This window comes from Bacillus sp. FJAT-45066 (assembly GCF_002335755.1).
Classification (GTDB): Bacteria; Bacillota; Bacilli; order Bacillales; family Bacillaceae_I; genus Bacillus_CD; species Bacillus_CD alkalisoli.
The window spans coordinates 2,652,301-2,709,971 of the sequence record NZ_NISQ01000001.1 but is presented as its reverse complement, the minus strand read 5'-3'; the positions used below and the strand labels follow the sequence as shown (position 1 = coordinate 2,709,971).

Annotated in this window: 59 protein-coding genes and 1 pseudogene (1 of these 60 running past the window's edge); 40 read left to right on the top strand and 20 right to left on the bottom strand. The window is 36.7% G+C overall.

Annotated elements, in window-relative coordinates; all coding sequences use genetic code 11:
• A protein-coding gene (locus tag CDZ92_RS13685; protein ID WP_096155755.1) for a TspO/MBR family protein crosses the window boundary here: on the bottom strand, positions 1-421 show its 5' portion. The gene continues 296 nt to the left of window position 1, outside the view; 421 of the gene's 717 nt are visible here — the first part of the coding sequence; it begins with the start codon at positions 419-421; its stop codon lies off the left edge, out of view.
• Between the two features lie 205 nt (positions 422-626).
• Here CDZ92_RS13685 and CDZ92_RS13680 point away from each other — a divergent pair, with 205 nt between their 5' ends.
• From CDZ92_RS13680 to CDZ92_RS13670, 3 genes are all read left to right on the top strand, one after another.
• Positions 627-1,961: an oligosaccharide flippase family protein gene (locus CDZ92_RS13680; protein WP_096155754.1), complete on the top strand. Its 1,335-nt coding sequence runs from the start codon at positions 627-629 to the stop codon at positions 1,959-1,961.
• Between the two features lie 74 nt (positions 1,962-2,035).
• Positions 2,036-2,770, top strand: coding sequence for a 5-formyltetrahydrofolate cyclo-ligase (locus CDZ92_RS13675; RefSeq protein WP_096155753.1), 735 nt, complete (start codon positions 2,036-2,038; stop codon positions 2,768-2,770).
• A 354-nt stretch (positions 2,771-3,124) separates the two neighbouring features.
• Positions 3,125-4,216 carry a nitric oxide synthase oxygenase gene (locus tag CDZ92_RS13670; protein ID WP_096155752.1) on the top strand — a complete coding sequence of 364 codons (1,092 nt, stop codon included), beginning with the start codon at positions 3,125-3,127 and terminating at the stop codon, positions 4,214-4,216.
• Positions 4,217-4,445: 229 nt separating this feature from the next.
• Here the strand turns inward: CDZ92_RS13670 and mreBH are convergent, their stop codons facing one another.
• Entirely contained in the window at positions 4,446-5,453 is a 1,008-nt protein-coding gene (gene mreBH, locus CDZ92_RS13665) for a rod-share determining protein MreBH (protein ID WP_096155751.1), read from the bottom strand.
• Positions 5,454-5,626: 173 nt separating this feature from the next.
• Here mreBH and CDZ92_RS13660 point away from each other — a divergent pair, with 173 nt between their 5' ends.
• Positions 5,627-5,887 (top strand): metal-sensitive transcriptional regulator, encoded by a 261-nt coding sequence (locus CDZ92_RS13660; RefSeq protein ID WP_096155750.1) that lies wholly within the window; start codon positions 5,627-5,629, stop codon positions 5,885-5,887.
• A 23-nt stretch (positions 5,888-5,910) separates the two neighbouring features.
• Here the strand turns inward: CDZ92_RS13660 and CDZ92_RS13655 are convergent, their stop codons facing one another.
• Positions 5,911-6,333: a DUF4397 domain-containing protein gene (locus CDZ92_RS13655; RefSeq protein WP_369679964.1), complete on the bottom strand. Its 423-nt coding sequence runs from the start codon at positions 6,331-6,333 to the stop codon at positions 5,911-5,913.
• A 451-nt stretch (positions 6,334-6,784) separates the two neighbouring features.
• Between CDZ92_RS13655 and CDZ92_RS13650 the strand changes: the two genes are divergently transcribed.
• Both CDZ92_RS13650 and CDZ92_RS13645 read left to right on the top strand, forming a co-directional pair.
• Positions 6,785-7,108: a hypothetical protein gene (locus CDZ92_RS13650; RefSeq protein ID WP_096155748.1), complete on the top strand. Its 324-nt coding sequence runs from the start codon at positions 6,785-6,787 to the stop codon at positions 7,106-7,108.
• 525 nt (positions 7,109-7,633) lie between these two features.
• A complete protein-coding gene (locus tag CDZ92_RS13645; RefSeq protein ID WP_096155747.1) occupies positions 7,634-8,080 on the top strand; it encodes an NUDIX domain-containing protein in 447 nt (148 codons plus the stop codon).
• Positions 8,081-8,279: 199 nt separating this feature from the next.
• On the opposite strand, the gene CDZ92_RS13640 is transcribed toward CDZ92_RS13645, so the two are convergent.
• Complete coding sequence (locus tag CDZ92_RS13640; RefSeq protein ID WP_096155746.1) at positions 8,280-9,575, bottom strand: NCS2 family permease; 1,296 nt, start codon at positions 9,573-9,575, stop codon at positions 8,280-8,282.
• A gap of 194 nt (positions 9,576-9,769) precedes the next feature.
• Here CDZ92_RS13640 and CDZ92_RS13635 point away from each other — a divergent pair, with 194 nt between their 5' ends.
• From CDZ92_RS13635 to CDZ92_RS20075, 6 genes are all read left to right on the top strand, one after another.
• Positions 9,770-10,141, top strand: a complete 372-nt coding sequence (locus CDZ92_RS13635) for a J-domain-containing protein (protein WP_096155745.1) — start codon at positions 9,770-9,772, stop codon at positions 10,139-10,141.
• A gap of 501 nt (positions 10,142-10,642) precedes the next feature.
• Complete coding sequence (locus CDZ92_RS13630) at positions 10,643-10,849, top strand: zinc ribbon domain-containing protein (protein ID WP_096155744.1); 207 nt, start codon at positions 10,643-10,645, stop codon at positions 10,847-10,849.
• Between the two features lie 559 nt (positions 10,850-11,408).
• A complete protein-coding gene (locus CDZ92_RS13625) occupies positions 11,409-12,095 on the top strand; it encodes a response regulator transcription factor (protein ID WP_096155743.1) in 687 nt (228 codons plus the stop codon).
• Positions 12,092-13,519, top strand: coding sequence for a HAMP domain-containing sensor histidine kinase (locus CDZ92_RS13620; RefSeq protein ID WP_096155742.1), 1,428 nt, complete (start codon positions 12,092-12,094; stop codon positions 13,517-13,519). Before CDZ92_RS13625 ends, CDZ92_RS13620 begins: the two co-directional genes overlap by 4 nt.
• An 85-nt stretch (positions 13,520-13,604) precedes the next feature.
• Positions 13,605-14,834 (top strand): S1C family serine protease, encoded by a 1,230-nt coding sequence (locus tag CDZ92_RS13615; protein ID WP_096155741.1) that lies wholly within the window; start codon positions 13,605-13,607, stop codon positions 14,832-14,834.
• A 24-nt stretch (positions 14,835-14,858) separates the two neighbouring features.
• A complete protein-coding gene (locus CDZ92_RS20075; RefSeq protein WP_157842793.1) occupies positions 14,859-15,023 on the top strand; it encodes a hypothetical protein in 165 nt (54 codons plus the stop codon).
• Positions 15,024-15,089: 66 nt separating this feature from the next.
• Here the strand turns inward: CDZ92_RS20075 and CDZ92_RS20070 are convergent, their stop codons facing one another.
• The 6 genes from CDZ92_RS20070 to CDZ92_RS13595 form a co-directional block, all read right to left on the bottom strand.
• On the bottom strand, positions 15,090-15,257 hold the full coding sequence (locus tag CDZ92_RS20070; RefSeq protein ID WP_157842792.1) for a hypothetical protein: 168 nt from the start codon (positions 15,255-15,257) through the stop codon (positions 15,090-15,092).
• Positions 15,258-15,748: 491 nt separating this feature from the next.
• Positions 15,749-16,285, bottom strand: coding sequence for a class F sortase (locus CDZ92_RS13610; protein WP_157842791.1), 537 nt, complete (start codon positions 16,283-16,285; stop codon positions 15,749-15,751).
• Entirely contained in the window at positions 16,278-17,078 is an 801-nt protein-coding gene (locus tag CDZ92_RS13605) for a DUF4397 domain-containing protein (protein ID WP_176483781.1), read from the bottom strand. The genes CDZ92_RS13610 and CDZ92_RS13605 overlap by 8 nt, the downstream gene beginning before the upstream one ends.
• Positions 17,079-17,228: 150 nt before the next feature.
• Positions 17,229-18,095, bottom strand: a complete 867-nt coding sequence (locus CDZ92_RS13600) for a metal-dependent hydrolase (RefSeq protein WP_096155738.1) — start codon at positions 18,093-18,095, stop codon at positions 17,229-17,231.
• Positions 18,096-18,338: 243 nt separating this feature from the next.
• Positions 18,339-18,494: a hypothetical protein gene (locus CDZ92_RS20065; RefSeq protein ID WP_176483780.1), complete on the bottom strand. Its 156-nt coding sequence runs from the start codon at positions 18,492-18,494 to the stop codon at positions 18,339-18,341.
• Between the two features lie 299 nt (positions 18,495-18,793).
• Positions 18,794-19,021: a DUF1128 domain-containing protein gene (locus CDZ92_RS13595; RefSeq protein ID WP_096155737.1), complete on the bottom strand. Its 228-nt coding sequence runs from the start codon at positions 19,019-19,021 to the stop codon at positions 18,794-18,796.
• Between the two features lie 166 nt (positions 19,022-19,187).
• Between CDZ92_RS13595 and CDZ92_RS13590 the strand changes: the two genes are divergently transcribed.
• Positions 19,188-19,532, top strand: coding sequence for a YtxH domain-containing protein (locus CDZ92_RS13590; protein WP_096155736.1), 345 nt, complete (start codon positions 19,188-19,190; stop codon positions 19,530-19,532).
• 34 nt (positions 19,533-19,566) lie between these two features.
• On the top strand, positions 19,567-20,388 hold the full coding sequence (locus tag CDZ92_RS13585; protein WP_096155735.1) for a YihY/virulence factor BrkB family protein: 822 nt from the start codon (positions 19,567-19,569) through the stop codon (positions 20,386-20,388).
• Between the two features lie 389 nt (positions 20,389-20,777).
• Here CDZ92_RS13585 and CDZ92_RS13580 read toward each other — a convergent pair whose 3' ends face one another.
• Entirely contained in the window at positions 20,778-22,688 is a 1,911-nt protein-coding gene (locus CDZ92_RS13580) for a heavy metal translocating P-type ATPase (protein WP_096155734.1), read from the bottom strand.
• Positions 22,689-23,188: 500 nt separating this feature from the next.
• Here CDZ92_RS13580 and CDZ92_RS13575 point away from each other — a divergent pair, with 500 nt between their 5' ends.
• A complete protein-coding gene (locus CDZ92_RS13575) occupies positions 23,189-24,133 on the top strand; it encodes a DMT family transporter (protein ID WP_096155733.1) in 945 nt (314 codons plus the stop codon).
• A 1,152-nt stretch (positions 24,134-25,285) separates the two neighbouring features.
• On the opposite strand, the gene CDZ92_RS13570 is transcribed toward CDZ92_RS13575, so the two are convergent.
• Positions 25,286-26,458 carry an MFS transporter gene (locus CDZ92_RS13570; protein ID WP_096155732.1) on the bottom strand — a complete coding sequence of 391 codons (1,173 nt, stop codon included), beginning with the start codon at positions 26,456-26,458 and terminating at the stop codon, positions 25,286-25,288.
• Between the two features lie 123 nt (positions 26,459-26,581).
• Between CDZ92_RS13570 and CDZ92_RS13565 the strand changes: the two genes are divergently transcribed.
• From CDZ92_RS13565 to CDZ92_RS13550, 4 genes are all read left to right on the top strand, one after another.
• Positions 26,582-26,968, top strand: a complete 387-nt coding sequence (locus tag CDZ92_RS13565) for an OsmC family protein (RefSeq protein ID WP_096155731.1) — start codon at positions 26,582-26,584, stop codon at positions 26,966-26,968.
• A 148-nt stretch (positions 26,969-27,116) separates the two neighbouring features.
• On the top strand, positions 27,117-28,223 hold the full coding sequence (locus CDZ92_RS13560; protein ID WP_176483779.1) for a BsuPI-related putative proteinase inhibitor: 1,107 nt from the start codon (positions 27,117-27,119) through the stop codon (positions 28,221-28,223).
• A 637-nt stretch (positions 28,224-28,860) separates the two neighbouring features.
• Positions 28,861-29,469: a YczE/YyaS/YitT family protein gene (locus tag CDZ92_RS13555; protein ID WP_096155729.1), complete on the top strand. Its 609-nt coding sequence runs from the start codon at positions 28,861-28,863 to the stop codon at positions 29,467-29,469.
• 178 nt (positions 29,470-29,647) lie between these two features.
• Complete coding sequence (locus CDZ92_RS13550) at positions 29,648-30,451, top strand: YfkD famly protein (protein ID WP_096155728.1); 804 nt, start codon at positions 29,648-29,650, stop codon at positions 30,449-30,451.
• 232 nt (positions 30,452-30,683) lie between these two features.
• Here CDZ92_RS13550 and yfkAB read toward each other — a convergent pair whose 3' ends face one another.
• Entirely contained in the window at positions 30,684-31,811 is a 1,128-nt protein-coding gene (yfkAB, locus tag CDZ92_RS13545) for a radical SAM/CxCxxxxC motif protein YfkAB (protein ID WP_096155727.1), read from the bottom strand.
• 145 nt (positions 31,812-31,956) lie between these two features.
• Between yfkAB and CDZ92_RS13540 the strand changes: the two genes are divergently transcribed.
• The 3 genes from CDZ92_RS13540 (at position 31,957) to pdaA (ending at position 35,059) form a co-directional block, all read left to right on the top strand.
• Complete coding sequence (locus CDZ92_RS13540; RefSeq protein WP_096155726.1) at positions 31,957-32,142, top strand: SE1561 family protein; 186 nt, start codon at positions 31,957-31,959, stop codon at positions 32,140-32,142.
• A gap of 391 nt (positions 32,143-32,533) precedes the next feature.
• Positions 32,534-34,075 carry a fumarate hydratase gene (locus CDZ92_RS13535; RefSeq protein WP_096155725.1) on the top strand — a complete coding sequence of 514 codons (1,542 nt, stop codon included), beginning with the start codon at positions 32,534-32,536 and terminating at the stop codon, positions 34,073-34,075.
• Between the two features lie 159 nt (positions 34,076-34,234).
• Positions 34,235-35,059, top strand: coding sequence for a delta-lactam-biosynthetic de-N-acetylase (gene pdaA, locus CDZ92_RS13530; protein ID WP_255249859.1), 825 nt, complete (start codon positions 34,235-34,237; stop codon positions 35,057-35,059).
• Positions 35,060-35,351: 292 nt separating this feature from the next.
• Here pdaA and CDZ92_RS13525 read toward each other — a convergent pair whose 3' ends face one another.
• Complete coding sequence (locus CDZ92_RS13525) at positions 35,352-36,218, bottom strand: DUF4097 family beta strand repeat-containing protein (RefSeq protein WP_176483778.1); 867 nt, start codon at positions 36,216-36,218, stop codon at positions 35,352-35,354.
• A gap of 169 nt (positions 36,219-36,387) precedes the next feature.
• Here CDZ92_RS13525 and CDZ92_RS13520 point away from each other — a divergent pair, with 169 nt between their 5' ends.
• Together CDZ92_RS13520 and rlmD are read left to right on the top strand one after the other, a co-directional pair.
• Complete coding sequence (locus CDZ92_RS13520) at positions 36,388-37,251, top strand: DNA-3-methyladenine glycosylase family protein (protein WP_096155722.1); 864 nt, start codon at positions 36,388-36,390, stop codon at positions 37,249-37,251.
• Positions 37,252-37,265: 14 nt separating this feature from the next.
• A complete protein-coding gene (gene rlmD, locus CDZ92_RS13515; protein WP_096155721.1) occupies positions 37,266-38,681 on the top strand; it encodes a 23S rRNA (uracil(1939)-C(5))-methyltransferase RlmD in 1,416 nt (471 codons plus the stop codon).
• A 609-nt stretch (positions 38,682-39,290) separates the two neighbouring features.
• Here the strand turns inward: rlmD and CDZ92_RS13505 are convergent.
• On the bottom strand, positions 39,291-39,728 hold the full coding sequence (locus tag CDZ92_RS13505) for a hypothetical protein (protein ID WP_096155719.1): 438 nt from the start codon (positions 39,726-39,728) through the stop codon (positions 39,291-39,293).
• Between the two features lie 137 nt (positions 39,729-39,865).
• Between CDZ92_RS13505 and CDZ92_RS13500 the strand changes: the two genes are divergently transcribed.
• Complete coding sequence (locus CDZ92_RS13500) at positions 39,866-40,054, top strand: Ada metal-binding domain-containing protein (RefSeq protein WP_198508258.1); 189 nt, start codon at positions 39,866-39,868, stop codon at positions 40,052-40,054.
• A 268-nt stretch (positions 40,055-40,322) separates the two neighbouring features.
• Here CDZ92_RS13500 and CDZ92_RS13495 read toward each other — a convergent pair whose 3' ends face one another.
• Complete coding sequence (locus tag CDZ92_RS13495; RefSeq protein ID WP_176483777.1) at positions 40,323-41,402, bottom strand: metallophosphoesterase; 1,080 nt, start codon at positions 41,400-41,402, stop codon at positions 40,323-40,325.
• 669 nt (positions 41,403-42,071) lie between these two features.
• On the bottom strand, positions 42,072-42,821 hold the full coding sequence (locus CDZ92_RS13490; protein ID WP_255249826.1) for a potassium channel family protein: 750 nt from the start codon (positions 42,819-42,821) through the stop codon (positions 42,072-42,074).
• 361 nt (positions 42,822-43,182) lie between these two features.
• Between CDZ92_RS13490 and CDZ92_RS13485 the strand changes: the two genes are divergently transcribed.
• Together CDZ92_RS13485 and CDZ92_RS13480 are read left to right on the top strand one after the other, a co-directional pair.
• Positions 43,183-43,455, top strand: coding sequence for a hypothetical protein (locus tag CDZ92_RS13485; RefSeq protein WP_096155717.1), 273 nt, complete (start codon positions 43,183-43,185; stop codon positions 43,453-43,455).
• 186 nt (positions 43,456-43,641) lie between these two features.
• Positions 43,642-44,145, top strand: coding sequence for a GNAT family N-acetyltransferase (locus tag CDZ92_RS13480; protein WP_096155716.1), 504 nt, complete (start codon positions 43,642-43,644; stop codon positions 44,143-44,145).
• Between the two features lie 568 nt (positions 44,146-44,713).
• Here the strand turns inward: CDZ92_RS13480 and CDZ92_RS13475 are convergent.
• On the bottom strand, positions 44,714-45,574 hold the full coding sequence (locus CDZ92_RS13475) for a cation diffusion facilitator family transporter (protein ID WP_096155715.1): 861 nt from the start codon (positions 45,572-45,574) through the stop codon (positions 44,714-44,716).
• Positions 45,575-45,830: 256 nt separating this feature from the next.
• On the opposite strand from CDZ92_RS13475, the gene CDZ92_RS13470 reads away from it, so the two are divergent.
• The 5 genes from CDZ92_RS13470 to CDZ92_RS20530 all read left to right on the top strand — a co-directional run bounded on the left by CDZ92_RS13470 (position 45,831) and on the right by CDZ92_RS20530 (position 49,637).
• A complete protein-coding gene (locus CDZ92_RS13470) occupies positions 45,831-47,780 on the top strand; it encodes a DUF2075 domain-containing protein (protein WP_096155714.1) in 1,950 nt (649 codons plus the stop codon).
• Positions 47,781-47,928: 148 nt separating this feature from the next.
• Positions 47,929-48,201, top strand: a complete 273-nt coding sequence (locus tag CDZ92_RS13465; protein ID WP_096155713.1) for a hypothetical protein — start codon at positions 47,929-47,931, stop codon at positions 48,199-48,201.
• 132 nt (positions 48,202-48,333) lie between these two features.
• Entirely contained in the window at positions 48,334-48,597 is a 264-nt protein-coding gene (locus tag CDZ92_RS13460) for a DNA/RNA helicase domain-containing protein (protein WP_255249825.1), read from the top strand.
• Between the two features lie 355 nt (positions 48,598-48,952).
• Complete coding sequence (locus CDZ92_RS13455; protein ID WP_096155712.1) at positions 48,953-49,474, top strand: hypothetical protein; 522 nt, start codon at positions 48,953-48,955, stop codon at positions 49,472-49,474.
• Positions 49,425-49,637 carry an SIR2 family protein gene (locus CDZ92_RS20530; RefSeq protein WP_096155711.1) on the top strand — a complete coding sequence of 71 codons (213 nt, stop codon included), beginning with the start codon at positions 49,425-49,427 and terminating at the stop codon, positions 49,635-49,637. Before CDZ92_RS13455 ends, CDZ92_RS20530 begins: the two co-directional genes overlap by 50 nt.
• On the opposite strand, the gene CDZ92_RS13445 is transcribed toward CDZ92_RS20530, so the two are convergent.
• On the bottom strand, positions 49,587-49,898 hold the full coding sequence (locus CDZ92_RS13445; protein ID WP_096155710.1) for a hypothetical protein: 312 nt from the start codon (positions 49,896-49,898) through the stop codon (positions 49,587-49,589). The two genes, CDZ92_RS20530 and CDZ92_RS13445, sit on opposite strands and share 51 nt — an antisense overlap.
• A gap of 578 nt (positions 49,899-50,476) precedes the next feature.
• Here CDZ92_RS13445 and CDZ92_RS20060 point away from each other — a divergent pair.
• The 3 genes from CDZ92_RS20060 (at position 50,477) to CDZ92_RS13435 (ending at position 53,661) form a co-directional block, all read left to right on the top strand.
• A complete protein-coding gene (locus CDZ92_RS20060; RefSeq protein ID WP_176483776.1) occupies positions 50,477-50,629 on the top strand; it encodes a hypothetical protein in 153 nt (50 codons plus the stop codon).
• Between the two features lie 254 nt (positions 50,630-50,883).
• Positions 50,884-52,269, top strand: a complete 1,386-nt coding sequence (locus CDZ92_RS13440) for a hypothetical protein (RefSeq protein ID WP_255249824.1) — start codon at positions 50,884-50,886, stop codon at positions 52,267-52,269.
• A gap of 183 nt (positions 52,270-52,452) precedes the next feature.
• Complete coding sequence (locus CDZ92_RS13435) at positions 52,453-53,661, top strand: serine/threonine-protein kinase (RefSeq protein WP_096155709.1); 1,209 nt, start codon at positions 52,453-52,455, stop codon at positions 53,659-53,661.
• A gap of 121 nt (positions 53,662-53,782) precedes the next feature.
• Here CDZ92_RS13435 and CDZ92_RS13430 read toward each other — a convergent pair.
• A pseudogene (locus CDZ92_RS13430) lies at positions 53,783-54,054 on the bottom strand (MazG-like family protein).
• A gap of 653 nt (positions 54,055-54,707) precedes the next feature.
• Here CDZ92_RS13430 and CDZ92_RS13425 point away from each other — a divergent pair.
• The 5 genes from CDZ92_RS13425 (at position 54,708) to CDZ92_RS13405 (ending at position 57,671) form a co-directional block, all read left to right on the top strand.
• A complete protein-coding gene (locus tag CDZ92_RS13425) occupies positions 54,708-55,424 on the top strand; it encodes a hypothetical protein (protein ID WP_096155708.1) in 717 nt (238 codons plus the stop codon).
• A 3-nt stretch (positions 55,425-55,427) separates the two neighbouring features.
• Positions 55,428-55,814, top strand: coding sequence for a hypothetical protein (locus CDZ92_RS13420; RefSeq protein ID WP_096155707.1), 387 nt, complete (start codon positions 55,428-55,430; stop codon positions 55,812-55,814).
• Between the two features lie 40 nt (positions 55,815-55,854).
• Positions 55,855-56,094: a hypothetical protein gene (locus CDZ92_RS13415; protein ID WP_176483775.1), complete on the top strand. Its 240-nt coding sequence runs from the start codon at positions 55,855-55,857 to the stop codon at positions 56,092-56,094.
• Between the two features lie 439 nt (positions 56,095-56,533).
• A complete protein-coding gene (locus CDZ92_RS13410; protein WP_096155705.1) occupies positions 56,534-57,025 on the top strand; it encodes a helix-turn-helix domain-containing protein in 492 nt (163 codons plus the stop codon).
• Positions 57,026-57,035: 10 nt separating this feature from the next.
• Positions 57,036-57,671 carry a type ISP restriction/modification enzyme gene (locus tag CDZ92_RS13405; protein WP_096155704.1) on the top strand — a complete coding sequence of 212 codons (636 nt, stop codon included), beginning with the start codon at positions 57,036-57,038 and terminating at the stop codon, positions 57,669-57,671.

The following is a 57,671-nucleotide window of genomic DNA, read 5'->3' as shown; positions in this document are numbered from 1 at the left end:
CCAAATAGATAGAAAAAGGAACTTTATCCCAAAACCCTGCGTTTCTTTCCATCAACTTTTTATATAAAACAATCAACGTAACAAGCAAGCCAACCATAATAACAACTGTTGTCATAAACAGTTCATAATGCCAGCATATAACCCATGCGCTATTTAAAATACAGCTAATGATAAAATATAAACTCGTCTCATTATATAGTGGAAGATTGCGACGACGTTTTGGAGCTTGCCTTAACACCCAAACACCAAGCAAGAAATAAATGAGCCCCCAAATACTAAACGCAAAACTTGCTGGTGTGATTAAAACTTCTAACCTATTTGATATTTCACCAGTCGTTTGCCCGTTCAAAGGTAAAGCGTTCGCCAAAAAATTCACAATAATAACAAGCAAAAAAGCAGTAAGGTTTAACCAAAAAGTCATGTATTTTTCTCCTTTCAAAAGAGAACAAAAGTCCTTTGAGCATATTTTATACCATTATATGCTCGACCAATTCAAAATAGAGCAGTCCAAAAATCTTGTCTTCTTCCTACCCTTCTACCCTTTTTCTGAAAAGTACAGTATATATTTTTATAACTTGTCTCATATGATGATAAAAGGTTAGTGCTGCTAGGGAGGAGTTTCAAAAATGAGAAGATTTTATAAAGGAGTTATTTTACTCGCCATCGCTGCTTTTCTTGGCGAAAGTTTAGAGTTCGTTGTTAACATGTTGCTAGCAAACTATTTAGGGGAAGTTGGACTAGGTCTTTACATGTCTATTCTGCCAGTTATTTTTCTCGTTGTCGTTATTTCTAGTATGGAATTGCCGATATCTGTATCGAAATTCGTCGCGGCCAAAGAAGAAAAATTTCATGCGAGTATGCTTTATCATGCAATAAAATTAACGATTGTTGCGACAATCGGAATGATACTCATCGCCCTCATTGTCTTACCAAACATTCCTGTATTTAATCAGTACCATCCATTTATTAAGTGGGCAGTCATTTTGCTTATCCCAATCGTTTCGTTTGCCTCCATCGTAAGAGGTTATTTTATGGGATTACATAAAATGGGGACCATTGCCATATCGAACTTTTTACGAAAAGCAATCCAACTAATCTTACTCACTATTGTCTATAAATTGTTCCACTTTCCATTAGATACGTCTATATTTATTGCCGTATGCACGTTAATCGTAACAGAGCTATTAGTCGCCATCTACTTATTATCAATGTTCGCCCTTCAAGTTCGAAGGTTACGAGAAAAAACTGCAAAATCTTTAATCGGACGAGATGTAAGAAAGAGTTTATTAGAAATTTCCATACCAACGACAAGCATGAGAATATTCCATTCTGTTTCACATGCTGTCCAGCCATTTATTATAAAAATAGCTTTACTAAAGGCTGGTTTACCAGAGGCTTTGGCATTAGAACAGTTCGGATTACTAGCTGGTGTTGCCCTTACAATTGGATTCTTCCCAGGGTTTATTGCGCATTCCTTACTAATCGTTCTTATCCCAACCGTTTCAGAAGCGCATGCAAAAAAAGACTTCGAGAAATTACGTACCATTTTACAACAAGTAATGATTCTTACTTTTGTATACGGAATTCCTTCCGTCATTTTGTTCTACTACTTTGCTGTACCACTTACAAACATATTTTTTGAGTTTTCACTTGCGGCCAACTACTTACAATTATTATGGCCATATTTCTTGTTTCACTTTTTTGTCATCCCGATGCAGGCATTCTTAATTGGTTTAGGGATGATTAAGGATGCATTCCTACATGCAATCTGGTCGACAATTATTGGCTTTTCGATGATATTGTTACTAGGCTCCATGCAGAGTTTACAAATGAATGGCGTCATTATTGGAATGAATGCGGGAATCGTTTTGCTCACACTCATGCATTATTTGACAATCTGCAACAAAATTGGTGTAACATTATGGTTAAGAGTGCCAAACTTCAAAGGTATCCCTAGATAGAAAAGGGAAGTAATTCCCTTTTCTATTCTAAAAGAGAACAGTTAGTTAATACTAACGACATAGAGGTGGAAACAATGACTTCAGAGAATAGAAGCAGGAAAGATGAGATTCGAAATAAAGTGTGGGACAAGCTTACCGAAGAAAAGTTAGGAAGGTTTCCGTTTCCCTTACACGGTAGAATTCCAAATTTCAAAGGTGCGGAAAAAGCTGCGCATTTAGTGACAACGATGCCTGCTTATAAAGAAGCGAAAGTTGTAAAAGTAAATCCAGATTCCCCACAATTGCCATTAAGAGCCCAAGTACTCAAAGATGGAAAAACATTGCTCGTACCAACTCCAAGGTTAAAAGACGGATTTATTCAAGTGCAACCGTCATGGGTACCACCTGGGGAAGAAAGAAAAGCAGCCAGTCTAAAAAATATTATGTCATACGGAAAAGTTACACCACTCGACCAACTCCCAACGATTGACATGCTCGTAGTTGGATCTGTTGCACTACACAAAGACGGACGAAGGTTAGGAAAAGGAGAAGGGTATGCAGATAGAGAATATGCCATCATTCGCGAACTAGGAAATCCTGAAATCCCGGTCGTAGCAACCATTCAGAGTGCTCAACTTGTAGAAGAGGATATTCCAAAAGATGAATATGACTTATCTGTTGACTGGATCGTCACGGAGAAAGAAATTTTAAAAACGAATAGCCCTTATGAAAAACCAACAGGCATCGTATGGGAACTCGTAACAGAAAAAGAAAAAGAAGAAATGCCAGTTTTAAACGAAATTTGGCAACTGAAGCATATTCATAAATAAATGAAAGGCTTTCGTGAAAATTGTTGCTTTGCGTTGTTAATAAATTATAGTGGATTGGAGCGGAAGGCACTGGACTCCAGCGGGAAATAGAGCGAAGCGTGAGACCCCACAGGCGGAACGCCGAGGAGTAGGTTTTTTCACGATAGTGAAAATAACCTTCCCCTGCGCTCCCCGCGGAAAGCCAGTGCCTGCAGCGCAAAGTCACGGATTGTATTAAATTGCAAATGTTTAGTAGTAAACTTAGTGTACGAAAAAAGCATAAATAAAAGTTCATAGGTTGTACATATGCATTTCATACCTAGCGTTATACAATAATACGTATAAAACATAAATGAGCTAATTGAGGTGAGCATTTTGCTTCAACAAAAAGAACAACTATGGCAACTGGCAGAACAATTTTTAACGCTTTGCTATAAAGAACAGAACTTATCAGATGAGCAATTACAAAATAGACTAAAAGAAGTAAAATGCGAAATCGAAGAAACAGGAACATACAAACATTTCTATGAAGAGGTATCGCACGGCGCAAAAATGGCTTGGCGTAACAGTAACCGTTGTATTGGCAGACTTTTTTGGAACTCTTTACACGTCATAGATGAACGTTCATTAAATACAGAAAAAGAGATTGCAAAAGCATTAATCCATCATATTGAATACGGAACGAATGATGGGAAAATCCGTCCGACCCTCACCATATTCCGTCCAGAAGCAATAGGTGGAAAACAAATTAGAATCTGGAACCACCAACTTATTCGCTATGCAGGGTATGAAACAGAAAATGGTGTGATTGGAGATAGTCATTCGATCTCTTTTACAAAAAAATGCATGGAGCTCGGTTGGGAAGGGGAAGGAACTAACTTTGACATTCTACCGTTAGTCATACAAATAGATGGACAAGATCCAAAGTGGTTTGCCATTCCAGAAGATAAAGTGTTGAGAGTTCCATTAACACATCCGACGATGCCCGCTTTCGAAGACTTAGCCTTACAATGGTATGCTGTACCGATTATTTCTGAAATGAAATTAGAAGTAGGTGGAATTGAATATACAGCAGCCCCATTTAACGGCTGGTATATGGAAACAGAGATAGGTGCAAGAAATTTAGCAGATACGTTCCGATATAATATGTTGCCTAAAGTAGCAGAACTTTTTCAGTTTGATACAAGTTCTAATGCAACCTTATGGAGAGACAAAGCATTGATAGAGCTTAATATTGCTGTTCTACATTCTTTTAAAAAGTACGGCGTAAGCATAGTCGACCACCATACAGCTGCAACACAGTTTAAGCATTTTGAAGAACAAGAAGGAGCCGCGTGTCGTAATGTAACAGGCGATTGGACATGGCTCATTCCGCCTGTATCTCCAGCAACAACGCATATTTTTCATAAACCGTACGAAGATAAAATAGTATCACCTAATTATTTTTACCAAAAATATCCATATTGAAAATGCCATGCTTCTATAACTGGGGGCATGGTTTCCTTTATGGCTTAGGAATTTGATAAAGTCGATGAAGTTCAACCAGCTCCCCAAAAAGACGCAGATGAACTTCATCAATATATAAAAAAAGAGGATCGGACAAAACAATGGATTTAAATGGAAAAGGTGCCCGCAAGAACAAAAAAGTTGTTCTTGCGGGCACCTTTGCGCTACCAGCCACTTCCTTAAAAACTAATCAAGTAGCTGCCTTCTGCAATTTATGGATAACCGACAACGAGCGACCTGTTCCGATCGCAACTGATTCTAACGGATTTGGCGCTAAGTAAACTGGCACAACAATTTCGTTGCTTAACCATTCTTGCATTCCATTTAGTAATGCACCGCCACCAGTAATGATTACACCACGGTCAACGATATCACCACTTAATTCAGGTGGACAATTTTCTAATGTTGCACGTATTGCTTCTAAAATAGATAGTAAAGATTCTTGAATAGCCTTTTGAATTTCCGTTGATTGAAGTTCAATCGTTTTTGGTAAACCTGTCACTAAGTCACGTCCGCGAACTTCCATCGTAATCTCGGCATGCTCTACAAGTGCATAACCAATTTCCATTTTAATTTGCTCAGCAGTTCTTTCTCCAATTAAGATGTTGTATCTTTTACGAACATGATGAATAATATCATCATCTAACTGATCGCCACCTACACGAATCGAGTTACAAGATACAACGCCGCCATAAGAAATAATCGCAACTTCTGTTGTACCGCCACCAATATCAACTACAACGTTTGCCACCGGCTCATCTACAGGTAAATCAGCACCAATTGCAGCCGCAACTGGCTCCTCAATTAAATGCACATGTTTTGCTCCACAGTTTCTAACCGCATCTTGAATCGCTCTTCTTTCTACAGATGTAGAGCCAGAAGGAGTACAAACGACAACGCTTGGCTTACGAATAGAGAAACCAAGTGTTTTGGATGCTTGTTTCATAATTTGTTTTAACATACTTGTTGTAACATCAAAATCGGCAATAACTCCGTCTTTTAGTGGACGAACTGCCACAATTTTGCCTGGCGTTTTACCAATCATGTTTTTTGCTTCCGTACCAACTGCTAGAACTCTTTTCGTTTCTAAATCAATTGCCACAACGGAAGGCTCATTAAATATAATACCTTTATTTTTACTATAAACTAGTGTGTTTGCTGTTCCTAAATCAATTCCAATTTCAGTAGTTGAAAACATAAAATTCACCTATTCTTCCCTATAATAGATTCTTTAACAACGTTCTACAAAAGTTGTCGATTTGTGGGGGTAAATGAGTTAGAATAAATTGGTATATAGCTTGTGATTACCAACAAAGAAGAATATGATAATACTAAACAATACAAGTATAGGTATATAAGGAGGACATTCTCATGGAATATACAGATGATATGAAGGTTCGTTTACGCCGGTTAGAAGGTCAAGTACGTGGCGTATTACGATTGATGGATGAAGGGAAAAACTGCAAAGAAGTAGTAAGCCAAATGTCAGCTGTACGTAATGCGGCTGATAAAGCAATTGCTCACATTGTTGCTACAAACTTACAACAGTGCATCATTGAAGAACAACAAAATGGTGGAGACACAAACAAAATAGTAGAAGAAGCAATTCAGTTATTAGTCAAAAGTAGGTAACGGTATAACAAAAAGGGTGATCCTCAATGGTCACCCTTTAATTCTGTATAAACGACTAACCGCTCTGTATGGTTTTGTGTACTGCGGTTATATGTTCCTGAACACGTTATTAAATTCAGTTGCCTGTTTGTCGAAGGGCCAAATATACTACGTAACGGTGCAGCGTCGTAAGGGGATGACTCTACCTTTTTTACGATGAAGGTAAGTGCTGTGTCGTTTTCCCCTTGTACTATGGCTGCAACAGTGTATGATACACCTGCTTCCACTGTTAACTCAGCTGTAATAACTGGATTTTCTTGTGTGCCTGCTACAAAAATTTCAACCGTGTGTGTACCAGCTGGAACTTGTAGGTAATCTGTTGCTGCTTTAAATGGTGCGTTTTCTACTACTAAGTCACCGTTTACGTAAACATCTACTGCTGGAGCGTCAGGTGATGCGTGAACGATACGAACAGAGGCATCAGAGTTTACACCTGCAAAACTTCCTAAAACTGAAAATGCGATAACACTTGACTACTGCGATCAACAAACGTAATTTCTTCATTTTTTTCCTCTACTTATGCAATGTATATTTTTTGTACAGATTATGTATAACAACCTGTATATGTATTGTATAAATTTTGTAACTTTTGAAAACTTTTAATGTGCTCATGTTGTGAATAGTTACTAGGTATAGTTAGGAGGCGGTGTAAAAAACTAAGGGTGGTAGGTTGTTTAAACTGCATGTAATGCGGGTATTTATGAATATAGGAGGCGATGTTGAATGGGAAGATTAGTTAGAAGAGTTTTCATTGCAGTTTTGCCGATACTTATAAAAGAAGGATACAAATATTATCAAAATAAAAAACAAGGCACACCTAGTACAAAACAATAATTTTGCTTGTAAGGGAGAGGTTGCATGGACGAGAGAAGAATCTATTATGTAACAATGGAAACAGGGGAAGTGCACCGCGAGCCGTTTGATCGGAAAGTGAAATATTATGAAATATTAGCTACGGTGGAAGATGTTTTGAAGTTTGAAGAGTTGTACAAGCAGTTAGACAAAACAGAGTATGATCCGGTTCCGATCTTAATTAAGCCACTTGGGGAAAAAGATGCCAGAGAAACGCGCTCGGAGCAACAGTGTATAATGGATGAAGTCTATACAATGATTTACGAACTTGGTACACAAAAAACGAAAATGCAGATAAAAGATATGAACGGTGTAACCAGCTCGAGGTGATGTGGGGCTGGTTTTTTTGTGGGGAAGATTGTGCGAGGGTATATTAGAGCTAAGCGCACGAAAAACTGGCTTAGGTGCACGGAATTTGGGGCCAGGCGCACAGATTTTGACTGTAGGCTAACGAGGTTTAAGGGCTTGGCGCACAAAATATAGGGCCAGAAGCACAAAAATAGTATTATGACTGCAATTGTGCATATACCTGTATGTGTATTTCGATAGGATGCGGACAAGAAAACGTAAGATGCGGTCGAAAATGAGGTATTTCCGGACAAAAAGGAGCAAGATGCGGACAAATTGAGCCGACTTCCGGACAAAATCGTCCGAAATCCGGGCGAACACCACTGCAAACCCAAGAAAAGTAAACTAGGGGTATAAAAGAATGAGGCTACTCTTAGTTCATATTCACCTGACGGCACTAATAAACCATTCAAAAGAACTGTTTTCATTCCCAAGTCCACTAAAACCTTTGAAACTCAAAGCTGTCCAATGTAGACTTATACAAAAATTGATGCGAGGTTTAATGATATGCAGGAAAAGAAAGACGTAACAATGTACCCAGCAACTGCCGTAATCATTTTTGATGAGCAAAAAAGGATTCTTTTTCGAAAAAGGAAAGAGTTTGGATTATGGGGATTGCCAACTGGCTATCCTTTACCTGGTGAAACAATTGAAGAAGCTGCCATAAAAGGTGTTAAAAACGAAACAGGTCTAAAAGTGGAGCTGAAAAAAATAATCGGTGTCTATTCGGATCCATATTCTCAAACATTCGAATATCCGAACGGTGAATTTGTTCAATTTGTCACCACTTATTTTTTAGGAGAAGTTGTGGATGGACATGCACGCCCTTCCCAAAAAGAAGTAACTCATGTACAGTTTTTCGGGCCGCATGAGCTACCAACAGATTTAATGCCATTACCCCCACGCTGGTTAGTTGACGCATTCGCAAACGAGGATGCCGCGTTCATAAGATGATGAGTAAAAGACAAAAGGCGTTTAGCTACTAATCAAAGCAGCTAAACGCCTATCTATACTATATTTTAATCTTAGGGGGATTGAATATAGTAATAAGAATTCTTCACAAAACCTTGAGTGTTGAGAAAGCCTATTTTAGGAACGTCAGAGTGTTTCCGCACTCAACAGTTCAAGCTTAATCAAGGTTCCATCAAAAATCTTAATGTACATTTGTTAAAAAAGTTAAGAAGAAGAGACCCGCAATCACATAAAGTGGCGCCGATACTTCTTTCGCTTTTCCTAAAGCAAGCTTCACTAATGGATACGCAATAAATCCGAATGCAATTCCATCTGCTATGCTATAAGAAAAAGGTATCATCACGATAATTAAAAACGCTGGAAACCCTTCGGAAAGATCTTGAAAATCTATTTGTTTCACACTTTGTAGCATTAATACACCAATAATAATAAGAATAGGTGCAATGGCGCTTCCTGGAATAATTTTTATAAAAGGAATCGCGAAAATAGAAAGTACAAATAAACTTCCTGTGACAATTGCTGTTATACCCGTTCTTCCTCCGGCTGCAATACCCGCAGCACTTTCCACTGTCGAAACAGTTGGACTACTTCCCGTAATTCCACTCGTTAAAATAGAAATACCGTTAGCTTGGAAAGAACGTTTAAACTTTTCTGGACGTTTCGTCATATTTAAGTGACCGTTTATTAATCCGATGTTCTCGAATAACAACACCATCGTTAAAGAAAAGACTGCTACTAGAAATGCTAGCTCTCCAATCTTTGCAAATGAAACGGCACCAAATAAGGAAACATAGCTTTCAAGTGGTAGAGCGCCGCCGCCCATTTCTTGAAAACTTACGACACCTAACAAGCTTGCGATCACCGTACTAGCCACTATACTAATTAAAAAATTAGCTGGCACATTTCGCATAAACAAAAACACAGCAATGATAATTGATAGGATTGTCGTTATCACCATCGGGCTAGTAACATCGCCTAACATGAGAAGGGAATTGTCGCCTTTCATGATTAAGCCGCCTTTTTCAAGACCGATTAATGTTAAAAATAACCCTAATCCAACCGTAATTCCGTGTTTTAACGAGGTAGGTATTGCTTCGAGTAGTATCTGAGATAGTCGTGTGAAGGAAACAATCGTTATAATAACCCCTGATACTACCACCACGCCCAATGCTTCTTGCCAAGACAGACCCATGGAATGAACAAGCGTATACGTGAACATCGCATTAATCCCCATACCTGGTACGAGAATAATAGGTGCATTTGCCCAAAAGCCCATGAGCAAACAACCAATCACACAAGTGACGATCGTTCCGATAATCGCTGCTTCCATTGGAATACCTGCTTCTGCAAGAATCGTTGCATTAACAGCAATAATGTACACAATGGTAAAGAAAGAAATTAGACCAGCTGTCATTTCTCTTTTCAGAGTTGTTTCATGACCTGGTAAATCAAAATAACCTTTCAACCATTGAAGCATGTAAAACATCCTTATTCAGTTTCCCTCTCCCACCCGGCCGCACAGGACCCACAAGACTCTATTATAATAGGTAAGATGTCTGACGACAATAGTAAAATTTGTACAATAGGAGAAAAAGTTTTAGAAATATTCACAATTGTTACAGTGTGAATAGGATATACTGGGAATATAGATTGTTTGGAAGGGGTGTAAGTATGGACTTTTCGAGAATAACCGATGATAAAATTCGTAAAGCATATGAAGATGGCGAATTCGAACAATTACCTGGTTATGGTAAAAAGTTAGAGCTAGAAGACTTATCCAATGTTCCACCCGAACTTAGAATGGCATATAAAATAATTAAAAATGCTGGCATGGCAGAAGAAGAGCAAGTACGAAGTGAAATTCAATATATAGAAGATTTAATTGATAAAGCACATGACTCACTAGAAGAAGATCGATTAAGAGTGAGGTTAAACGAAAAATTGATTCGTTTTAACCAGTTGATGGAGAAAAAGAAGCAAGAAACAAATTCGGCCGTTTTTAAAAATTATCAAAATAAAATACATGATAAGTTTTTGAAGTAATTGGAAGAAGGGTTACAGAGTTAGTTTCTGTAATCCTTCTTTTCATTTTTCTTCTTCTTGTTTTAAATATTGTAGGGCTGCGAGTCGGTTTAATACATATCCGAGTGAGTTTCATAATGTACAATTACTAAGCGAAAAACGAATATTAAACCTATAATATAATTTTCGTTTTATATCGAACGTTTAATTATAATAAACGGAATATTCGTTTTTCACTAAACGAACAGTAATTATGAAATTGGTTTATCCAATTAAAATTACGCTGAGATAGGTATGATGAAATTCACCCAATGCCAAAAAATCATAGCTATACACGCCCTTTTCTGCTTAATACTATATTTTATTGTCAACTTTTTGAATTATTACCAGGTTACTACCAGGTGCCAGGCACTTACCGGTTTTTGTCGAAACATATTTTTTCTATGTTGTGGGAAGTGAAGAAACTTTAAAATATAAATCTCGTATTAATTTATGAAGGATTTTTAAGTGGGGGTATGGGGGATGGCTAAAAGAGGCTGTATTAAATGTGGGCATACAGAGGCTAAAACGAAAGAGATTGCTACAACTGGGACTGGGCTATCAAAGATGTTCGATATTCAACATAACAAATTTTTAGTAGTGTATTGCACAAAATGCGGATATAGCGAGTTGTATAATAAACAAACTTCCTCTGCATCCAATGTAATTGATTTCTTTTTTGGAGGATAATAGTTTAGTTTTGAACAGTGGTCATTACCTTTTTGTGGTGATGGCTTTTTTAGTTTTTATATTATATTAAAGCCACATAGGTTTGAGGTTTTTCCAGAAATAGGGATTGAAACAAAAACGAGTTGAATTGAAACAGAAGATTAGAAGATTGAAACAAAAACGAAGAAATTGAAACACAAGTTACTCCTTAAACAGGGATTGAAACACAAACAAAATGAATTGAAACAGAAGATTAGAAGATTGAAACACAAAGGAATGAAATTGAAACACAAGCTTCGCCTTAGATTGGGATTGAAACAAAAACGAGTTGAATTGAAACAGAAGATTAGAAGATTGAAACACAAGAGGAAGAAATTGAAACACAAATTGTAGAAGCAATATCTATTACCAACTAAAATTTAATTAACCCCAATTTCTCATCCAATTTTCATGCAAATCCCCCCCATTTTCTTGTAATATTAAAATATCCACCATTTTGTTAAGAACCAACAACGGTGTCAACACTACTAATACAAACAAAACACACAATTACGTTCTAACCTGGAGGTGACCACACCATATGGGAAAAGTATTAATCATAGAAGACGAAAAAAACTTAGCTCGGTTCATTGAACTCGAGCTTCAATATGAAGGATTTGAAGTAACCCCATGCTATGACGGGCGAGAGGGATTAGACAAAGCCCTCAACGAAGATTGGGACGTTATCCTCCTAGACTTAATGCTTCCAGGATTAAGCGGCATGGAAGTATGCCGACGTGTAAGAGCTGCTAAAGCAACGCCGATTATCATGTTAACGGCTAGAGATAGTGTCATGGACAAAGTTTCGGGATTAGATAGCGGGGCGGATGATTACTTATCCAAGCCTTTTGCAATAGAAGAATTGCTGGCAAGAATCCGTGCGCTCATCCGACGCTCGTTACCAAAAGAAACAAGCCAAAAAGAAGAACATAGTATCACCACTTACAAAGATATTGTTCTAGACGAAGAAGCGCGCACCGTTCACAGGGCAGGCGAGCTTATCGAATTAACGAAGAGAGAATTCGACTTGCTATATATGTTCATGACAAATGTAAACCGTGTACTAACGAGGGAATTACTGCTAGATAAAATATGGGGGCTTGGCACATACGCAGAAACAAATGTTGTAGATGTGTACGTTCGTTATCTTCGTAACAAAATAGACAAGCCCAAACAAGATAGCTACATTCAGACGGTTCGTGGAACTGGTTACGTGATGAGACAATGATGAAAATTGCCAAGCTATACGGTCACCTTCCGATTCGTTGGAAGTTAGCCATTTGGTCATCCATTGTTTTGTTTGTTCTTTTTGTCACATACAACTCTCTTCAATACTACGTGTTGCGTACTTGGATGTTAGATCAAGAAGAGCGAAATATTCAAGAAAAAATGAAAGAAATTCACGCCTACTTTTCAGACAAGCCATACCGCATAGACAGGACAGAAATTATTAATAGCAGCCGGTTTCTAGAACGTGCTAGCGAAATGAATGAATTAATTCGAATCTTTGATAAAGATGGCAATCTAGTTGTTGCGGTTGCAGCACCGGGAGTGGCCAGGGAATTAATTGTTACACCTATTTATAATAAAGACCTGGAACACTTTCAAATGAATGGAAAGCATTACTTAGTTCACCGGACACCTTTTATTACGCCATCTTTTATCGGTTACATCGAAATCGTTCGGGATTTGAAAAATTACGAACGTTTAAGAGGACTTATTTTTCTCGTCAATGTGTCAGCGGGAGCGGGGGCAATTCTCCTAAGCGGTATTGGTGGAATGTTAATTGCCAAGCAACTGTTAAGGCCAATCGCAGCTTTAACGGAAACAATTAGAAGAATAAAGAGTAGAGGTTTGAAAGAACGTGTGGCGCATAATATTAACAATCGGGATGAAATTTCAGAACTAACGAGCATGTTCAACGGAATGATGGATGATGTGGAAAGTTCATTCCAGAAACAAAAACAATTTGTAGAAGATGCTTCGCACGAACTGCGGACGCCAATTTCCATCTTAGAAGGGCACCTAAAACTATTAAACAGGTGGGGAAAAAATGATCCAGCCGTCCTTGAAGAATCACTAGAAGCTTCTCAACAAGAAGTGGAGCGGCTAAAAAAGCTAGTGCTCGAACTGTTAGAGTTAACAAGACTAGAGTCAGACAGATTTGAAATTGCAGAAGAACAAATTCACCCGACTCCTGTCATTGAAAATATTATTCAAAAAATGCGCGTCGTTCATCCAGACTTTGAGTTTACTTTCGCCAATGAAGCAAACATAGAAAATGTCCAAGTGAAAATGGCAGAGAGACATATGGAGCAACTCTTAATCATTCTTTTAGATAATGCAATAAAATATTCTGGAGAAAGTAAAAAAATGGACGTAGCCATCCAGCACTTAAAAGATAGTGGTGAAGTTGCTATTGAGGTAAAAGATTATGGAATTGGTATACCAAAGGAAGAAATCCAGCATATTTTTGATCGTTTTTACCGTGTAGATAAAGCGCGAAGTCGCGACAAAGGTGGACATGGCCTAGGGCTCTCCATTGCCAAAAGAATGGTAAATAATTATAGTGGCAAAATTTTTGCGTCAAGTGAAGAGGGAAGCTGGACTACGTTTACCATCATTCTAAAAGAAGCGAAAGATAATTTCTAATGAAAATCTCATTTATCTTTAAGATTACTTTTAACTAGTTTTGGTTAAATAATAGTAGATAAGATTTTTGTAAGAGGTGAAAAGTATGGGGTATTACGATGATCATATGATGAATCGAGCGGAGCATAAGAAAAAAGGCTCGATGAAAAAGGTATTCTTTGCATCTGTGTTAGGTGGAATGGTTGGTGCATTGGCTGTTGTTGCGATGTTGCCTATCTTGCTAGATTGGGGGGCTTATATTAAGCCAAATCAAGAAACGACTCAACAAAGCATAGAGACATCAACTGTTATCCCGACTGACCAAGTCGACTATAAAAAAATTCAAACAAACATCACAGACGCTGTTGAACTGACGTCAGAAGCAGTAGTTGGGGTTGTGAACATACAGCAAGGGGGAGCGAGTATTTTTGATGCTCGTCCTCAAGGTCAAACAGAAGCTGGAACTGGTTCTGGAGTTGTTTACAAAAAAGAAGCAGGAAAAGCATACATTGTGACGAATCAACATGTTATAGAAAATGCTTCGCGTGTGGAAGTGAGCTTGTCAGATGGAACAAGGCTAGAGGCGGAAGTTTTAGGGCATGACCGCCTAACAGATTTAGCTGTCTTAGTAGTAGATGGCGAGAAAGTTAGAACAGTCGCAAAGCTTGGTAATTCGGATGCTATCACACTCGGTGAGCCAGTTATCGCCATTGGCAATCCATTAGGGTTAGAGTTTTTTGGTTCTGTAACACAAGGTATTATTAGTGGTACGGAGCGAATGATACCTGTTGCTTATGACAGAAATGGAAATCCGCAATGGGAAGCAGATGTAATACAAACAGATGCGGCAATTAACCCGGGTAATAGTGGCGGAGCCTTAATCAACTTACGCGGAGAGGTTATTGGTATTAACTCGATGAAAATTTCCCAGTCACGAGTAGAGGGAATTGGATTTGCGATTCCAGTCAATGCAGCGAAACCGATTATTGAAGATTTGGAAATGCATTCTGAAGTAAGAAGACCATATATGGGAATAGAATTAGCTTCCTTATCAGAAGTGTCGTTACAACATCAGCGAGGCACGTTAAAGCTTTCAGAAGATGTTACGGGAGGAATTGTTGTTATTGCTACTGAACCTTCGTCACCGGCAGATAATGCAGGTTTAACGCGATATGATGTTATCGTAAAGCTGGATGGAAAAGAAGTTAAGAATACTTTAGAACTACGAAAATACTTATATAATGAGAAGAAAATTGGCGATACGATGAAAGTTACGTTTTACCGCAATGGAGAAATTCGTGAGACAGAAATTACATTAGTAAAACAAATGCTGTAATTATACGAATCGAGGCGAATGCTCATGAAAAAGAGTACGGATATAGTAGAGATTAGTAAAAAAACACTTGATGTAAAAAGTATCGTGGAGAAGTACCGTAAAAAAGGATGGAATGTGGAAGTTTGTAAACCGCGATTTGATTTAGCCAAAGCATTACCGATAACGTTAGAACATTCTTATAAAATATAAAGTAAAAGACCGCCGAATGAGATGTTCAGCGGTCTTTCACTTTATATATAAAAATGAGTGCAGTTCCTAGCTAAACATAAGTTGTTCTACTTGGATCTTTTGATAAATTAAAACGATCTGTTCATCATCTAACGATACTAAATCTCTTTCAAGCTGGAATCCGTTTTCTACTAATGTCTGTTCCACTTGTTCACGCTCTCCTGCAGATAAAAAATAACGACTCGTTTTTAACATATCCTACACCTCGTAATCTATTAGTTTATTATTATCTTTCCAATTTTATAGATTAATATACATATTTGATAGAAAATAATTCATAACGACTATCAATTGGGAGTTTGTGTAATTAGTGCGATAGGTTTAATTACCTATTAGAGTTGAGTTTGTGGGTATGTAGTTCACCTTGGTGCTGAAAAGGAACTTCATAAAGTCTATGAAGTTCAACTAGGCTAGAAAAAAAGAGCCAGATGAACTTTATAAGACTTATGAAGTTCAATCAGGCCAGAAAAAAGGAGCTAGTTGAACTTCATAAGGCCTATGAAGTTCAACTAGGCCAGAAAAAAAGAGCCAGATGAACTCCATAAGGCTTATAAAGTTCAACTAGACCAGAAAAAAGAACCAGATGGACTTCATAAGGTCTATGAAGTTCAACTAGGCCAGAAAAAAAGAGTAGGATAAATTTCAATTCAATTTAAAAAAACTGAACTTCAAAAACCATTTGAAGTTCAGTTCCCCTCAGATACTTTCATTTCACTATAAACAACAAGTCGTTCCGCATGAACATTCGTCTTCCGGTCATACTTACCCGTACATGTAATTAAATTCAGCTTTCTCCTAGTTGATGGGCCAAAGATTAGCTGGATGGGAGCTTGGTCATATGGATATTTTTCTACCTTCTCGACAATAAACTCTAACCGATCACCAAACTCGTCCGTGATAAAAATGGAATCCCCTTGCTTTAGTCGTTTTAAATAGAAAAAGATTGCTGGCCCTGTGTAGTTATCCACATGACCAGCAATAACAGCGCTACCTGGCATCCCAGGGGAAATGCCATTAGAAAACCAGGCAACCTCATCTGCATTGTCCGTTATTTCCATCTTTCCTTCCTTTGACAAAGGAGCTGCATAGATAGAAGTTTCCACCTGTAATTTTGGAATTTGAATTTTTACTGGTTTAGCTTTCAAGTTAGATGCAACTGCTAGTGTAGGAAGAAAATAAGATAACGAACAAATAGCACAAACAACAAGGACTAGATTACGCACTTTTAATCTTTTTAAATAATGTAATGAACGACCATACAATCATGCCTAGTAACCCAATAAATAACGGTGGCACAGATGGCATGCTATGAGCGGAACCTCCAAGGCCTGTAGAAGGCATCATGCCAGGGACCATCGTGTAGTCTGTTACTACCATCGCTTCCACCATATCTGCTACATTCACAGCATATACAGTGTAAATTTGATTGGCAGCTAAAGCTGTATCAGATAAGTCTAATACTGCTGTTCCTCCTGTTGTTACCACTTCTAAATTGTATGTTCCTGGATCAAGTGTTACATAAGAAGTCACTTCACCGAACGTTAAGTCTTGAAAAATGGAATCTCCACCAACCATTCTTACATCAACTGCTTGCGCATCGGGGGAAAGATGTCCAACGCGAACCATCGTTTTATTAAGTGGAACATCTATTGAGTTTTCTACAACGTTCATTTCAATGTTTTCCAACTTATTAATAACAGCAATGTTATACGCTTTGTTCGCTTCAATAGCAACTGCTTGGTCTACTAGTATTTCTTCTTGAGTACCTGCTTTATACACATCCACTGTGTAGTTACCTTCATGTAACATGATGTAGTCCGTCATGTCTTTAAAACCTGCACCTTCTACAACAGGTTTGCCATCCACGTAAACATCTACTTCAGGAGCATCGGGTGAGGCGTGGAAAATACGAACCATTGAATCGCCATCTGTTGCTTCTGCATTTGCTATGTACGGAGTAGCGGTCGCGACAATAAGTGTAACGAGCATAATGAATGAAATAATATACTTTTTCATGATGAAACCTCCATGATTAATGTAATTGGCCATAATAGCCCATCATTTGACTTTCTTACTATTTGTAAAATCATGGAGGTTATACCATAAAATTAATATTTTTTTTGCTACCAACTATCTATTAGCCAATAGTAAACCACTAACAACTAATCACTGCTTCTCAATATATTCAAACAAAAACGATTGGCCGTTTCGGTAGAATCTTGGGTCGTAGATGCCTAGTTGGGTGTCGTCGTCTACGATAACGACAAATGGTGACCATTCGTATAGCGTTTTTGCTTCAGGGACTTCAGAGAATAGTTTGTTTAAATCGGCTTCCTCTGCAGATTGTATTGTGTATTGCACTTTTGGTTCCGTAAACAAAGCAACATCTTTAATAGTTACCGTATCACCTTGCTTCCCGATAATCGAGTAATGCCACGGAATAAAGCTCGCAGATAAAGCTAGTTGATCGTATTCTGCTTCATATTTTTTATACAAAGCATATCCTTGTACACTCTGAATAGCGACATGCGCAACAATTAACATTCCTACTAAACGGTATAACTGGTGGCGGTGACCCTTCCAGTACTTACGTGAGAAAAAACCAACCCCCATGATAAGCCAAAATACGAAATCAACGATTGGAATCGTCCCGAATGTAACACGGGTCGAAGAAAAGGGTTCCAAGTACCCTGTGCCCCATGCATTAAACAAGTCACTCGTATTGTGAACAAATACGGCGATCAGTGAAACATAAAAAAACCGAATATCTCTTCGCTTTAAATAAAGCATACTCAAAAGAAAAAAGAGCAATGCCCAAACGGGAACCATAAATAAAGAATGCGTTATTCCTCTATGCCACATTTGGTACATGCCCTCCGTGTCCCAAAGACTTGAAATAACATCTATATCAGGAATTTGACTTGCGGCAATAGCTGTTACGAACAGAGCGCGTTTTGTTTTTTTATCGTCGTTTCGCTTATCAATTCCTCCATAGATAGTTGCTCCAAAGAGGGTATGTGTTATCGTGTCCATGTGAAACCTCACCTGCTATAAATTGGATTTTCATTTATTATAAGATCTTTATTGTGAAGGAATCAATTTTAATGATTACGGTTCATTTAATGAAAAACGAATATTTTTCTGTAGCATAGTACAGTATGTTCGTGTAAAAAGTATTATTAATGTGGAAGGACTTAATTAATCGTTTTTCATATAGTAGTCATACATTATGTAGTTCACTCAAATAAAAAAGAAAACACTCTCGGAAAGTGTTTTCTACTCGTTTTTTTCTTCTTCTGTTGGCCCTTCAGGTGGTAAGGGTAGTGGATCTACTTCCACTGCATCTTTTCTATCTAAAGAATAAGCTAAAGTAAATAGGTAAGCCCCGGTAGCTAAAAATAATAACATCATAAAACCTAAGAAAATAACCATTGCACATCCCCCCATAGTACAACATATGAAAGGATGTGCATGTACATGATTGATTTTTTAAGGCTCTTCTAGGACTATATTATTGAAAAAAACTTATCCGTTCCTTTCCGCTTCAGGCACTGGCTTTCCGCGGGGAGGAAGTCGAGCCTCATCAGCTTTGCCTGCTAGGTCTCGACCTTTCCTCTATGTCACGCAGGAGTGCAGTGCCTTCCGCTCCCCAATTCACTTTAGGTTCTAAATAGAATTAAATTACTTCAATAATAAAAAGAGCTAGGACCATTTCCTAAGCTCTTTAATCATTATTTGTTTTTGCGTAAGCTGCCTAATTCTTCTACTAAAGCTTGCATTTCGTTTGGGCTGAAGGATGGTTTTTTCATGACTAGGTCGTAAATTTCTTTTAATTCTTCATACATTTCGTCGTCGAAGTGAGATGGTTTGATTGCGCCAAGGTTAAGCACTTTTAATTTTTCTTTTATTTGCTCGATCATATATTCTACGTTTTCTACAGATTTTACCGTTAAGTTCATTCTTCATTCTTCCTTTCCGTTCTTATCGTTTTCATTATTGTATCATGTTTTATAAGAAAAAATAATGTCGGGCAAAATATTATCCAAACTCTCTACAGATGTTTTCTACATGTATATAATGGTAATATGGGAAATAGAAGGATTTTTAATGAAGGAGTGCTAAGTCATGAACAAACGAAGTAAAATGGTGGATGGCATGCTAATTGGTGCTTTGGTAGGTGCGGCTATTTCGTTATTAGACAAAGAAACGCGCGAGCATTTTTTACTTAACAGCAAAAAAGTGGGTAGTAAAATGAAATATGTTGTGCAACATCCGAACGAAGTCGTTCAATCGGTGAAGGCGAATATGGAAAATGTGCGAAATACAGTTGATGATGTTTCGCGCGATTTAGATTTTTTACGCGATAAAATGAATGAGTTAAGAGAAACGACACCAAAAATATTAGACATTGTGTCGGAAACGAAAGAATTTGTCGGAAAGCATATAGATAAGGATAAAAAAGAGTTGTAATAGGGGAAAAATAAGAAGAGGAGGGATTTAAAGTATGGCCATATTCTCTTTTGGGAAAGATCTACTACATAGATTTAGTAGGGACGAGGTATTTGGTTTGTCAGCGGAACTCGCCTACTTCTTCTTATTATCGTTATTTCCGTTTCTAATTTTTATATTATCCCTCATTGCTTACTTGCCAATTTCCCAAGAGGATGTTTTAGGAGCAATTCGTCAATATGCTCCTGGGGAAACGATGAACTTAATTGAAACGAATGTGCAACAAATTATGACAGAACAACGTGGAGGCCTGCTTTCTTTCGGTTTAATCGCTGCGCTCTGGTCCGCTTCTAACGGCATTAATGCAGTTGTACGAGCATTTAACCGCGCCTATGACGTGAACGAAAATAGATCTTTCATTGTTACTCGCGGCACGGCAGTGCTATTAACATTCGCGATGGTATTTGTTATTATTGTAGCGCTTTTACTACCGGTGTTTGGAAAAGAGATTGGAATGCTAGTCGCAACGACTTTAGGTTATTCTGATGAATTTCTTGTTGTATGGAACGCTATTCGATTTACTTTAAGCTTTATCATTTTACTACTAGTTTTTACGGCATTATATTTTATCGCACCAAATAAAAGATTACACGTTAAAGAAGTATTTATCGGTGCATTGTTTGCAACAGTCGGGTGGATGACAGTATCTTACTTATTTTCGTACTATGTAAGTAATTTTGGTAATTACACAGCAACTTACGGTAGTTTGGGTGGTATTATCGTTTTATTAATTTGGTTTTATTTATCAGGACTTTTAATTATTGTTGGTGGAGAAATAAACGCCATACTGCAAAAGCGAAAAGAAATGACTGTGTAATTTTTCCTTCATGAAAAATGGCTCGGTGGACATGATATGTAGTGAAAGACATCTCTTACAATTTAGGAGGGCACTTTCATGACAAAGAAAACAAAAAAAGACGGCGGCACAAAGCAAAATTCCAAACATAAACCGAAAAACAAAACTTCTGGTAGCGCAAACGGCCAGAACGGGTATCACTAACAAAAAAGCATCCTTATCTATAACGATAGGGATGCTTTAATTTTTGTGATGATTTTTAATACTGTTCATTTTTACGTATCTAGCGGTTGATTTCCGCGCATATCTGAGACTCCTGCGGGAGAAGCGGGAAGCGACGAGGAGGCTCCCGGCCCGCCCGCGGAAAGCGGAGATATGCGCGGAAATCAATAGCGGTGTTAACAGAGCTTTTATCTTAATAACCGCAATCCATTTAAAATAACTAACAAAGTACTTCCTTCATGTCCGATAACGCCAAATGGCAAATCAATTATTTGTAAAAAGTTGGAGGTGATTAAAAACATTATTACAACAATTGAGAACACAACGTTTTGTTTAATGATGCGATTCATTCGCTTTGACAACTCGACTGCCTCTGCTATTTTCCTTAAATCATTTTTCATTAACACAATATCCGCTGTTTCGAGGGCGACATCTGTCCCTTCCCCCATTGCAATTCCGACGTTTGCCGTTGCAAGAGCAGGAGCATCGTTTATTCCGTCACCAACCATCGCAACCACATGATACTTTGCTTTCAGTTCCTTTACTTTTTCGACTTTCTTCTCCGGTAAACATTCCGCAATATAACTTCCGATTGCTGTTTCCGCTGCAATCGCTTCAGCTGTACGTTTACTGTCACCAGTCAACATGATGGTGTTTACGTTCAAACGTGCAAGATGTTGCAATGCTTCAATCGTTTCTTTTCGAATCGTATCTTTTAAAGCAATTAGTCCAGCAATACCATCACTGTCTGCAACATACACGATCGTTTTTCCTTCTGAAGTAAGGTTCTTCGCAATTCCATCAGCAAACTCATCTGCAAGCTGAGACCCGACAAAATCAGCTTTTCCAATCTTGTACTCCGTTCCATTAATAACGCCAACAATTCCCCAGCCAGCTTGATCTTCCATTTTATCAGGTCGAACAAGTGAATCGGTGCCATTCTTCTTCGCATAATTTGTTATGGCCTGTGCCAAAGGGTGATTGGAGTTATTTTCTATCGAACCAACTGCATGGAGAAATTCATTTTTATCCAAACCTTCACGAACGACGATATCAGTTACTTCCGGCTTACCTTTCGTTAACGTTCCTGTTTTATCAAACGCAATTGCCTGCAAGTTGCTTAAACTTTCTAAATGTACGCCACCTTTGAACAAAATTCCTTTTCGAGCACCATTAGAAATGGCCGACAGGGTCGCTGGCATGATAGAAGCAACAAGTGCACAAGGAGAAGCAACTACTAGTAAAATCATCGCGCGATAAAATGTTTCATTCCAGCTCCATCCGAGTAAAAAGTAAGGAAGGAACATCATAATCGCAACAACAATTAATACAATTTTCACATAAGGGCCTTCAAAACGTTCCATAAACTGCTGAGAAGGGGACTTCTCACTCTGAGCATTTTGTACAAGGTTAATTATCTTTTGGAACAATGTCTCGCTAGCAAGCTTTGTCACTTCCACAACAATTGATCCGTTCATATTCATCGTACCTGCGTAAACTTGGTCATCTAACTGTTTTTGCTGCGGAATTGATTCCCCAGTAATTGCCGCCTCATCAATCGCTGATTCTCCACGCACAATCACGCCGTCAGATGGAACTCTTTCTCCTGGCTTTACCAGAATTTGATCACCAATTTTTAATGCTGACACATGTACTTTTTCTTCAAAATTGCCATTAATCCTTAATGCTTCCTCCGGCTGAATATCCATTAACGCCGAAATCTCTTTATTACTTCGGTTCATCGTATATGTTTCAAGCGCTCCACTTAGCGCGAAGATAAATATTAAAATGGCACCTTCCATCCAGTAACCGATGATAGCAGCTCCAATTGCTGCAATAATCATTAGCATCTCTACATTCAGTTGCTTGCTTTCAATCGTATCTGCGATGCCTTCTTTTGCTTTAAAAAATCCTCCAACAACATATGCCAATATAAACACCGGTACTGCTGCTGCCGTTATGTCTAGTCGCAACAATATCCACCCGCCCAGAATGAGTGCTCCAGACAAAATAGCCATGATTAACTCAATGTGTAATTTTGCCTTTTCCAACATATTTTCCTTTTCAACAGGCTTCATAAGCTGGTACGTATTTTGCATATAAAATCCCCTCCCTTAATATCATTTGTATAGTGTATATATTTTTAAATTATAATTAATACTAATTTATAATAATTATAATCTAGGTAATTTATATTGTCTAGCCCATTACTTAATGAGAAGAAGAATCATCGTCAATACCCCTAATAAATGACGAAAGCTGCCATCCAACTGGATAGCAGCGTTAATTCAAAAGTTTTCTTATAAACATTAATATTAAATTCTTATCACCTTTATTATAGTTCATACCCATCTAGTTTACTAGTTAAACTAATCAATTTCATCATTTCGGTTCGTTTAGTGAAAAACGAGTTATATTCTACTAATTTCAAATATGTTTGATTAATGTTGTGTTTTTGTACTTTAAACAGTTGTAACATTCTTTTTTCGCATACTAATCATACATCTTAAGAGGGACTCAAACAGATTAACAATATTTTTTCGTATTTTTTCTCATGGAATGATTGTATAATGATGCTTGGAAAAGAGGGATGCATTTCATGAACGCGGAAAAATTTTATACGAGCAAGCTTGGTATTATACTTGCAGCTTTTGGCGCGACATTTTTATGGGGAAGTGCTTTTCCTGCCATTAAAATGAGCTACGAGGCATTAGAAATCTTACCAACTGATTTCGATAAACAGTTACTATTTGCTGGCTATCGCTTCTTTTTAGCTGGTGTTATGATATTTTTGTTTTTTTGGCTAATGAAAAAGAACTTTACGCTACGAAAAGATACAATCGTACCGCTTGTACAACTAGGTTTTGTTCAAACATTTTTACAATATGTGTTGTTTTATATAGGGTTAAGCTATTCCACAGGCATGCAAGGTGCGGTTATTGCAGGAACGGCTTCGTTCTTTCAAATATTATTTGCCCACTTTCTGTACAGTGATGACTCTCTTTCTAGACGTAAATGGCTAGGAATTATGCTCGGTTTTGCTGGAGTTTTAATTGTTAACTTACCAAAAGTAGATGCAGGAATTTCGTTTGGTGTAGGGGAAGTGTTGCTCGTTTTAGCGATGATGGTGTCGGCATACGGCAACATTATGGCCCGTGAACGCGCGGCGAAAATGGATGTTTCCTACTTAACTTCCTATCAAATGCTATTCGGATCTATCGGATTGTTGGGCGTTGGCGGAATTTCTGCAGGGTTATTAAGTATCTCCTTTAACTTATACACGTTCAGCCTGCTCCTTTATTTATCGTTCCTATCAGCAGCTGGATTCATTTTATGGAACAATGTGATGAAGTATAACAAAGTAGGAAAAGTGTCGATGTACTTATTCCTAGTACCGGTGTTTGGTGTGTTTTTATCTTCGGTATTCTTAAACGAAGTGTTAGGCTGGACCGTTTTGATTGGCTTAGTCTGTGTGACGGTTGGAATTATCATTGTCAACAATGAACGGTTAGGGTTGAAAAGAGAAGGGAAGAAGGCCGCGTAATCGTTGGTCTACTACAATAATAAGCCCCACCTAATAACAAGGTGGGGCCATCTTTAGTGAAAATGAACGTGAGAGCCCTCTTCAAGATCATTTTTAAGTTTTTATTTGATAAAAATGAACGTGAGAGCCCTCTTCAAGATCATTTTTGAATTTATTTTTGATGAAAATGAACGTGAGAGCCCTCTTCAAGATCATTTTTGAATTTATTTTTGATGAAAATGAACGTGAGAGCCCTCTTCAAGATCATTTTTGAATTTATTTTTGGTGAAAATGAACGTGAGAGCCCTCTTCAAGATCATTTTTGAATTTATTTTTGATGAAAATGAACGTGGGAGCCTTCTTCAAGATCATTTTTGAATTTATTTTTGATGAAAATGAACGTGAGAGCCCTCTTCAAGATCATTTTTGAATTTATTTTTGATGAAAATGAACGTGAGAGCCCTCTTCAAGGTCATTTTTGAATTTATTTTTGATAAAAATGAACGTGGGAGCCTTCTTCAAGATTATTTTTAAGTTTTTCTTTGATAAAAATGAATGTGAGAGCCATCTTCAAGGTCATTTTTAAGTTTTTCTTTGATAAAAATGAATGTGAGAGCCATCTTCAAGGTCATTTTTGAATTTATCTTTGATAAAAATGAACGTGAGAGCCGTCTTCAAGATCATTTTTGAATTTATTTTTGATAAAAATGAACGTGAGAGCCGTCTTCAAGATTATTTTTAAGTTTTTCTTTGATAAAAATGAATGTGAGAGCCATCTTCAAGGTCATTTTTGAAATTATGTTTGATGAAAATGAACGTGAGAGCCATCTTCAAGGTCATTTTTGAAATTATGTTTGATGAAAATGAACGTGAGAGCCCTCTTCAAGATCATTTTTGAATTTATTTTTGATGAAAATGAACGTGAGAGCCATCTTCAAGGTCATTTTTGAAATTATGTTTGATGAAAATGAACGTGAGAGCCCTCTTCAAGATCATTTTTGAATTTATTTTTGATAAAAATGAATGTGAGAGCCATCTTCAAGGTCATTTTTGAAATTATGTTTGATGAAAATGAACGTGAGAGCCCTCTTCAAGATCATTTTTGAACTAATCTTTGATAAAAATGAACGTGAGAGCCATAGAATACATGGTCTTTTGCTCCAACATCCATTTTTATGCTGCAACAACTTTTCGAGCAACTGGCTTTTCTTTATACATAACCAACGCAATAAAAATTCCTAACAACATCGTCGCAATAACGAAGAAAAAACTCACCGATGCAAATTGGATAAACATTCCACCTAACAACGGTCCACTCATACTTCCAACACTAAACGCAATTCCACACATTAAGTTACCCGCAGGCAATAAGTTTTTTGGCAAAAGATCAGCCATATACGTTATTCCTAACGAGAACGTCGATCCGACCAACATCCCAGCGATTGTAAAACAAATCATTAATCCAACTACCGAATGCTCCAACATGCTTGCAGCAAAAAAGCTAGCAGTACCAGCAAGTGTTACAACTAACAAGATGTTCCGGCGTCCGAATTTGTCACTTAACAATCCAAGGGGCAACTGAAACACAATGCTTCCAATAGCGAACGCTGGCAAAAGAATAGACACAGCCTCGATACTAATCCCGTTTCGCAATGCGTATACTGGAAAATTCCCGTTCAACGAGGCTTCCAAAAATCCATAGCCAAACGGCGGCAAAAAGGCGATCCAAGCATATTTCCACACTTTTGCAAAACGCTGCATCGTGCCAAAGAAAGATGTTGTCTCCATATCTTTTTCAGGAAATTCATTTTTAATAAAAAGAACCGTCATCCAAACTAGCAAACTAATAATAGATGAAATGATAAATGGCAAGTAAAGATAAATATCAATCAGTCTAGTCATTAATGGTCCTGCAGCGAAGCCTAGGCCAAAGAATAATCCGTAAAGTGCAATGTTTCGGCCACGCTTTTTTTCAGAAGAAAAGGAAGTAATCCACGTTTGCGTACTAAAGTGTAGCATGTGATCACCAACACCTATGAAAAAGCGAAGCACAAACCAAAACCAAAACGAATGCCATAAGGGAAAACTTGCTAACGAAACAATCACTAATAATCCACCGACAACAATTAGCGGTTTATACCCAAAACGCCTTAACGGCTGCTCCATAAATGGCGAAGCGAGTAAAACTCCGATATATAACCCAGCAGCGTGTAGTCCATTCAATGAACTACTGACACCACTATTTTCAAATATAATGGCGATTAGAGGGAGTAACATACCTTGCGAAAAACCAGAAATGGCTACAATCGATACTAACACCCAAAATCGATAAACTTGTTTGTTCATTTTTAAAATCCCCTTCAACTCAGTCCCTTCTTGATGTTACAAGAGATTGTAAGTCACAACAAGTGTTTTTCACTGCCATTTGAGATTATAATAGAATTATAAAGATTTAGGAGGAATTGACGGATGCAATTCAAAATGAAAGAAGTAGGGTTTGTGACAAACGTAGAATATGGGGAATTACACGTTTCAGGTGATGAAAAATACGGATTCCGTCCGTATCAATTAATGGTTTCTTCCATCGCTGTATGTAGCGGGGGCGTTTTTCGCAAAATATTAGAGAAAAAAAGATTTGTCATAGAAGACATCACAATCGATGCAGATGTAACTCGAAATGAACAAGAGGCAAATCGCTTAGAGAAAATTCATCTTCATTACAAAATTAAAGGTACAGGTTTAGAAGGAAAAGAAAAACAAATCCATTCAGCCATGGAATTAGCGAACAAAAATTGCCCAATGGCCCAATCGGTAGTTGGTAGTATTGAACTTACTGAAACGTTTGAGTTGGTATAAGGTCATTGAAATCCTCACTTATAAAGAGTGGGGATTTTTTTATTTTTTATTAAACAAAAACAGATGAAACTTTTAAATAAAACCTCCGTCAAACTATATGGAATCAATAAAATATAAAATAAAATAGATGAATAGGAAGTGCACGAGAATGATGAAAAAAATTCCTTTCTTTGTACTTAGCTCCATAATGGTCGCGAGTTTATTAACAGGTTGCGGTGTAACGGACACAAATACAGGGGCAAAACCTAAAGACCCTGAACATAACGAAACAGAAGTCATTGCTGGTGAAGTTGTAAGAGATGCAACTATAACAAACGAAGGTAACGGATCTGTAAAAGTAGTGTTCACTGTTGATAACCAAACGGCAGATGTGGTGAAAATCGATCTATCAAGCGGGTTATCAGTAGATTACATTCTATACGACAGTGCTGGAAACAAAATGTATCAACTTTCCGAAGAAACTCTCGCAACGTTAGCTCTTCAAACGATTGAACTCAAACAAGGCGAAAAATTCGAAGAAGAAATAGAAATCGGAGCCCTGCCAGCAGGTGACTACTCCATCGATGTATTTTTAAACAATGGGGAGAAAGCAAACGAAGTCAAAAAACAATTCACAGTTAGCAATGATTCAATGTATCAACGAATACAAGCTGAGTACGTGAAAAAAGATGGAAGTCTAATAGAAATAGCATTTGGAGAAGAGAAACTAACTTACCGATTAACAGATTTCGCTGCAGAACAATTAAACGAGTTAGCGCCTGGACCTGTAGATTTTATCTATCATGAGAGAGTCGACTTACAAACAATTGAAAGGTTCATTCCAGTAGAAGGCTTAACGTATGTGAAGACGGAAAAGTCCGTATTAGAGGTGAATGATCAACTCGTAAAAACATTAGAAAAAGTGAAAGAATCCAAAAGTTCAACTCCACTAGAAGGACTGGAGCCATTTGAAGTATTTGCTCTATACATGTACACACAAGCTGGTGAAGACTATGAAACTTTGTACTATTTCTATCCAGAAGGTGCTTTAAATATTTCAGTGGAACAGTTTGTTAAAGAAGGCAAAGATGTAACAAACACAGAAAACACGCAAGCATTTATGAAAAAGCTTAATGAAGTACGAGATTTCTCCGTTATTACAAAGGGAGAAGAAGGCAGAGTTATTTTTAAACAAGATGGAGACGTGAGCAACTTAACGTTCCAAATGGTTAAACAAAATGGCATTTGGCATGTTCATCCAATGCCACTTCAATAATAAAAATTTGTAAAAGACGTCTGTTCAAAAAGAACAGCGTCTTTTTTGTATACAACGAAGTGATTATCAAACAATAAAAAGGAGGGAAGTGTTGAGGGGAGCATTGAAACACAAAGTGGACAAATTGAAACAGAACAAAGCAAAATTGAAACACAAAATCGCAGATTGTAACAGAACGAGGTTTCCATTCTGAAATTGAAACGCAAACCATCCAGATTGAAACACAACCAAGAATTAGATGATTGTATTTACACTTTTCCGGATGCAATGCGGTAGTATTTTAAAGGAGTCTAAGGTATGCTCTCCATACAAATAAAAACAACTCTGCTACAGTAAAAGCTAACAGAGTTGCAACTATGAACATAGAACACGTAAAGGCATTAAGGTTAAGTACTTCCAATAAAGGATAAAAAGCTCTAGTTGTTGGGTGAGTGTTTCCCCCTTTCTTATGTTGTGTTGCTTTAGGATCGCCTCCTTCATCCAAGATATAATATACTATATAAACAGAATGTTTAAAATATTCCGTCTAAAATAAAGTTTTTCATATTTTTTTTGATTTCGATTACAATGTAAAAACAAAGTATTATAAGCAATCGTCACATTAAACTTTTGCTGTTTCTAGAGAGGGAGTATCTTTGTGTTAAAAAAATCATTTTTTTATTTAATTGGCTTATTTGTTTTATCGTTCGGAGTTAGTTTGACGATAAAATCTAATCTCGGAGCAGGTGCATGGGATGCGCTGAACGTAGGCCTGTCTAATACAATCGGATTAACAGTAGGTAGTTGGGTATTCATCGTTGGTATTATCCTTATAGTTATCAATACATTTTTGCGAAAAAGTAAGCCAGATTACTTAGCGGTCATTACAATATTTTTAGTTGGTGTTTTTATCGACTTTTGGTTGATTGTCGTCTACCCAGATTGGACACCAGAAGGAATTGTATGGAGATCCATTTTATTATTATCAGGAATGATCTTCCTTGCATTCGGTATCGCTACATATTTACAAGCGAAATTCCCACTTATTCCGATTGACAACTTTATGCTTGGAATTCAGGAAAGACTAAAAGTGAAATTAATGACAGCCAAAACGTTCGCGGAAATTTTCGCCTTAATTTTTGCCATTATCTTTAAAGGACCAATTGGAGTTGGTACATTCATTATCACTTTCGGAGTTGGACCAATCATCCAAATCTTTTTCCCTATACTCGAAAAACTTTATAACAATATCGGCCGTAAGAGTTAACGCTCTTGCGGTTTTTTTAGATAAATAGGGACGGGGTTTGGTTCACATTTTAATTTATGAATGGGACTCATAAAATGTCCAAAAGGAAAAAGTTTTAAAAAGGTGGATAAATAATGATATTAAGAAAAAAATAAGGGAAATTGAAATTTTAGCTTAATTTTGAAAGGAGAAAACAGACATGCGTCTTTTTCAAGTACTCATCATTGCTACCATCATGTTAACATACTCCATTGGTGCACAGGCGGAAGGCGAGAAGAAAGAAACAAAAGGGAAGTTAGAGATTCCTAATTCTGTTCTGGATATTTCTAAAGACAATACATATCCAAATCCAACAGAAGATGTTCCATATTTACAACCGAGTGAATTAGCAGAAGAGCTGATTACTTCTTCTAATGTACCAATCGAGAATCCGCAATTAATTAAAATGTTAAATGAGTCGAACATTTCTCCATCTCCAGTTGCGATTGGTTATCGTGCAACAATCTACCTTGGTCAATGGCCACTTTCATACGAGTCAAATGAAACAAGTGTAAACTGGGAGTATCAAAAAATTAATACAAACTATGCAGACAATCGTGGCGGTAATGCCCCACACCAAATTAGTTATCGTCAAGAAGCGCAAAAGCAAGTGAAAGGCGGACTTACTTCCAAAGTAGATCGTTCCGACGAAGTAAAGCAAATGATGATGATTAAAGCGGCAGAAAAAACAAAGCTTCCATTGTCATTCAACACGATTATCGGTGCTGGTACGAAAAAAGACCAAGTATACAATGTGCCAGTGAAGAGGTTGGGGTACTTGTATGGGTATGCACCAGCTGTTAACGAAAAAGGAAAAGTAACATACGGTGAAGTGTTCCTTGTGTTAAAAGGAAGCAAGAAAAGCGTTGTAGTGAAAAACGTAACATCACAAGGAATCGGCGCATGGATTCCGGTGCAAGATCATGTTTCATTCTTATATGTAGCGACGGAGAGACCGAGATAAAGGATATGATTATTAGTAGAGCAAGACAAAAAACAAATGGTTTTTGTTTTGCTTTACTACGTTTATGTAGATGAAGTTTTTCTTGGTTAAGAATTAAATAGGTAGATGAACTTCATAAGACTTATGAAGTTTAACTAGGCTAGAAAAAAAGATGGAGTTGCACTTCATCTTTATAAGAAAAAAAAGGAGAGCCAATTTAATCAAATTAAACGGCTCTCCAGTAATATACTGCTTAATCTTTAGCTAAATTCGCTTTTTTCTGTTGAAAATCCACCTCAGGATAATAGGCATTTTTCACCAAAATGTTCGGTCCTAAGCACTGAACAGCAGGACAATGACAGTTCAATGACTTCGCGATTTCCCCTTCCATCCACTTGTCATAAGCTTCAGGTAAAGTTGTTGTTTGAATGTTCCCAAGCGGTGGTGTGTCACCGAAGTCTGTTACGATAATATTTCCGTCAAAAATGTTCACATTCAAGCGGGAGCGTCCATCGGGATCATTTCGAACCGTCACATTTTTTGCTTTGTACAAACGATCTAACAATTTCAAATCATCTTCGTTATCGCTACAAGCATAAAACGGCAACGTTCCAAACAACATCCACACGTTTTCATCTCTCATATCGAGCAAACGATGTATCGCATCGCGCATCTCTCCTAACGAAAGAACCTCTAGACCACTAGCGAAATCGCTTGGGTACATAGGATGAATCTCGTGCCTTTGGCAATTCATTTCTTCCACGATTTGTTTGTGGATTTTTTCGATATATGGGAGCGTACGCTTATTTAACATCGTCTCTGCGGACACGATCACGCCTGCTTTCGTAAGCGCTTTTGAGTTTTCAATCATTTTCTCAAAATAATTTGCTCTTTGTGCAAAAGTTGGTTTGCGTTCCATCATCGCAAATCCACCTTCTACAAAATCGTCCAACGTGCCCCAGTTGTGTGAGATATGCAGTACGTCCAAGAAGGGGACAATCATCTCGTAACGATCTAAATCTATCGTTAAATTTGAATTTATTTGTGTGCGCACCCCGCGTTCATGGGCATACTTTAAAAGAGGCACCACATAGTTTTCAACAGATTTTTTGGATACCATCGGCTCCCCGCCGGTTATGGAGATGGAGCGTAAATGTGGGATTTCTTCTAGGCGACGAATGAGAAGCTCAAGCGGCAGTGCGTCCGGGTCTTTCGGTTGCAGCGTGTATCCGACCGCACAGTGTTCACACCGCATATTGCAAAGAGTCGTTGTTGTGAACTCAACGTTCGTTAGCGTCATTTTTCCATATTCTTTTACATCTAAGTAAGCTTCCCACGGGTCGAAGGAAGTTGTAATTGGTGGTAAGGAAATTGATTTCATGGCTTGATTAACTCCTCTACTAGCAAAACTATCCTTCATTGTATCATGTTTGGTTTGAAAATATGATGGTAATTTAATAGTAACTTGCAACTAGTTAGTGGATAAAGTACGATAGAAAGCGACATGTGAAAAAGGAGCGGTAATGATGGGCAAAGCAACTGATAACAAAGACTCTCAAGTAGATTATTTGAAGGATCGTTTTAATATGTTTTTAGAAGTGTTAGATTCAATGGATCCAGAATCAACAGACGTAGAGGACATCGACAGATTAATCCAAATGTTAGATGACTTGGAAGGTAAGTATAATCAGTTTAAGAAGGATTGGGAATAAGTAATATGTGATGAAGAGCTTAACGCTAAGGTAGATGGCGTTAGGCTTTTTTTGAAATAGAGAGGTGTACCATAAAAGTTAGGAAGTGTAACAAAAACTCTTCGATGTGTATCGTAAAAATAGAAAGGTGTAGCAAAAACGCACCAAAGTGAAACAAATAAATAGAAGGTGTAACATAAAAATGAGGAAATGTAACAAAAAAATTCAAAGTGTATCATAAAAACACCAAAGTGTTACAAAAACCACACTCCCACCATCCACTCCCACCTAAACCTGCAACCGATTACAAAATCCTTTAACAAAACCATATTTCCAAGTATAATAAAAACTGTGAAAATATATATACTCGATAAAAACTCGCTAATATAGGGGATAGGAGAGGGAGCTTTTTATGGAAAAATTATTTAATAGCATGTACGATCTTGTTGTAGAGACAAGCACAAAGTTACCAAAAGACGTTCGTCGTGCCATTGCAACGGCAAAACTTAGCGAAAGCGCTGGAACTCGTGCGGCAATGTCACTTGCGACGATTACAAATAACATCAAAATGGCAGACGATAACGTTTCGCCAATTTGCCAAGATACAGGATTACCAACATTCAAAATCAAAACACCAGTTGGCGTCAACCAACTAAAAATAAAAGAAGCTATTCTTAAAGCAATCGAACAAGCTACAAAAGACGGTAAACTACGTCCAAACTCTGTTGACTCCTTAACAGGTGCAAACAGTGGGGACAACCTAGGACCTGGTACACCTGTCATCAAGTTCGAGCAATGGGAAAAAGATTACATTGACGCGCGCCTTATTTTAAAAGGTGGCGGTTGTGAAAATAAAAACATACAATACAGCTTGCCAACGGAACTTGAAGGTCTTGGACGCGCTGGTCGTGACTTAGACGGTATTCGCAAATGCATCATGCACTCTGTATATCAAGCGCAAGGACAAGGGTGTAGCGCTGGGTTCATCGGTGTTGGAATCGGTGGAGACCGCACTTCTGGATACGAGCTTGCGAAAGAGCAACTTTTCCGCAACAATGACGACGTAAACCCTGTAGAAGAACTACGTCAACTAGAAGAGTATGTAATGGAAAATGCAAACAAACTTGGTATCGGAACAATGGGCTTCGGTGGCGAAACAACATTACTTGGATGTAAAGTTGGCGTTATGAACCGTATTCCAGCTAGCTTCTTCGTTTCAGTTGCATACAACTGTTGGGCGTTCCGTCGCTTAGGGATGAAAATTAACCCTGAAACAGGCGAAGTAACGGAATGGTTATACCAAGAAGGCGACATGATCGACTTCAACCAAGAGCTTGCAGAAAAACAAGAAGAAGTAGCACAAGCTCAAAATAGAGAAGTGGTTCTTCAAGCACCAATTACTGAAGAGCAAATTCGCGAACTAAAAGTTGGGGACGTTGTCCACATTAACGGTCGCATGTACACTGGTCGTGACGCAATCCACAAACACTTAATGGACAACGACGCACCCGTTGATCTAAATGGTCAAATCATTTACCACTGTGGACCGGTAATGATGAAAGACGAAGATGGCACGTGGCACGTAAAAGCTGCTGGACCAACAACAAGTATTCGCGAGGAGCCTTACCAAGGTGACATCATGAAGAGATTTGGTGTGCGCGCAGTAATCGGAAAAGGTGGAATGGGTTTAAAAACTCTTGCAGCCCTAAACGAACACGGCGGAGTGTACTTAAACGCAATCGGTGGAGCAGCACAATACTACGCAGATTGTATAAAAGGTGTAGACGGTGTGGACTTAATGGAGTTCGGTATTCCAGAAGCAATGTGGCACTTAAATGTAGAAGGCTTTACAGCAGTTGTTACAATGGACTCACACGGCAATAGCTTACACCAAGATGTAGAAAAATCATCTCTAGAAAAATTAGCACAATTTAAAGAGCCAGTATTCAAATAATAAAACCAAAAAGCGCTTAGCTACTCAACCAAAGTAGCCAAGCGCTTTTTTTCTTTGCAGCAAAATGGAAAACAATACACCGTATGTTCCGGAACTTCAAACGAAAACTAACGATACAAACATTTTGTAAAGGAGGACAAAGTTGTGAGAAATGGATTAATTATTACGTTATGCTTACTTCTTATCATACCAATCATACCAGCACTAACAACCGAAGCTGCCGGATATTCCAACACGTCTATCCACTGGGGTTTCAAAAAAAGTCGGAATCACGAACCAGCTGACGCTGGAGCTCAATACAACAATTTACTAAAAAAACATAATGCATTTTACTTAGGAGACACGTCCAAAAAAGAAATCTTCCTAACCTTTGATAACGGATACGAAAACGGCTATACACCACAAGTACTGGACGTATTAAAAGAGAAAAAAGTACCAGCCGCCTTTTTTGTCACGGGATATTATTTAAAAGACCAACCTGAACTAATCAGAAGAATGGCTAGGGAAGGCCACACCGTCGGCAACCACTCCTGGCACCACCCAGATTTAACAACCGTTAATGATGTACGCTTCAGAAAAGAACTAAAAATGGTCAAAGATGAATACGAAAAAATTACCGGGCTTAAGGAAATGCGCTACATCCGACCACCACGTGGCATATTCAGCGAACGAACAATGGCAATGGCAAATGAAGAAGGTTACCAACACGTATTTTGGTCACTCGCTTTCGTTGATTGGAAAACAGATCAACAAAAAGGATGGAAGTATGCTTACGACAACATCATGTCGCAAATCCATCCAGGTGCTATTATCTTGCTACACACAGTCTCCAAAGACAACGCCGATGCACTTGGCAAAGTAATTGATGATTTACGAAAAGAAGGTTACGAATTCAAAAGCTTAGATCATTTAACATCACCATCAGCCATACCAGACCCAATGCTTGATATCCTTGGCACAAAAATAAAACTGAAAACTCGTTGAATTATTAATTAGGTTCTATTAAACACCGCTGTTGAATGGAGCGCATGTCTCCGCTTTCTGCGGGCAGGCCGGGAGCCTCCTCAGCTTCGCCTGCGGGGTCTCCCGCTCCCCGCTTCTCCCGCAGGAGTCTACGACATGCGCTCCAATCAACATTAATCTTTAACACAGCCACTAATTAATAAAAGACTTAGTAAAATTCCTAAGCCTGTTGTAGAAGACTAGTTCGTTATCGAAGTTAAAAAATCCTCTTTTTACCAAATTCACATCCAAACGTTCCAATCAACACTAAATATTACCGTATCGTCATACTCCCACTCGTCACTTGCACATCAACAGAAAACGTACCATCACCATTTGTCCCGGCAACTTCCGTACGACTCTCTTTCTCAATCGTCATCGGGTGTCGCACAGAAACTTTCCCACTCGTCACTTTCCCATTCAATGTAAAATCTGCATCTTTAGGAAGCTCTAAATCCATCCGCCCGCTCGTCACCTTCACCGACACATCGCCAGTCAACTTCGCCATCTCCATCGTAAAATTACCAGAAGTCACTTTTGCCTCAAGTGGTCCAACATACTTTTTCACATTAACGTTCCCTGACTTTAAGTCAAATTTCCCACTACCAACAACGAGATAATCAGCTCGCACATTCCCAGCAGAAATAGTTCCTTCAAAGCTTTCCGCCTCAATATTTTTCAACGTAATATTCCCAGCGCCAACTTTCAGCGTCAAACGACCAAGTTGAAACGGCTCTGCTGCAGACCTACCTTCAAAATTTATATTTCCTGCCCCAGAACTAAGCGCCATACTTTCACTATAATCTTCTGGAATATACACCCTAACCTTATTGTTCTTAAAACTAAACCAACGAAACGAACGCTCACGCTCATAATCCACCATAATCGTACTGCCTTTTTTCTTAACGGTAACACTACCTTTTCCTTCTAACTTGGCCTCAACCGAATCCCCTTTTTGCGGCACAATCGTCACACCAACACCAGAAGCGTCCACTTCGATTAAATCCACTCCACTTATTTTTGCGCTATCCGTGCCACTCCCTGTAGACCATGGATTCCACGATAGTTTCGCAAAATTCCCTGACTCATACACAACAAAAAGCGCAAGCACTATAAGCACAAATATAAACAACTTCCTCATGATCATCCCAACCTTCTACGTAACTGTATAAACCTATTGTAAGGCATAGAAACTTTTTCCAACATACACCTCCGAATTATTTTTAATTACGACTAGAGCCTTATAGACCATACGTTTGGCAAACACGTAAAAACTCGCTATAATTGTTTCAGATAAAGGGGGACGGAACATGTATACTTACAACCGCAAACTAACAGGACCATACAACTTTGACCAAGTATTAAACCGACTAGCAATGGATCCACTAAATGAAGTAAGTTTGGAAAACAAAGAGGTCAAAGTCCCTCTTTTAGAAAAAAACGCACCACTCCTCGTGAAGATTAAAGCAATAGGCACGTTCGCAGACCCAGAATTCGTCATCTCTAGTGAAGCCATCCTGCCCGAGCACGTTCAAGATAAAATTGAGCGCACCTTCCATTGGGACAGAGCCCTTCACGAAATTCACGCTCATTTTGCTAACACAAACCTAGCCCCTATTTTCAAACAGCATGAAGGTACCCCAATTGTGTTAGACTATGAACCATACAACTGTTTGATAAAATGCTTCATCCATCAACAACTAAACTTAAAATTCGCTCACACTTTAACAGAGCGTTTTGTCCATACATTCGGCTTTCAACACGAAGGAGTCTGGTTTTACCCTACACCAGAGAAAATTGCTGCCCTAGATTACGAGGATTTAACTTCAATGCAGTTCAGCCGTCGAAAAGCGGAATATATCATTGATACTTCTCGATTGATCGCAAGCGGGGAGCTACCTCTTGACGAGATTGTTCTAAAATCAGACGAAGAAATAATGAAAACGCTCATTAAAGTCCGTGGCATCGGCCCATGGACAGTTCAAAATTTACTATTGTTCGGTTTAGGAAGACCAAATCTTTTTCCACTAGCAGATATCGGCATTCAAAATGCCTTGAAAAAACTGTTCGATTTACCAAACAAACCAACGCAAGTAGAAATGCTAGAGTGGACAAAAGAATGGGAGCCATACTTAAGTTACGCTTCCCTTTATTTATGGAGAAGCATTGAATAGATTCGGAGGATTATATGAAAAACGAGAAACATGCTAATCACAAACCAACTAACAACACACAATCCAATGTAAAACTAGATAAGGGTCAAACATTTCCACTTACCATCAAACGTCTCGGTATCAATGGAGAAGGTGTAGGTTATTTTAAAAAGTCCGTCGTATTTGTAAAAGGAGCACTACCAGGTGAAGAAGTTGTGGCAGAAGCAACGAACATTCAACGAAACTTCGCAGAGGCAAAAGTAAAACGTATTCGTAAAAAATCCCCACATCGTGTGGCACCACCTTGCCCAGTGTACGAACAATGTGGTGGCTGCCAACTGCAACATCTAGAATACAATGAGCAACTGAACATGAAACGCGATATCGTCATTCAATCGCTAGAACGCCACACAAAACTCAATATTTCTAAACTAGATATTAGACAAACGTTTGGCATGGACAACCCATGGCATTACCGAAACAAGAGTCAATTCCAAGTTGGCTTACAAAAAGAGAAAGTCATCGCAGGTCTTTACGGAGAAGGTTCACATCGTTTAATCAACATTTCCGAATGTGCAGTCCAACACCAAGACACAACCGATGTAACGAACACGGTAAAACAAATTCTGCAAGATTTTAATGTTCCTATATATAATGAACGTACCGGCAAAGGTCTTGTACGCACCATCATGACACGCGTTGGATTTCAAACTGGCGAAATTCAAGTCGTGCTCATTACAGCGAAAAAAGAATTGCCAAAAAAAGAACTTTTAGTAGAAGAAATTAAAAAGCGCTTACCAAAAGTGAAAAGCATCATCCAAAACATAAATGGCCAAAAAACATCTCTTATTTTTGGAGAAGAGACAATTCACTTGAGTGGTGAACAGGTTATTCAAGAAACATTAGGCGATATTTCATTCGAACTAAGTGCCCGTGCATTCTTCCAGTTGAACCCTGTTCAAACAGTGAAATTATATGACGAAGTGAAAAAAGCAGCCGCATTAACAGGGCAAGAAAAAATTGTCGATGCTTATTGTGGAGTCGGAACAATCGGATTGTGGCTCGCGCCAAATGCAAAAGAAGTCCGCGGCATGGACGTTATTCCTGAATCCATCGAAGACGCAAACAAGAATGCCAAACACCACGGCTACGACAACATGCTCTACGTAGCAGGCAAAGCCGAAAAATGGATGCCAAAATGGGTAAAAGAAGGTTGGAAACCAGACGTGGTAGTGGTCGATCCACCAAGAACAGGGTGTGATGAAAAGCTACTGCAAACTATTTTGCAGGTGAAGCCGAAGAAAGTCGTGTATGTTTCTTGTAATCCTTCAACGTTGGCGAAGGATATTCAGTTTTTGAGTAAAACATACAAAGTTGATTACATCCAACCAGTAGACATGTTCCCTCAAACGGCACATGTAGAAGCGGTAGTGAGATTGTCGGTAAAATAACTAATTAGGGCCAGACTCCCAGTTCGTTAAAACATTAGCGTAGCGGGGGTCTTGCATTATACTTAATAAGGAAATATTGGTAATTATGAGTGACCAGTTACTAAAAAGTATCCTTTTAAAATAAAGCTACCCTTAATTCAAAAGGACTCTAAAAAGCAGTGACTAACCGTTTTTCTATAAAAAATTGGCACTGAACCTGTCCTGTTGCCCATGTTATCTATAATTTTCACTTTGCTTACTAAATAGAAAACTAACCACGTTTATTAACAACCCTGAAATTATTATGAAAGTAGAATAGAGCGTATAGCCAGAATCAGTATTTTCAGTGACAGCATAATATATTAATAGAAAGCAACCAGTGATAGTAATATTAACACCTAGTATTGAAGATATTAGTTTGTTTCTTCCCTTAATTAGTATAAGTAAGGTAACAACAATAACTAGTAACAGAATGCTAGTCAACAGAAAATTTATATGCATTTTATACTCCACCTTTTCAAATTAGAATCTTAGATCTGCTCCATATACACATGACCTATTCTTAAAAAAATTGTAATTTTTACAAAGGACTCCCCTTGTCTAGAGAAGAGAGTCCTTCTTTTTAATACATTAATTATTACTAAAACTATAAATGAACCTTGGAACAACAAAGTACCTGTTTTGATAATCTAGTTGGACTGTTTCCACTTTCTCTTGCCCCTCAAAAGCCCATGTTATGACTAGTTCATAGTTTTCCCCCTTTACAGGCGGTTCCCCTAAAGACGCAAAGGAGTATTTTTCTGTAGAAGCCATATCAATTTCTGCATTTTCCACGAGGTTTGTGATTGTTTGTCCATTCTTCTTAAATTCATATTTTGTAATAATTCCACTCTTTTTCTCCCAGGTAAAATCACCTCTCCATATGTCTTTTGCCGACTGTTCAGAAACGTATGATGCAGACCATTCTTCCGTTTCACCAGCTAGGTAACCCGGCTGCGCATAGGAGTAAATTACAAAACCATACACTAATAATAAAACTACTAATGAGCCAAATACTACTTTTTTCATAGCAACCACCTTTTCTTAATATTACGAAAATTTATCTTACTAGTAATATACCATTTTTGTTAATAATTGCATATTAGGAAGTGGAGTGTTTAACTTAGTAAAAAAAGCTTTATGGAGAATGAAGGTGGAGGTTATTAATGAATGATATAAAAATCGAACTGAAGAACGATATGCTGAATAACTCAAACTTTAAATATAAAGAGGTAATTTATACGGCAGTAAAAACGACTGATATATATTGTCTTCCTTCCTGTACTGCAAAAAAACCGAAACAAGAAAATGTTGAGTTTTTTAATACATGTGTTGAAGCGGAGGCTCCCAAATAAGGGCCAGCTCTCCACACACACGAAAACTTTTAGTGACGGAGGGTCTGGCCCATATTTATATCAGAATATATATTTTTAAACAAACGTTTGATTAAAGAAAGTGAAGAACAGCTAAGTATAAGTGGTCTATACGTTTGGAGGTGAATTTAACATTTTAAGTAGTTATATCGGAAAAATTATTTGCGATTTTTAAAGAAGACCTCGCCGCAAATGAACTAGCAGAGGCATCAAAAAGTTTCCTCAGAATGATTCCCCGTCCAGCGTAAAACTAATTCACAAACCGTACATTTATCTCCATCACTTCTGATCTACTTCCAATTCGGAATGGGGGTCCCCATATTCCGAAACCGGATGATACAATCGTGTGAAGTTGGTCTACTTGTAAATGTCCATGATGATTTTCATACATAGCGTTCGTAATGAAATTAGCTGGAAATAGCTGGCCTTTATGTGTGTGGCCAGATACCATTAAATCGACTCCTGCAGCGCTTATTTCACTATACTCTCTTGGCTGGTGATCAATTAAAAAAATTGGTTTAGTAGGATCTAGCTCATTAGTAAGTTCGTGAATACTTGCGCGGTCACGGTCTGAGTAATCTTTTCTCCCAACAACATAAAAGAGATCGTCAATACTAGTAATCTCATCTACTAAAACTTCAATATTGATTTCGTTCATTTCTTTTATGAAAATAGGAATATCATTCCCGTAATATTCATGGTTGCCTAGTACTGCATACACCCCCATTGGTGCAGTTAATCCGGACATGATTTCACTTAAGTTATGTTTATAGTATGGTTCAATACTGTTATCTATAACGTCGCCAGCTAGGAAAATGATATCTGGCCCTACTTCTTTGGAGAGGTTGATTAAACGATTAATAGATTTAGGACCAATCGTTTCGTTTATATGGATGTCTGATACTAATAAAATTTTCAGTTCATCTAATTCAGATTCTTTCTCGATTTCAATGTCATATGTTACAACGACAGGGCTCCACATGTTGTAGGAACCATAAGTGAAAATAAATAAATAAAAAGCAATGGCAGAAAAACCGAACCATTTAATGCCCCTTTTTTTATTAAGAAAATAAATGAAGTTTAATAAAGGGAAAAGCAGTAAACTATAGCCGAACATTACTAGCCAGATGTAACCAACCCATCGGAATCCTGGAATGGAGAACATTTCAGTTAAGAAAAAGGAAATGGAAATGACAAATATTACGAGAAAATAAGTTTTCTTAAACCGAAAGTTAAAGGATCTCTTCAACCAAACCCAGCCATTATAGGCTACATAAAAATTGAGTGCCAAATAAATTAATAGAAATGAAAAAAATATTAATAATTGCATAATCAATACTCCCATACGTGGACAAAGGTACAGGTTCCTCCTCCACTACTTATTATGTTTCTTTAAGGCTATACAGAAAGACCTAACGCCAAAAATAATAAAAGCGAAATAACCTGTCCCCATGTTCACTAAGTTTTGAACGGATCGTCATTCTTGTGCTCTCTAACGACCATGTCTTGAATCTCATCCATTTCATCATACGTTAAGCCTATGAAACACCACCTTAAGTATATCCTTCTAAGAGTGATAATGTGAAATCAAACGCTTCTAATTTGCTTGATTTTTTCTTGTTCTATTAGAATTCCGTAATAAAAGAACGGAGGAGAGAGAAGGGTGGCAAAATGTACGAGCTGTGACCATAAATCGAAAGCAAAAGAGATTTGGAGAGTTGGATTTTCAAAGAGTGGAAAAAGTGTGCTAATTGTGGGACAAACCGCTAGTGGGCCAGTCCCCAATTTAGTAAAACTTTAACGTACTGTGAGCCTGGCCCAAATTTATATCAGAATATATATTTTTAAACAAACGTTTGATTAAAGAAAATGTCGAATAGCTAAGTATAAGTGATCTATAAGCTTGAAGGTGAATTTAACATTTTAAATAGTAATTTTAGAAAAATAATTGGAGATTTTCGTGTGCAGTCCTTGCCGCAAATGAACCAAGATAATCTAACTAGGAAGACTTCTTATAAGTATTCAAAACAACTATCATCCTATCTATCTCTTGCTCACTAAGTTCTTCAATTCGATCAAGCTGTGACTTAAGATAAATGATGGTTGTGTCTTCTTCTTTTTCTGTATTTTTTAGAAAATAAGTAGCTACCGAGCTAGTTACTAGTCCTAGCAATCCAATCCCAAATACCATCAAAAACACTGCAATAAGTCTTCCAACTATCGTTTCAGGTGAAATGTCACCATAACCTACGGTGGTTGCAGTTACAATTGCCCACCATACTGCGTCAGTGTAGGTAGTGATGGAAGGTTCAAGGTATCGAATCGGTATTGAGGTTGTAAAGATTACGAGAACCAAGATAATTAATACTTTATCAAGACTATTTGTCTTTAAGATTCCGTTTAGGTGGCCGGTGTAATGTTTAAAGATAACTAGAGTTCTAGCTAACCTAACTAAACGTGCTAACCTTGCAAGACGGAAAATGCTGTCTAATGGAATAATAGCTATGATATCTAGTGGGTTTTTCTTTAAGTATTGGATCTTGTTTTTTGAAGTGAAAAAACGATAGCTCACATCTAGTACAAAAATAAGCCAAATTACTTTGTCCACGATTTTAACTAGATTTGTCTCGTTAAATAGAAAAATGACCGATACAAGAGCAAGAATGGCCATAAAAACTTCATAACCAATTTTCACTCGCTTTATGAAATTAGCAGAAAAGTTGAACCTAGTATTACGAACTAAATCCACTTTGTTTCCCCCTACAAACCAGTTTCATTTTCCAACATAAAACATTATATAACATTTAATTACAAAAACAACTAACATATATTGCATATTAAAACTTATATTTCGTTGTTAATGCTAAATTTATCCTTTACAATTATAGGTAACAACTAACCGAAATAGGTGAGCCCTAATGATTGTTTACGAAGCTACTAAACTAGAGTTTCTATCAGATATATTAGAAGTCAAGTTAGTTTAAGGAGTATTATGACCAGCAATTTAGAGCAAGTTTCTAAACTTCAGTCATATAGTTTTACTATAAAAATGAATACCAATATTTATTAGGTCCAGGGATTTTTTCCTGTATCGATTTTGGGGTGATACATTGAAAACAGAAGAATTGCTTCTACGATTCGTACCTTTTTTTGTGATAATTGTTTCAGTTATTCAATATGTATGGTTGAAATTGACATACGAGACGGAAAATCAGTCTCTGTATATTGGCGCACTGATTATATTGAATATCGGACTTAGTGTACTAATTATCTTACCGAAACAAAAAAAGGAAAAGAAATATAAAGAGCGAGAAAGAGTTGTCTTAATTGCGTGCATCATTCTAGCAGTCTTAATTCCTATTATTTATTTGCTATCATTTTGATTGAGAGTGGATAATCTTGCCTAATTGTATGTTTTAAGATTCTATACCATAATACTCAATTTCTAACAGAGATAATAATTATAGAAGTAGGATCTCGTTCAGTTTTTCAACATTACCTAAAACTTGTTAATAGGTGCCGAGGATAGCAATGGAAAGTTTCTTATAGAAAGCTAAGGAGTGGAAAATATGAACATCCGTAATGCAAAAGCAACGGAAATAACATTCATTCGTGAACAGCGTTTAGAAGCTTATAAAGAATATGCAAAAAAACTACCAGAAGCCCATTGGAAATTATTAAAAAGATCCATCCTCTCCGAAACTGATATGCAAGATGGCGTCGAAATAATCGTTGCAGAAATGGATGGAGAATTAGTAGGAAGTGTAGTTTTATATCCTCCAAATTTGAAAGCTTATGAAGGATTCGGAGATACTCTCGAACACTCAGAGATACGAATGCTTGCCGTAGCACCATCTGTACGAGGAAAAGGAGTAGCTTCCGTTTTAGTGACAGAATGTATTAACCGAACAAAATGGAAAGGCTTATTTTCCATTGGGTTACATACTGGAGAGTTCATGGGAAACGCCATAAAGCTATATGAAAAATTCGGATTTGTTCGAGTACCGGAGCATGATTTTGAACCTGCCAATGATGGGATTATTGTGAAGGCTTTTCGCTTAGATTTGGTATAAGATTGGAACAGTAAAGGTAGAATACGCCTCTGCAATTGTTGTAACTAATAACGATTTACCATTTGGGGAAAAACCATTATTCGACTATCACATTTTTGTTGCAACCTTTTTGGAAGATAGATCAGCTATAACTATACCTTCACCTGATGATTTCTCTTTACACGTTCAATTTGTCGAAATAAAAGGTAAAACTTTGCTTTATGCTCAAGCCAAAAACAGTAAAGAAAAACCTGAATTAACATCTAATGATGTTATCAAACTATTTAATAATTAGGCTCCCGGCCAGCCCGTGGAAAGCGAAGATATGCGCGGAAATCAAGAGTGGCTTTAACAGAGCCAATAATTAAACAAGAAAAATAAAGCTTTGAAAAGGATACAGGAAGATTGTTTAGTTGCAATAATAATAAAGACCTGACCTATTATATGAATAAAGTTCATTTTCCTTATCCCTAAAATCATTCGCTTTCCCAATAGTGAACAGAGGGACATTCATTGTCCAAATTATACTGGAAGTAAACTAAAACTGTAAGGATTTTCCTGGACATTAAACCTGTCCCCTTGTCCACTGTTAAAATGGTTCGATATGAATATGAGCTTGTTTAATATTATGTAGACTATATAATCGCGCTTCAATTTCTTCCGATATATCATGGCTTTCACTAACGGTAAGGGAGGGGTCAACGAAGATAGTGGCATCAACTAGTGGTTGATTTCCAGATAATCTTCCTTTTATTTCTTTAACGAATTTCACTCCAGGTGTCGTGCTAATGGTATCCTCAATCTTATTTAATTCATTAGCTTCAAACCCATCTGTTAGTTCATAAATCGTATCTTTAAGAATGCCCCAAGCAGTAAAGCAAATAATAATGCCGACAATGGCAGCCGTTACCGGATCGAGCCATACAATCCCAAAATACGCACCAGTAATACCTACTACTGTTCCTAAACTAACTAGCGCATCTGCACGATTATCCTGTGCGGCTGAATATAACGCCTTACTACCAATTTGTTTGGACAGTTTTTTATTAAACCGGTAAACAAAGAACATGATTACCGCACTAAAAAGACCAATAAAAGCTGCAAGTATATTTGGTTTAGTTATTATAGGATTGAAGAATAGTTGGAAGGAGGTAATAATAACTTGTAAACCTACGGTGAAAATAATGATTCCAGCAAGCAAGGATGCAATCGTCTCAGCTCTTGAATGTCCATATTTATGGTTTTCATCTGCAGGTTTTTGCGCAATTTTAAGTCCAATTAATACAGCAACGGAAGCTACCACATCCGTTAAATTGTTTAAACCATCAGCTCTTAATGCACTCGATTGCCCTGTATAACCAACCACTAGCTTCACCGACGCCAAGAAAATGTAGGTTACTATACTAATCCATGCTCCCTTTTCACCTTTTTTAAGATCTTTATTAACCATTCCGTTGTACTCCCTTTCCGTATGATGGGCCTCAACATATCCCCACAGCTTAAATTTCCCTATAAAAAAGAAATTAATTCCAAGTTTCTTGATTCTTTAGTGAACGCGGAGACGGATATGTTGTTCACGGGTAGAGGTTAAAGCATTTACAAATACAACTAACATATATTACAAATTTATACTTAGATTTCATTGTTAATGTTAAATTTATCCTTTACAATTATAGGTAACAACTAATCGAAATAGGTGAGCCATAATGATCGTCTACGAAGCTACCAAATCTGAGTTTCTATCGGATGTATTAGAAGACAAGCTAGTAAATAATATATGCAGTAACTATACGAATAAAATCGGTCGAATAAATGAGCGGGAAGTTCGATCCTGGGATAACTCGATGCAGTATATGTATCGGGTATTAAGTGATGCCGACATTCCAGCTGATGCAGGAGTAGCAATCGAGTTTAAAATCCCGCACACATCGAAGCGAGTGGACTTATTAATCTCTGGGAAAGATGACGAAGCGAACTCAGTTGTCATTGTTGAGCTGAAGCAGTGGGAAAGCATTGAAAAGGTAGAAGGAAAAGAAGCTATCGTAAAAACTGCGATGAATCGCAGCATCGTCGAGACAACTCATCCATCTTACCAAGCGTGGTCATATGCTGCGCTCATTCAAGACTATAACGAAAATGCCCAGCAAGAAAACATAGGAATGTATCCTTGTGCGTACCTGCATAACTATATCCAATCCGGTGAACAGGACCCATTAACAGACGATATGTATCAATACTATATTGAACAAGCGCCAGTGTTTGTAAAAGGAGACGCGAGAAGACTTCGTGACTTTATTAAACGGTACATAAAATTTGGAGACAACAAAGAAAACCTATACAAAATAGAGAATGGTCGAATTCGTCCTTCTAAGTCACTGCAAGATTCGCTGAAAAATATGCTACAAGGCAACCAAGAGTTTATCATGATTGACGACCAAAAAGTGGTCTATGAAACGGCCCTGCAACTAGCAAAAGAAGCTATCCGCACCAACACAAAGCAAGTATTAATAGTAGAAGGTGGGCCTGGTACCGGAAAATCGGTTCTTGCTATAAATCTATTAGTGGAGCTAACGAAAAATAGCCTAGTCACACAGTATGTCACAAAAAATGCTGCTCCTAGAAAAATATATGCCAACAAGCTTAAGGGTGATTTCAGAAAAGGTCACATCGACAACCTTTTTACTGGTTCAGGAAGCTATATTAATGTTGCTGCTGATGAGTTTGATGCACTAATCGTAGACGAGGCACATCGCCTAAATGAAAAGTCAGGTCTATTCGCTAACCTTGGAGAAAACCAAATAAAAGAAATTATCAACGCATCGAAACTATCTATCTTCTTCATCGACGAACGACAACGTGTAACTTTAAAAGACGTTGGTAGTATCGGTAGTATCTTAAAGTTTGCCGAAGAACAAGGCGCAGCCATTACAAGAACTTATCTCGATTCTCAATTCCGTTGCAACGGTTCCGACGGCTATTTAGCATGGCTAGACGACGTTCTCCAAATCCGAGAAACAGCCAACGCCAACTACATGGGAAGCAACTACGACTTCCGAATTTATTCAGACCCAAACGAACTACGTAAAGAAATAGAGAAGCTAAACAAAGTGAAAAACAAATCCCGCCTAGTAGCCGGTTACTGCTGGAACTGGATCAAAGAAGGCAAAAACAACTCAGACTACCACGACATCCAACTAGAAGAATACAACTTCGGCATGAGCTGGAACCTAGGCAGCTCCGAAACATGGGCCATCGACCCAGAATCCGTCAACGAAATCGGCTGCATCCACACCTGCCAAGGACTAGAATTCGACTACGTCGGAGTTATAATCGGTGACGACCTAGTCTACCGTGATGGACAAGTTCAAACGGATCATACAAAACGTGCGAGAACAGATAACTCCTTAAAAGGACTAAAGAAAATGCTCAAAGAAAATCCTGAAGAAGCAACAAAACTAGCCGACGAAATCATTAGAAACACATATCGTACGCTAATGACTCGTGGGCAAAAAGGCTGTTTTGTTTATTGTACGGATAAGGAGTTGGAGGAGTATTTGGTGGAGAGGATGAAGGAGATTAAAGTGAGTTATGGGGAGAATGAGTTTTTTAGGGAGATGAGAGTGGCGGAAAGGAAAGAGGATTATTTAGGGGATTAAATTTGGGGTTACTGTTTAGTTTAAGGAGTATTATTGCCAACAATTTAGAGCAACTGCTTAAAACTTAAGTCATTTAGTTTTACTAAGAATGAATACCAATTTTATTTGATCCAGGGATTCATTCCTGTATCCATTTTGGGGTGATACATTGAAAACAAAAGAACTGCTTCTTCCATTTATACCTTTTTTCGTGATAATTGTTTCTGTTATTCAATATGTATGGTTGAACGTAACATACGAGACTGAAAATCAGGCGTTATATATTGGCGCACTGATTATATTGAATATTGGACTTAGTATACTAATTATCTTACCGAAACAAAAAACGGAAAAGAAATATAAAGACCGAGAAAGAATTGGGTTAATTTCATCCATCATATTAGTAGTCTTAATTCCTATTATTTATTTACTATCATTTTAGACTTGGTGCCAGTCCGACCTCAAACTAAGTGGACGAAGTACCTGTCCCAATGTCCAAAGAAAATTGGATTTTTTCAGAGGATGCCGATGCTGAGACCAGATTGGCTCCGTATTCGCAGTTCAGGGAATCGATTTGAATAAAGTCGGTGTTTTAATCGGTAATGATCTTCAAGTTGATGCAAAGGGTCGGTTATTCGGCAATCCAGAGAATTTTCATAATGTAAACGGCAAGTTCTCCAAAGAAGATGAAAACCCAGAAAATCCCCAAGAGTTTACTCTATTTGTGTTGAATATTCACTATATTCTGATGACTAAAGGAATTGACGGGATAAGGCTTGTATTCTGGAAAAATGATGCATTTAAAAAGTATATGAAGGAAATATTGGAGATTAAATAAGTACCTGCTCAATTTTTTACAACATATTTGTCAGAGAGCACTTTAAAGGTGGTCTTTAAAGTTATCGGCGTTCAGAACGCTAGTTCTTATAAAATTGGTGTTAAGGGAGATGAATCAAAATGACAATAGGTGACGTTGTAAATTGAAATGGAAGTCGACTTCTTTTATACCTCAAACTATAGAATAACCAGTGCCATGGTCAAGATTTTGTCAGGCATAAGAATAGCTACTTTAAAACTATAAAATCTAATTCAAGCGATTCGACAATAGTTTGCAATTTGTTCCATTATTTGTAGTGTAAGTCGGTAAATAATGGTAAAATTATATTATCTCAAAATGTCAAGGGGCTGGAGAAATGTCGAATTACGATTCATATTTAGATAGTTTATTAGAATACTTGAAGCAATTCATTGTCGATATGAAAAGTAGACCAATATTATTTATTGGTTCTGGTTTCTCTCAAAGGTACATTAACGCACCTACTTGGTCTGGTTTATTAAAACAGTTAATAGATGAAAATCCTGAAATTGATATGCCAATGCAGTTCTTTATTCAAGAACACGACGGCAATTATGCAAAAATAGCATCTGAATTGGTTGATTATTATCGTACATACGCTTGGAAAAACCACTCTGATGAAGAACGGTTTCCTCCTTTTCTTTTTGAATCATCTTCAAGAAGTATTCATTTGAAATATAAAATTGCAAGTATACTAATTGATCTTATGGCGCAATTTGATGCTGATAACCATGAGCTAAAAGATGAAATTGAATTGATAAAAAAATTGAGTCCGCAGGCAATTATTACAACAGCCTTATTTCCTAAATATGAAGCGGATAGTTGGTCAACACGTTATCCGCCAAAAGAAATCTACTGATATTGGTCATATATTAAAAATACATGGTTCAGTTGAAGAATGTAATAGCATTGTTATTGAACAGCAAGATTACGACAGTTTCTTTAATAAGCAAATTTACTTAATAGCTAAGCTATTTACATATTTTATGGAACATCCAATTATCTTCATTGGATATAGATAGTTCTGTAGCTGAAAGGGTAAATTGTGCCGCTAATTGGTCAGGGTCTTGTATATCAGCAAATGTAACGAGTGTTCTCGTAGCAGCAATTTCATTAACTGCAGTTGGAGTAGTAATTGTACTTAAGAAACTTTCTCTATCCGTTAAGTAGTGTAGACTTGCTATGTCTACTTCTAGGTTGGTAATCGTATCACTTTTTACTACGTTATAAACTGTTTCCTCAATTTGTTTTAATAATTCAATATCTACTGAATCTTGATACAAAGCTTCGTACAGCTTCTCGTAACTGTGTAATTTAATTAAGCCTTACTGATTCACCATTTCCCACAGAGATAGACTTTTCTCTAGGAGGACAAAATGGATTTTATATTTTCATCGCTTAAACTGTAGACGGGTATTTGATGGCCAACGATCTTATTGGTCTTACGCATATGAATCAGTATTCTATCAGGATTAATTGGTTCCCTACTCCAGTCGATGAACCACATATTATCAATCAAGTGGTTCTGTTTCAGAATTAATAATCTGCTTAACATTGTAAATAAATGAAGTTAATCTTCAAACGGGTGTAAATTTGCGAACAAGCAATAATATTTATCATGTAAATATGAACGGAATAAGCAGGTACTCAATGAACATGGTTCAATTGTTGAAAAAGGTCAAAGATATGGAGCCGTACACCATTACTATAAATAACCAAGAGATACATTATCCGATTGAAGAAAGCTAAAAAAGGGGTTGATACATTTGAGTTATAGTAAAGGCACGTTTAACCTAACATTTACTAAGCTAAAAAAATGGTATTTAAATGCTAAACATAATAACAATGAGTGGTGTCTTTATTGTCAAAAGGTGACATGAATAAAATTGCAAAAGAGTTTAAGAAACATGATATAGATATAATAAGCGTTGGACATGCATGGGTAAAAATAAAAGCAGAAAAAAATTATACTCCTTATGGTGGTGGAAGGACGGACGAAATAAAATTAATTTAAAAATTAATTGCCGAAAAAAATCCAGAGCAATATGAAAACCAATACGTACAGGAACCTAAACTATCACAAGCAAGCAACGTTATGCGGTTACAATGCAATATAAGGAACTTTTTGCAAAAGAGCTTAATCTAACAGTAAATACTACTCATGATGAGATAATTGAATATTTTAAGGTAATAAATGAAGAAAAAGAACGGTTAGGAATTAAGTAAATAAAGGAATTTTATTAGCATCTTGAGAATATGTTGGAAAGTATGGTGATTAAAATACTTAAATTAACTAAAGAACAAATTGATTTGGCTATTAACCTAATTGAAATAAAGAGTACCGATGTCATAAGTGATGAACAAGCCCAAAATGCTTATAAATTGTATAAAGGATTACATATGAAACCGAACTTAAATAAGGGCCCAGATAAGGTAAAACCATTGAAAGAAGTAACAAAGGGAAACAAAGTTGTCTTGCCTGTATCCGTAGAACTATTTAAAACTCCAGAACGTATCTTGTACTTAACTTCTTGGGTAATTAAGGTGTTGCCTTTTATAGAGTTATTATCTGGGGTTGGAAAACTTCCATTGTCAAGAAATGACAGTGATTTTGAAGGTTATATAGATAATGTTTTAGCTAAATATATCTCTGTTGTAAAAATTATTCATGAAAAGATAGACAAAGAATATAATCTGTTGCAGGAGATTGATTTAATTAATATTGTTGGTTTGAGTAAGGCTATTTTAAAATCACTACAGCATTATTACGAGGGTTTTCCTAATACGTCTTATGAGGTGCTGGATAATACAATTGAGACTTTTCTTAAACCTAAAGGTTATTTAAATCATATTCTTACTATTAATGATCCCTCTATTAATAAATTATATAAGATGCGTACAGGTTCAAATCATATATATTCTAGAGATGAAATGTTTCATATCCCCTTCCAACTACGAGGTTTAGTTAGTACAAACAGATATAGTATTCCAGGATTGCCTTGTGTTTACTTGGGGAGTTCTCCGTTAACCTGCTGGGAGGAACTTAATAAACCTGATTTAAATACAGTTCAAACATCATTGTTTTTAGTTCAAGGAACTAGTTATCTTGACTTTTCTACTCCTCCTGGTGCTGTTATAGAACGTTTAATATTAACTCACCAGTTTTTTGGAATAGAAGATATGCAAAAAACATTTGAGGAACTCACTTCATATATTGTAGTTTGGCCATTAATTGCAGCATGTTCAATTAAAGTTAAAGATGCTAGTCATACATTTAAGCCTGAATATGTTATTCCACAACTATTATTACAATGGATCAGGCATTCTACATTTGATGGTATTTGCTATTTTTCTACTAAGCCAGACAACTATACTATGAAATCAGCTACTCTTTATAGAAATTATGCTTTTCCAGTACAAAGTCTGCAAAAAGAAGGTCATTGTTCAAAACTTAGGGATAAAATGACTATTACTAATGCTGTGCCATGGCAGATGTTTCAATTATACAAGGGCACTTATCTAGTTTCCACTAATCAAGAAACAATTGATACTGAACTTGAATTTGTTGATGGTCTAGGGCTGCTCTACTCTGCTACAGATTTCAATTTACTTGAAACTTTTTTAGTGAATAAATTGGAAAAAGAGCAAAGATAAAAGAAGAATAATTATTCGTTTGAATTAAAGTTTAGTAATGATTACACTACAAGTTGATGGGAAAAATTCATCTGCTGTTTGCTTTTTTATCTAGTCACGGACCTTTAGTCAAAGTAAATAAAAAGCTTATGGTGTAATCATTAAACTAAAAAATAATCATTATCGAAAGGTTTAATTAATAATATGTCAACTTTTAAAGAACAACACCCAAATTACAAGTATTATGAGAATAAAGAATATCAATATATGGACTCAATTCCGCTTTTTGGTTTCTTTCCTGAATTAAGTGGGTTCATTAATAAAGAATTACAAAGACAAAATGACCCAGAAGAAGTTGGTTATGCTGCTAGAAGACTACAAAATCTATTGGCAACTGAAGCTGGTAGCACTCTCGTAGAATATATACCTTACACGGATATGTTGGACGAAATTATTAAAGTTTTTAGGAAGTTGAACGATCAGGGATTTTCTTCTTTTATGGATGGAATGGGGATACTTGCAGGAGAGATAGGAACAGATAGGGTCAATGAGTTTCTAGAAAGCCAAGAAATAGGGTATTGGTTAGAGTTATTTATGGGAAAGATTGATTGGTATTATCAAGATGATACTGAAGATCAATCAAAACTGCATTTGTTTTTTGAACTAGAGTATGTCAAGATACGTGGGGCAGGACACTTTTGTGAGGTGCATAAATATAAACATAGTACTACAGGAGAAAAATTTGCTTTAAAGAGATTAAAGAAGAAGCACATTGACAATTCAGCCTATAAGAGTAGATTTAAGAGAGAAATAGAAATGTTAGAAAAGCTTAAGGGTACCCCTAATATTGTTCCTATATTAGATTGGGAGTTTGATGAAAAGGAAGAATTATATTATTACATAATGCCTTTCATTGACCAGAATCTACACGATTACATAGTAAAACATAATGGAAAAATCTTACTAGAAGAAAGGTTATTAATATTCACTCAAGTTTTGTCAGCTATTAATCAAGCTCACGCTCTTAAAATCATTCACAGAGACCTCCACCCACACAATATACTTTTAAAAGGTAACCAAGTAATGGTATCTGATTTTGGTTTGGGTAAAGACTTTGCGGTTATGAACACTCATTATTCTTCCGTAGAATATTACGGTGCCTTCCTTTATGCGGCTCCTGAGCAGATGGATAAGTTAGGACAAGCTACAGAACTAAGTGACATCTATTCATTAGGGAAGCTTCTCTATTTCACTTTAACAGGTAAAAAACCAAGAAACACATATACCGAAGCAAAGGGATTTGAACAGTTAATTATAAAGGCAACTCAGGATAATCCTGAAGAAAGATATAAAGATATTAATGAATTTACTGCTGAATACGAAAAAATAATAGTGGAAATTAGTGTGCGTTAAAATTGTATTTTAAGAAATTTTATTGATGTTAACGGTCTTTCATACTATTATGGAAAAACGCAGGGGATGTTAAAACCTCTGCGTTTTCTGTGTAATTTGGTTGACTAGAAGTAAGTCACCTTTAATATTCAGTATACTTTTTATTTGTAGCAAATGCTTTTTCAATGGGATATTCTTCATTATTTTTAGCAACTTTATCTATAATAATTTGTTTAACATCGAGGTCTAGTTCATGGCTTAAGAGGATTGAATATATAGTACATCTGCTAGTTCGTCATTAATTTGATCAATATTTTGTAAAGCAGCGTTATTATCTTTCCATTGGAAGCTTTCAAGTAATTCACTAGCTTCGAATGAAAGTGAAATTGCTAAATCTTTTGCAATCCCTTTCATCTCTAAAATTTATAATTTCTTCCATAATATTTGTATCACCTTTCAAGTTGTAATATGGTGTACTTATCAAATGATTATTTGTTGTTGGAAGAAAGTCAATAGCCATTACCTCAATGTAAATTTATAAAGAGACCGCAGTTACACTGAGGCCTTCATTTCCAGTACTTTTGGACATGGTTTTATGGTGAGTTTCAATTATATATATAAAACGAAAGTCCGCTTATCATAACACTTGTATGTTTTTTTATTTGAAGGGTTGTGAAAAGCCCTTTTTTATCCTGAAAAAACTGCCCACAAACTCCCCACAAAAGTTTTTATTATTATTATTTATTATTAGCTCTTGAATGTATGAAACCTTGATAAATTCAGAAAGTTTAAATGTCATTTTAAATTATTTTAAAGTAAGATATGTTCCGTACTCAAGTTCAAAATTAGAACATTTTCTGGTATTATCTAAATGAACCTGTCCCTCTGTCCACTGGTCAATTACCAAGGCCTAATTATTTGCCTCTTAAATTACCACGGTGAACCTTATCATAAGTAAGTGCGGTTTTTGAATTTATAAATAAATTTATAAAGACAACAGTCTACCTAGATTAATTTGGTAGGCAGTTTTACTTTTAGTTGGTATAATTTACCTTGGGGGTGTTTATATGGATTTTTTAACTTCAACAATATTGGCTGGACTAGCCTGGGATGGTATTAAGTATATAGGTAATCTTACGTCAGAATATCTTAAAGGAAAATTACAAGAGTGGATTATAGATGAGGAACAAATAGATGAGATAGCATCTAAGATTAATGAATTTCCTGAAGCATATAAAAAAAATGAAAAGTTTTTAGAATTAGCTATCCAAGAAGATGAAGATTTACAAGAGTTATTGAAAAAAATTCATCCAAAAAGTAGTGGTAATGTTGAAGTAAAAGATTCTGTTATAGAAGGAAGTACTATTAATAATGCAGTTGGAGGATCTACAATTAACACTTCAACCACTCATAATTATTATGGCTCTAGCACGATTAGTGAAAAAAAAACTAGATTACAAGTAAAAAGTGAATTGGATTTGCTTTTATCTGAAAATGCTACGGTATTTAAAATGTATGGTCCTACACCAGAAAATACTGCTGATCTAACAACTAGAAAACATGAAGCATGGAGAAGCATGGCATTAAAATTTATAGTGCCTAATAATGATAAAATAATAACACTATTGAGTGAAAATATAGACTTATTGAACTATGAAGAAAAAATGGTGTTTATGGAATTCAAATTACATGCTGAAGGGTTTAAAGATAATCAAAATAGAACCGAAAGGATTGCGGAATATCCTAAATTTCCTATTGCCATAAATAATATTTTAGGGGGATGAAGAATGGAATATGGAGAAAGAGTTATAAATCCATTACCTCAAGGGGTAAAACAATTAGTTGAGAGACTATTATCAAAACCAACTGTCGAAGATGTAGAATATATTAATCATCAAATTTTAAAAGTTACTAGGAAAGCACCTCATGAAAATTTAATAATTTATGTTGTAGATGCATATGTCTTAGGTGAAGGCGATACATTTGAAATAATTAGAGATAATCCAACTATTAATACCCTTTTAGTACTTAGTCTGTGGAATCAATATACGTATGATGCAAAGAAGTTGGGTAAAGAAAATGGGGTAGCTGTATTTACTTATTCTGAATTAATGGGGGCTATATATTACTATGGTAATTCATACATTGATTACATACCTCCAGAAAGAGATTAAGAAAAATAATAAATTATCGTCATTAATAGAAAGCGACCAGATGAGAGTTTATCTTTTTGGTTCAGCTAAATATCAAAAATCGCCAAATGACTTAGATATATTACTAACATATAATAATAATATATTCTCATTAGAAGAGATTTCTAAAATCAAAAAAGAACTAAAAGAATTTTTTGGTTGCTTAGATTTAGGTATTAAAATAGATTTGCTATTTTTATCTTATAAAGAAGAAGAACAAATAAATTTTGTTAAGAAAGAATTGGCTATTAATATTTATTAGAAACCGCACTTAGACACATTACGGGTGAACCGTATCAGTAGTTAAGTCAATTTAGGTAAACACAACTACATCGATATGTCTGCGATCACCATCCAAGCCATGTGGAGTGTGTAGTCAAATCGAATTAATATAAGCCAAAGAGCCTTAACCTATTATGGTAAGGCTTTTTTAGTGTGGCCACTTTGAGCAGTATCCAGTTTTCTAACTAAGAGAAAACTAATAAAAAATGTACCTGTCCTTCTCTCAGTGAAAATTCAGAACTTTTTCTCCTATATAACCTATATCCCTCCAAACTCACCACCCAAACGTAACACATTCCTAAGAGAAATGTTACGTTTCCCCTTTCTCACCAACCAAATATTCATTGTTTCCCTTTTTTTCATTTCTATGACTTTTTCATACTATATTCTTGAGTTTGTTAAATAGGGAGGCAAATAAGATGGAAAAGTTTACATATGAAACAGTGAAAAGCTATCAAAGTTTTGCTAGTTTGAAAGAAATGAATGAGGAGATTCGTCGTTTTTTATATAGATATAAATCAACTTTGTCAAACGGAGCCCTTAAAGTAATCCAGTATATCGCTAAGCATTCTTGTAAAGTTATAGGTGTTTCTTTTTCTAAAAACAAAACGATCGCATCTGCATTAAATTTAGGTGTTCGTACTGTAACAAGATCGATCAAAAAATTCGTGGATTTTGGGCTTCTTAAAAAGATTCATACTGTGCGTGAAAACGGCAAGCAAGGGGTGAACATACTTGTCATTCAACCATTTTTCACTAAGATGACCACCCTTGATGACCATGTATGTGACCACCCTAATAAAACTGAAAAGAAACTAGATTCACTCTGGGCTATGGGGCCAGTCCCCAAGTTCTGTAAAACTTTAATGTACCGGGGGTCAGGCCCCATAGCCCTCTCTATATATTTATGAGGAATTCACTTTGTTCCAAGATGTTGTCGAGTATGAAAGATATGATAATATTGCAGACGGTGTATTAGATTTATACAAGAAAACTTATTCAAATGATATTACTAAGGAAGATATATTCTATTATGTATATGGCATTTTACATTCAAAAGATTACAGACAGAAGTATAATAATGATTTGAAGAAGGATATACCTAGAATACCACTAGTTGAGGATTTCTGGACATTCTGTAATGCTGGGAAACAATTAGCTGATTTGCATTTAAATTATGAAATTATTGAACCCTATCCATTAAATCTTATTACAAAAGAAGCGTCTCAGGATATTTCTTATATAGTTCAAAAGATGAAGTTTGGTAAAGATAATGATAAAAAAACAGATAAATCTAAAATCATTTACAATAATCAGATTACAATACAAGATATTCCATTAAAAGCCTACGAATATATCGTTAATGGAAGATCACCAGTCGAATGGATAATTGATCAATATCAATATAAGGTTGATAAAGCTAGTGGTTTAGATAATAATCCTAATGAGTATTCCGAAAGCTCTCAGTATATAATTAAACTAATTGGTAGTGTTGTTAATATGTCATTAAAAACCCTTGAGATAATTGAAAGCTTACCTGCTTTAAAAGTTAAGTAA

Excerpts from the sequence above, each read along its gene's own strand:
- CDZ92_RS13625 (WP_096155743.1), top strand. The coding sequence starts at position 11,409 with ATGGGAAAAGTATTAATCATAGAAGACGAAAAAAACTTAGCTCGGTTC.
- CDZ92_RS13595 (WP_096155737.1), bottom strand. The coding sequence starts at position 19,021 with ATGAACTTAACGGTAAAATCTGTAGAAAACGTAGAATATATGATCGAG.
- CDZ92_RS20530 (WP_096155711.1), top strand. The coding sequence starts at position 49,425 with ATGAAGCGGATAGTTGGTCAACACGTTATCCGCCAAAAGAAATCTACT.
- CDZ92_RS13425 (WP_096155708.1), top strand. The coding sequence starts at position 54,708 with ATGGATTTTTTAACTTCAACAATATTGGCTGGACTAGCCTGGGATGGT.
- CDZ92_RS13580 (WP_096155734.1), bottom strand. The coding sequence starts at position 22,688 with ATGCAAAATACGTACCAGCTTATGAAGCCTGTTGAAAAGGAAAATATG.
- CDZ92_RS20075 (WP_157842793.1), top strand. The coding sequence starts at position 14,859 with ATGAAAAAGAGTACGGATATAGTAGAGATTAGTAAAAAAACACTTGAT.
- CDZ92_RS13415 (WP_176483775.1), top strand. The coding sequence starts at position 55,855 with ATGAGAGTTTATCTTTTTGGTTCAGCTAAATATCAAAAATCGCCAAAT.
- CDZ92_RS13570 (WP_096155732.1), bottom strand. The coding sequence starts at position 26,458 with ATGAACAAACAAGTTTATCGATTTTGGGTGTTAGTATCGATTGTAGCC.
- CDZ92_RS13495 (WP_176483777.1), bottom strand. The coding sequence starts at position 41,402 with ATGCAATTATTAATATTTTTTTCATTTCTATTAATTTATTTGGCACTC.
- CDZ92_RS13575 (WP_096155733.1), top strand. The coding sequence starts at position 23,189 with ATGAACGCGGAAAAATTTTATACGAGCAAGCTTGGTATTATACTTGCA.
- CDZ92_RS20070 (WP_157842792.1), bottom strand. The coding sequence starts at position 15,257 with ATGTTAAAAACGAGTCGTTATTTTTTATCTGCAGGAGAGCGTGAACAA.
- CDZ92_RS13470 (WP_096155714.1), top strand. The coding sequence starts at position 45,831 with ATGATCGTCTACGAAGCTACCAAATCTGAGTTTCTATCGGATGTATTA.
- CDZ92_RS13505 (WP_096155719.1), bottom strand. The coding sequence starts at position 39,728 with ATGAAAAAAGTAGTATTTGGCTCATTAGTAGTTTTATTATTAGTGTAT.
- CDZ92_RS13630 (WP_096155744.1), top strand. The coding sequence starts at position 10,643 with ATGGCTAAAAGAGGCTGTATTAAATGTGGGCATACAGAGGCTAAAACG.
- CDZ92_RS13540 (WP_096155726.1), top strand. The coding sequence starts at position 31,957 with ATGGGCAAAGCAACTGATAACAAAGACTCTCAAGTAGATTATTTGAAG.
- CDZ92_RS13650 (WP_096155748.1), top strand. The coding sequence starts at position 6,785 with ATGGACGAGAGAAGAATCTATTATGTAACAATGGAAACAGGGGAAGTG.
- CDZ92_RS13635 (WP_096155745.1), top strand. The coding sequence starts at position 9,770 with ATGGACTTTTCGAGAATAACCGATGATAAAATTCGTAAAGCATATGAA.
- CDZ92_RS13535 (WP_096155725.1), top strand. The coding sequence starts at position 32,534 with ATGGAAAAATTATTTAATAGCATGTACGATCTTGTTGTAGAGACAAGC.
- CDZ92_RS13675 (WP_096155753.1), top strand. The coding sequence starts at position 2,036 with ATGACTTCAGAGAATAGAAGCAGGAAAGATGAGATTCGAAATAAAGTG.
- CDZ92_RS13455 (WP_096155712.1), top strand. The coding sequence starts at position 48,953 with ATGTCGAATTACGATTCATATTTAGATAGTTTATTAGAATACTTGAAG.
- CDZ92_RS13500 (WP_198508258.1), top strand. The coding sequence starts at position 39,866 with ATGAATGATATAAAAATCGAACTGAAGAACGATATGCTGAATAACTCA.
- mreBH (WP_096155751.1), bottom strand. The coding sequence starts at position 5,453 with ATGTTTTCAACTACTGAAATTGGAATTGATTTAGGAACAGCAAACACA.
- CDZ92_RS13565 (WP_096155731.1), top strand. The coding sequence starts at position 26,582 with ATGCAATTCAAAATGAAAGAAGTAGGGTTTGTGACAAACGTAGAATAT.
- CDZ92_RS13660 (WP_096155750.1), top strand. The coding sequence starts at position 5,627 with ATGGAATATACAGATGATATGAAGGTTCGTTTACGCCGGTTAGAAGGT.
- CDZ92_RS13435 (WP_096155709.1), top strand. The coding sequence starts at position 52,453 with ATGTCAACTTTTAAAGAACAACACCCAAATTACAAGTATTATGAGAAT.
- CDZ92_RS13590 (WP_096155736.1), top strand. The coding sequence starts at position 19,188 with ATGAACAAACGAAGTAAAATGGTGGATGGCATGCTAATTGGTGCTTTG.
- yfkAB (WP_096155727.1), bottom strand. The coding sequence starts at position 31,811 with ATGAAATCAATTTCCTTACCACCAATTACAACTTCCTTCGACCCGTGG.
- CDZ92_RS13525 (WP_176483778.1), bottom strand. The coding sequence starts at position 36,218 with ATGAGGAAGTTGTTTATATTTGTGCTTATAGTGCTTGCGCTTTTTGTT.
- CDZ92_RS13680 (WP_096155754.1), top strand. The coding sequence starts at position 627 with ATGAGAAGATTTTATAAAGGAGTTATTTTACTCGCCATCGCTGCTTTT.
- CDZ92_RS13440 (WP_255249824.1), top strand. The coding sequence starts at position 50,884 with ATGGTGATTAAAATACTTAAATTAACTAAAGAACAAATTGATTTGGCT.
- CDZ92_RS13585 (WP_096155735.1), top strand. The coding sequence starts at position 19,567 with ATGGCCATATTCTCTTTTGGGAAAGATCTACTACATAGATTTAGTAGG.
- CDZ92_RS13615 (WP_096155741.1), top strand. The coding sequence starts at position 13,605 with ATGGGGTATTACGATGATCATATGATGAATCGAGCGGAGCATAAGAAA.
- CDZ92_RS13520 (WP_096155722.1), top strand. The coding sequence starts at position 36,388 with ATGTATACTTACAACCGCAAACTAACAGGACCATACAACTTTGACCAA.
- CDZ92_RS13600 (WP_096155738.1), bottom strand. The coding sequence starts at position 18,095 with ATGGACACGATAACACATACCCTCTTTGGAGCAACTATCTATGGAGGA.
- CDZ92_RS13480 (WP_096155716.1), top strand. The coding sequence starts at position 43,642 with ATGAACATCCGTAATGCAAAAGCAACGGAAATAACATTCATTCGTGAA.
- CDZ92_RS13420 (WP_096155707.1), top strand. The coding sequence starts at position 55,428 with ATGGAATATGGAGAAAGAGTTATAAATCCATTACCTCAAGGGGTAAAA.
- CDZ92_RS13640 (WP_096155746.1), bottom strand. The coding sequence starts at position 9,575 with ATGCTTCAATGGTTGAAAGGTTATTTTGATTTACCAGGTCATGAAACA.
- CDZ92_RS13645 (WP_096155747.1), top strand. The coding sequence starts at position 7,634 with ATGCAGGAAAAGAAAGACGTAACAATGTACCCAGCAACTGCCGTAATC.
- CDZ92_RS13410 (WP_096155705.1), top strand. The coding sequence starts at position 56,534 with ATGGAAAAGTTTACATATGAAACAGTGAAAAGCTATCAAAGTTTTGCT.
- CDZ92_RS13560 (WP_176483779.1), top strand. The coding sequence starts at position 27,117 with ATGATGAAAAAAATTCCTTTCTTTGTACTTAGCTCCATAATGGTCGCG.
- rlmD (WP_096155721.1), top strand. The coding sequence starts at position 37,266 with ATGAAAAACGAGAAACATGCTAATCACAAACCAACTAACAACACACAA.
- CDZ92_RS13605 (WP_176483781.1), bottom strand. The coding sequence starts at position 17,078 with ATGAAAAAGTATATTATTTCATTCATTATGCTCGTTACACTTATTGTC.
- CDZ92_RS13550 (WP_096155728.1), top strand. The coding sequence starts at position 29,648 with ATGCGTCTTTTTCAAGTACTCATCATTGCTACCATCATGTTAACATAC.
- CDZ92_RS20065 (WP_176483780.1), bottom strand. The coding sequence starts at position 18,494 with ATGGTTATTTTCTTAGGTTTTATGATGTTATTATTTTTAGCTACCGGG.
- CDZ92_RS13475 (WP_096155715.1), bottom strand. The coding sequence starts at position 45,574 with ATGGTTAATAAAGATCTTAAAAAAGGTGAAAAGGGAGCATGGATTAGT.
- CDZ92_RS13620 (WP_096155742.1), top strand. The coding sequence starts at position 12,092 with ATGATGAAAATTGCCAAGCTATACGGTCACCTTCCGATTCGTTGGAAG.